The organism is Marinobacter persicus, assembly GCF_900114155.1.
Taxonomy (GTDB): domain Bacteria; phylum Pseudomonadota; class Gammaproteobacteria; order Pseudomonadales; family Oleiphilaceae; genus Marinobacter; species Marinobacter persicus.
This window is the reverse complement of record NZ_FOSC01000006.1, coordinates 105,048-160,710: the sequence shown is the minus strand read 5'-3', so window position 1 is coordinate 160,710 and position 55,663 is coordinate 105,048. Positions and strand designations below refer to the sequence as shown.

Annotated in this window: 57 protein-coding genes and 2 tRNA genes; 41 read left to right on the top strand and 18 right to left on the bottom strand. The window is 58.0% G+C overall.

From position 1 onward, the window contains the following. Positions 1-50 precede the first annotated feature (50 nt). The 9 genes from rnr to BMZ63_RS08235 all read left to right on the top strand — a co-directional run bounded on the left by rnr (position 51) and on the right by BMZ63_RS08235 (position 9,147). A complete protein-coding gene (gene rnr / locus BMZ63_RS08275; RefSeq protein WP_091704216.1) occupies positions 51-2,549 on the top strand; it encodes a ribonuclease R in 2,499 nt (832 codons plus the stop codon). A 35-nt stretch (positions 2,550-2,584) separates the two neighbouring features. Further along, positions 2,585-3,322 carry a 23S rRNA (guanosine(2251)-2'-O)-methyltransferase RlmB gene (gene rlmB / locus BMZ63_RS08270; protein ID WP_091704213.1) on the top strand — a complete coding sequence of 246 codons (738 nt, stop codon included), beginning with the start codon at positions 2,585-2,587 and terminating at the stop codon, positions 3,320-3,322. A 241-nt stretch (positions 3,323-3,563) separates the two neighbouring features. Continuing rightward, complete coding sequence (gene rpsF, locus BMZ63_RS08265; protein WP_091704211.1) at positions 3,564-3,971, top strand: 30S ribosomal protein S6; 408 nt, start codon at positions 3,564-3,566, stop codon at positions 3,969-3,971. Positions 3,972-3,996: 25 nt separating this feature from the next. Continuing rightward, positions 3,997-4,227: a 30S ribosomal protein S18 gene (rpsR, locus tag BMZ63_RS08260; protein ID WP_091704208.1), complete on the top strand. Its 231-nt coding sequence runs from the start codon at positions 3,997-3,999 to the stop codon at positions 4,225-4,227. 21 nt (positions 4,228-4,248) lie between these two features. Beyond that, complete coding sequence (locus tag BMZ63_RS08255) at positions 4,249-5,115, top strand: YybS family protein (RefSeq protein ID WP_091704206.1); 867 nt, start codon at positions 4,249-4,251, stop codon at positions 5,113-5,115. Positions 5,116-5,135: 20 nt separating this feature from the next. Beyond that, entirely contained in the window at positions 5,136-5,582 is a 447-nt protein-coding gene (rplI, locus tag BMZ63_RS08250; protein WP_091704203.1) for a 50S ribosomal protein L9, read from the top strand. Positions 5,583-5,775: 193 nt separating this feature from the next. Beyond that, positions 5,776-7,173 (top strand): replicative DNA helicase, encoded by a 1,398-nt coding sequence (gene dnaB, locus BMZ63_RS08245; protein WP_373296722.1) that lies wholly within the window; start codon positions 5,776-5,778, stop codon positions 7,171-7,173. Beyond that, positions 7,173-8,252 carry an alanine racemase gene (gene alr, locus BMZ63_RS08240; protein ID WP_091704198.1) on the top strand — a complete coding sequence of 360 codons (1,080 nt, stop codon included), beginning with the start codon at positions 7,173-7,175 and terminating at the stop codon, positions 8,250-8,252. Before dnaB ends, alr begins: the two co-directional genes overlap by 1 nt. A gap of 37 nt (positions 8,253-8,289) precedes the next feature. Further along, positions 8,290-9,147, top strand: coding sequence for a sugar nucleotide-binding protein (locus BMZ63_RS08235; RefSeq protein ID WP_091704196.1), 858 nt, complete (start codon positions 8,290-8,292; stop codon positions 9,145-9,147). Here the strand turns inward: BMZ63_RS08235 and fnr are convergent. Together fnr and ylqF are read right to left on the bottom strand one after the other, a co-directional pair. Then, positions 9,141-9,887, bottom strand: coding sequence for a fumarate/nitrate reduction transcriptional regulator Fnr (gene fnr, locus BMZ63_RS08230; protein ID WP_091704194.1), 747 nt, complete (start codon positions 9,885-9,887; stop codon positions 9,141-9,143). The two genes, BMZ63_RS08235 and fnr, sit on opposite strands and share 7 nt — an antisense overlap. A gap of 118 nt (positions 9,888-10,005) precedes the next feature. Next, positions 10,006-10,869, bottom strand: coding sequence for a ribosome biogenesis GTPase YlqF (ylqF, locus tag BMZ63_RS08225; RefSeq protein WP_091704415.1), 864 nt, complete (start codon positions 10,867-10,869; stop codon positions 10,006-10,008). 234 nt (positions 10,870-11,103) lie between these two features. Between ylqF and BMZ63_RS08220 the strand changes: the two genes are divergently transcribed. After that, the gene (locus BMZ63_RS08220) at positions 11,104-11,616 is read left to right on the top strand and encodes a Spy/CpxP family protein refolding chaperone (protein WP_091704192.1); all 513 of its coding nucleotides are present in this window, start codon (positions 11,104-11,106) and stop codon (positions 11,614-11,616) included. 79 nt (positions 11,617-11,695) lie between these two features. Here the strand turns inward: BMZ63_RS08220 and BMZ63_RS08215 are convergent, their stop codons facing one another. The 6 genes from BMZ63_RS08215 to BMZ63_RS15020 all read right to left on the bottom strand — a co-directional run bounded on the left by BMZ63_RS08215 (position 11,696) and on the right by BMZ63_RS15020 (position 20,264). Continuing rightward, a complete protein-coding gene (locus BMZ63_RS08215) occupies positions 11,696-14,176 on the bottom strand; it encodes an efflux RND transporter permease subunit (RefSeq protein ID WP_091704189.1) in 2,481 nt (826 codons plus the stop codon). A 47-nt stretch (positions 14,177-14,223) separates the two neighbouring features. Beyond that, complete coding sequence (locus BMZ63_RS08210) at positions 14,224-15,444, bottom strand: methyl-accepting chemotaxis protein (RefSeq protein ID WP_091704188.1); 1,221 nt, start codon at positions 15,442-15,444, stop codon at positions 14,224-14,226. Between the two features lie 14 nt (positions 15,445-15,458). After that, complete coding sequence (gene lipA / locus BMZ63_RS08205) at positions 15,459-16,502, bottom strand: lipoyl synthase (RefSeq protein WP_091704185.1); 1,044 nt, start codon at positions 16,500-16,502, stop codon at positions 15,459-15,461. A 126-nt stretch (positions 16,503-16,628) separates the two neighbouring features. Continuing rightward, the gene (locus BMZ63_RS08200; protein ID WP_091704181.1) at positions 16,629-17,906 is read right to left on the bottom strand and encodes an O-acetylhomoserine aminocarboxypropyltransferase/cysteine synthase family protein; all 1,278 of its coding nucleotides are present in this window, start codon (positions 17,904-17,906) and stop codon (positions 16,629-16,631) included. A 294-nt stretch (positions 17,907-18,200) separates the two neighbouring features. Next, complete coding sequence (locus tag BMZ63_RS08195) at positions 18,201-19,412, bottom strand: serine hydrolase domain-containing protein (protein WP_091704179.1); 1,212 nt, start codon at positions 19,410-19,412, stop codon at positions 18,201-18,203. 555 nt (positions 19,413-19,967) lie between these two features. Then, on the bottom strand, positions 19,968-20,264 hold the full coding sequence (locus BMZ63_RS15020) for a hypothetical protein (protein ID WP_218141227.1): 297 nt from the start codon (positions 20,262-20,264) through the stop codon (positions 19,968-19,970). Positions 20,265-20,517: 253 nt separating this feature from the next. On the opposite strand from BMZ63_RS15020, the gene BMZ63_RS08180 reads away from it, so the two are divergent. The 11 genes from BMZ63_RS08180 (at position 20,518) to BMZ63_RS08130 (ending at position 27,806) form a co-directional block, all read left to right on the top strand. Next, positions 20,518-20,733 carry a hypothetical protein gene (locus BMZ63_RS08180; protein ID WP_091704175.1) on the top strand — a complete coding sequence of 72 codons (216 nt, stop codon included), beginning with the start codon at positions 20,518-20,520 and terminating at the stop codon, positions 20,731-20,733. Further along, entirely contained in the window at positions 20,730-20,999 is a 270-nt protein-coding gene (locus BMZ63_RS08175) for a hypothetical protein (RefSeq protein WP_091704172.1), read from the top strand. The genes BMZ63_RS08180 and BMZ63_RS08175 overlap by 4 nt, the downstream gene beginning before the upstream one ends. Continuing rightward, positions 20,996-21,280 carry a hypothetical protein gene (locus tag BMZ63_RS08170; protein ID WP_091704170.1) on the top strand — a complete coding sequence of 95 codons (285 nt, stop codon included), beginning with the start codon at positions 20,996-20,998 and terminating at the stop codon, positions 21,278-21,280. Before BMZ63_RS08175 ends, BMZ63_RS08170 begins: the two co-directional genes overlap by 4 nt. A 149-nt stretch (positions 21,281-21,429) precedes the next feature. After that, entirely contained in the window at positions 21,430-21,783 is a 354-nt protein-coding gene (locus BMZ63_RS08165) for a hypothetical protein (protein WP_143072205.1), read from the top strand. Between the two features lie 2 nt (positions 21,784-21,785). Then, positions 21,786-22,106, top strand: a complete 321-nt coding sequence (locus tag BMZ63_RS08160; RefSeq protein WP_091704166.1) for a hypothetical protein — start codon at positions 21,786-21,788, stop codon at positions 22,104-22,106. 268 nt (positions 22,107-22,374) lie between these two features. Further along, the gene (locus tag BMZ63_RS08155; RefSeq protein WP_091704164.1) at positions 22,375-22,533 is read left to right on the top strand and encodes a major coat protein; all 159 of its coding nucleotides are present in this window, start codon (positions 22,375-22,377) and stop codon (positions 22,531-22,533) included. A gap of 2 nt (positions 22,534-22,535) precedes the next feature. Further along, on the top strand, positions 22,536-23,882 hold the full coding sequence (locus tag BMZ63_RS08150; protein ID WP_143072204.1) for a hypothetical protein: 1,347 nt from the start codon (positions 22,536-22,538) through the stop codon (positions 23,880-23,882). A 1-nt stretch (position 23,883) separates the two neighbouring features. Continuing rightward, a complete protein-coding gene (locus tag BMZ63_RS08145; protein WP_091704159.1) occupies positions 23,884-24,207 on the top strand; it encodes a DUF5455 family protein in 324 nt (107 codons plus the stop codon). Beyond that, positions 24,207-25,463, top strand: coding sequence for a zonular occludens toxin domain-containing protein (locus BMZ63_RS08140; RefSeq protein ID WP_091704156.1), 1,257 nt, complete (start codon positions 24,207-24,209; stop codon positions 25,461-25,463). The genes BMZ63_RS08145 and BMZ63_RS08140 overlap by 1 nt, the downstream gene beginning before the upstream one ends. Continuing rightward, positions 25,429-26,838, top strand: coding sequence for a hypothetical protein (locus tag BMZ63_RS08135; protein ID WP_227663659.1), 1,410 nt, complete (start codon positions 25,429-25,431; stop codon positions 26,836-26,838). Before BMZ63_RS08140 ends, BMZ63_RS08135 begins: the two co-directional genes overlap by 35 nt. Beyond that, the gene (locus BMZ63_RS08130; protein ID WP_091704151.1) at positions 26,835-27,806 is read left to right on the top strand and encodes a phage integrase; all 972 of its coding nucleotides are present in this window, start codon (positions 26,835-26,837) and stop codon (positions 27,804-27,806) included. Before BMZ63_RS08135 ends, BMZ63_RS08130 begins: the two co-directional genes overlap by 4 nt. 59 nt (positions 27,807-27,865) lie before the next feature. Here the strand turns inward: BMZ63_RS08130 and BMZ63_RS08125 are convergent. The 9 genes from BMZ63_RS08125 to BMZ63_RS08085 form a co-directional block, all read right to left on the bottom strand. Then, positions 27,866-27,942: transfer RNA gene (locus BMZ63_RS08125), tRNA-Met, on the bottom strand. Positions 27,943-28,034: 92 nt separating this feature from the next. Next, positions 28,035-29,126 carry a redox-regulated ATPase YchF gene (gene ychF, locus BMZ63_RS08120; RefSeq protein ID WP_091704148.1) on the bottom strand — a complete coding sequence of 364 codons (1,092 nt, stop codon included), beginning with the start codon at positions 29,124-29,126 and terminating at the stop codon, positions 28,035-28,037. Positions 29,127-29,209: 83 nt separating this feature from the next. Next, a complete protein-coding gene (gene pth, locus BMZ63_RS08115) occupies positions 29,210-29,800 on the bottom strand; it encodes an aminoacyl-tRNA hydrolase (protein WP_091704145.1) in 591 nt (196 codons plus the stop codon). A 20-nt stretch (positions 29,801-29,820) separates the two neighbouring features. Further along, complete coding sequence (locus BMZ63_RS08110) at positions 29,821-30,462, bottom strand: 50S ribosomal protein L25/general stress protein Ctc (protein WP_091704413.1); 642 nt, start codon at positions 30,460-30,462, stop codon at positions 29,821-29,823. Between the two features lie 162 nt (positions 30,463-30,624). Next, on the bottom strand, positions 30,625-31,575 hold the full coding sequence (locus tag BMZ63_RS08105) for a ribose-phosphate diphosphokinase (RefSeq protein WP_091704143.1): 951 nt from the start codon (positions 31,573-31,575) through the stop codon (positions 30,625-30,627). A 52-nt stretch (positions 31,576-31,627) separates the two neighbouring features. Next, positions 31,628-31,702: transfer RNA gene (locus tag BMZ63_RS08100), tRNA-Gln, on the bottom strand. A 19-nt stretch (positions 31,703-31,721) separates the two neighbouring features. Beyond that, complete coding sequence (gene ispE, locus BMZ63_RS08095; protein ID WP_091704140.1) at positions 31,722-32,585, bottom strand: 4-(cytidine 5'-diphospho)-2-C-methyl-D-erythritol kinase; 864 nt, start codon at positions 32,583-32,585, stop codon at positions 31,722-31,724. A gap of 3 nt (positions 32,586-32,588) precedes the next feature. Further along, a complete protein-coding gene (lolB, locus tag BMZ63_RS08090; RefSeq protein WP_091704137.1) occupies positions 32,589-33,218 on the bottom strand; it encodes a lipoprotein insertase outer membrane protein LolB in 630 nt (209 codons plus the stop codon). Next, positions 33,215-34,972, bottom strand: coding sequence for a tetratricopeptide repeat protein (locus tag BMZ63_RS08085; protein WP_091704134.1), 1,758 nt, complete (start codon positions 34,970-34,972; stop codon positions 33,215-33,217). The genes lolB and BMZ63_RS08085 overlap by 4 nt, the downstream gene beginning before the upstream one ends. A gap of 232 nt (positions 34,973-35,204) precedes the next feature. Here BMZ63_RS08085 and hemA point away from each other — a divergent pair, with 232 nt between their 5' ends. The 4 genes from hemA to BMZ63_RS08065 are packed head-to-tail and all read left to right on the top strand — an operon-like array spanning position 35,205 to position 39,191. Continuing rightward, a complete protein-coding gene (gene hemA, locus BMZ63_RS08080) occupies positions 35,205-36,494 on the top strand; it encodes a glutamyl-tRNA reductase (protein WP_091704132.1) in 1,290 nt (429 codons plus the stop codon). Continuing rightward, complete coding sequence (gene prfA, locus BMZ63_RS08075; RefSeq protein WP_091704129.1) at positions 36,491-37,579, top strand: peptide chain release factor 1; 1,089 nt, start codon at positions 36,491-36,493, stop codon at positions 37,577-37,579. Before hemA ends, prfA begins: the two co-directional genes overlap by 4 nt. Continuing rightward, on the top strand, positions 37,569-38,423 hold the full coding sequence (gene prmC / locus BMZ63_RS08070; protein ID WP_091704126.1) for a peptide chain release factor N(5)-glutamine methyltransferase: 855 nt from the start codon (positions 37,569-37,571) through the stop codon (positions 38,421-38,423). Before prfA ends, prmC begins: the two co-directional genes overlap by 11 nt. A 15-nt stretch (positions 38,424-38,438) precedes the next feature. Beyond that, complete coding sequence (locus BMZ63_RS08065; protein WP_091704124.1) at positions 38,439-39,191, top strand: HesA/MoeB/ThiF family protein; 753 nt, start codon at positions 38,439-38,441, stop codon at positions 39,189-39,191. A gap of 347 nt (positions 39,192-39,538) precedes the next feature. Here BMZ63_RS08065 and phrB read toward each other — a convergent pair whose 3' ends face one another. Next, positions 39,539-40,948 carry a deoxyribodipyrimidine photo-lyase gene (phrB, locus tag BMZ63_RS08060; protein WP_091704121.1) on the bottom strand — a complete coding sequence of 470 codons (1,410 nt, stop codon included), beginning with the start codon at positions 40,946-40,948 and terminating at the stop codon, positions 39,539-39,541. A 136-nt stretch (positions 40,949-41,084) separates the two neighbouring features. Here phrB and BMZ63_RS08055 point away from each other — a divergent pair, with 136 nt between their 5' ends. The 16 genes from BMZ63_RS08055 (at position 41,085) to cas2e (ending at position 55,462) form a co-directional block, all read left to right on the top strand. Then, positions 41,085-41,900 carry a hypothetical protein gene (locus BMZ63_RS08055; protein WP_091704117.1) on the top strand — a complete coding sequence of 272 codons (816 nt, stop codon included), beginning with the start codon at positions 41,085-41,087 and terminating at the stop codon, positions 41,898-41,900. A 33-nt stretch (positions 41,901-41,933) separates the two neighbouring features. Next, entirely contained in the window at positions 41,934-42,770 is an 837-nt protein-coding gene (locus BMZ63_RS08050; RefSeq protein WP_091704410.1) for a mechanosensitive ion channel family protein, read from the top strand. Positions 42,771-42,774: 4 nt separating this feature from the next. Next, positions 42,775-43,266 (top strand): ATP-dependent zinc protease family protein, encoded by a 492-nt coding sequence (locus BMZ63_RS08045; protein WP_091704115.1) that lies wholly within the window; start codon positions 42,775-42,777, stop codon positions 43,264-43,266. 2 nt (positions 43,267-43,268) lie between these two features. After that, complete coding sequence (rimK, locus tag BMZ63_RS08040) at positions 43,269-44,177, top strand: 30S ribosomal protein S6--L-glutamate ligase (protein ID WP_091704111.1); 909 nt, start codon at positions 43,269-43,271, stop codon at positions 44,175-44,177. Between the two features lie 5 nt (positions 44,178-44,182). Then, positions 44,183-45,244 (top strand): succinylglutamate desuccinylase/aspartoacylase family protein, encoded by a 1,062-nt coding sequence (locus BMZ63_RS08035; RefSeq protein WP_091704108.1) that lies wholly within the window; start codon positions 44,183-44,185, stop codon positions 45,242-45,244. A 33-nt stretch (positions 45,245-45,277) separates the two neighbouring features. Then, complete coding sequence (locus BMZ63_RS08030; RefSeq protein WP_091704106.1) at positions 45,278-45,697, top strand: secondary thiamine-phosphate synthase enzyme YjbQ; 420 nt, start codon at positions 45,278-45,280, stop codon at positions 45,695-45,697. 63 nt (positions 45,698-45,760) lie between these two features. Then, complete coding sequence (locus tag BMZ63_RS15145; RefSeq protein ID WP_373296721.1) at positions 45,761-45,943, top strand: YhfG family protein; 183 nt, start codon at positions 45,761-45,763, stop codon at positions 45,941-45,943. Positions 45,944-45,945: 2 nt separating this feature from the next. Beyond that, on the top strand, positions 45,946-46,545 hold the full coding sequence (locus tag BMZ63_RS08020; protein WP_091704100.1) for a Fic/DOC family protein: 600 nt from the start codon (positions 45,946-45,948) through the stop codon (positions 46,543-46,545). A gap of 148 nt (positions 46,546-46,693) precedes the next feature. After that, positions 46,694-49,438: a CRISPR-associated helicase/endonuclease Cas3 gene (locus tag BMZ63_RS08015; protein WP_091704098.1), complete on the top strand. Its 2,745-nt coding sequence runs from the start codon at positions 46,694-46,696 to the stop codon at positions 49,436-49,438. Positions 49,439-49,486: 48 nt separating this feature from the next. Beyond that, positions 49,487-51,139, top strand: a complete 1,653-nt coding sequence (gene casA, locus BMZ63_RS08010; protein WP_091704095.1) for a type I-E CRISPR-associated protein Cse1/CasA — start codon at positions 49,487-49,489, stop codon at positions 51,137-51,139. After that, positions 51,136-51,744, top strand: coding sequence for a type I-E CRISPR-associated protein Cse2/CasB (casB, locus tag BMZ63_RS08005; protein WP_091704092.1), 609 nt, complete (start codon positions 51,136-51,138; stop codon positions 51,742-51,744). Before casA ends, casB begins: the two co-directional genes overlap by 4 nt. A 27-nt stretch (positions 51,745-51,771) precedes the next feature. After that, positions 51,772-52,809: a type I-E CRISPR-associated protein Cas7/Cse4/CasC gene (gene cas7e / locus BMZ63_RS08000; RefSeq protein WP_091704091.1), complete on the top strand. Its 1,038-nt coding sequence runs from the start codon at positions 51,772-51,774 to the stop codon at positions 52,807-52,809. A 12-nt stretch (positions 52,810-52,821) separates the two neighbouring features. Continuing rightward, complete coding sequence (gene cas5e / locus BMZ63_RS07995) at positions 52,822-53,544, top strand: type I-E CRISPR-associated protein Cas5/CasD (protein WP_091704088.1); 723 nt, start codon at positions 52,822-52,824, stop codon at positions 53,542-53,544. Then, entirely contained in the window at positions 53,541-54,236 is a 696-nt protein-coding gene (gene cas6e / locus BMZ63_RS07990) for a type I-E CRISPR-associated protein Cas6/Cse3/CasE (protein ID WP_218141226.1), read from the top strand. Before cas5e ends, cas6e begins: the two co-directional genes overlap by 4 nt. Before the next feature lie 10 nt (positions 54,237-54,246). Beyond that, complete coding sequence (gene cas1e, locus BMZ63_RS07985) at positions 54,247-55,167, top strand: type I-E CRISPR-associated endonuclease Cas1e (protein ID WP_091704083.1); 921 nt, start codon at positions 54,247-54,249, stop codon at positions 55,165-55,167. Position 55,168: 1 nt separating this feature from the next. Further along, the gene (cas2e, locus tag BMZ63_RS07980; protein ID WP_091704080.1) at positions 55,169-55,462 is read left to right on the top strand and encodes a type I-E CRISPR-associated endoribonuclease Cas2e; all 294 of its coding nucleotides are present in this window, start codon (positions 55,169-55,171) and stop codon (positions 55,460-55,462) included. Positions 55,463-55,663 lie beyond the last annotated feature (201 nt).

The window sequence follows — 55,663 nt, the reverse complement described above, 5'->3', positions numbered from 1 at the left end:
AGGCAAACACGAATTCCGCCGCACTAAGCGGCCAGCAAACAAGGATCCGAATGGTTTCCCGGAAGAAAGAACACAAAGACCCGAACGCCGAGATTGAGGCGCAGAAGTACGACAACCCGGTACAGAGCCGCGAGTACATCCTCCAGCACCTTAAAGAGAGGGGCGCGCCGGCCACGCACGAAACCCTGTGCCAGGAGTTCGGGCAGACTGACCCGGACAGCATTGAAGCCATCCGCCGGCGCCTGATCGCCATGTGCCGTGATGGCCAGTTGATCTGCAACCGGCGTGGCGCTTACCTGCCGCTGGAAGAAGCCGAACTGGTGACCGGTCGCATTGTCGGCCACAAAGACGGTTTCGGGTTTCTGATTCCCGACGACAAGGGCTCCGACCTGTTTCTCACCGCCCGGCAAATGCGTCAGGTGTTTCACGGTGACCGCGTGGCCGCGCGGGTCGATCGTATTGACGATCGGGGTCGCCGGGAGGGTGTGATCGTCGAAGTGCTGGAGCACAAGACCGAGCAGATCGTTGGTCGCTTCTTTAAAGAGAGCGGCATCGGTTTCGTCGTGCCGGAAAACGCCCGCATCAACCATGAAATCCTGATCCCGGATGAACAGGCCGGCGGCGCGGTGCATGGCCAGTATGTGGTGGCCAATATCCTGCGCCAGCCCACCATCCGTACCCAGCCCACCGGGCAGATTGTCGAGATCCTGGGCGAGCACATGGCGCCGGGCATGGAAATTGACGTTGCCATTCGCTCCTACGACATCCCCCATAACTGGCCTACCGAGGTGGGTGAGCAGGCGGCTGCGATTTCTGAAGAGGTAGAGGAGAAAGACAAGGCCAACCGGGTCGACCTGCGTAACATGCGCCTGGTCACCATTGATGGCGAAACTGCCCGGGATTTTGATGACGCCATCTATTGCGAGCCGCGCCCGCGCGGCGGTTACCGGCTGGTGGTGGCCATTGCCGATGTGTCCCATTACGTGCGTCCGGGCTCGCCTCTGGATGAAGAAGCGGTTCGCCGTGGTAACTCGGTTTACTTCCCGGACCACGTGGTGCCCATGCTGCCGGAGAAGCTTTCCAACGGCCTGTGTTCACTGAACCCGGGCGTGGATCGCCTGTGCATGGTGGCGGACATGACCATCAGCGCCGCCGGCAACCTCAGTGGCTACACCTTCTACCAGGCGGTCATGCGCAGCCATGCGCGACTGACTTACAACAAGGTCAGCGCCATGCTCGAGCACCCGGATACCGAGGAGGGTTACCGGCTGTGTGAGCATTACGCCGATCTGCTGCCGCATCTGCACAATCTTTACGATCTGTACAAGCAGTTCCGCAAGGCACGCACCGAGCGTGGCGCCATCGATTTCGAAACCACCGAAACCCAAATAGTCTTCGATGCCAATCGCAAGATTGAAGAAATCGTGCCGGTGCACCGTAACGATGCCCACAAGATTGTCGAAGAATGCATGCTGTGCGCCAACGTTGCCACCGCCCGTTTCCTGAAAAAGCACGAAGTGCCGGCCCTTTACCGGGTGCATCAGGGCCCGGGTGAAGAAAAGCTCCAGAACCTGCGCCTGTTCCTGGGCGAGCTGGGCCTGCAACTGGGCGGCGGCGACAAGCCGACCTCCGCCGATTACCAGCAGTTGCTGGCGGAAGTGGCGGATCGCCCGGATGCCAACGTCATTCAGATGGTGATGTTGCGCTCGCTTAGCCAGGCGGTTTATAGCCCGGAGCAGAGTGGTCACTTTGGCCTTGGCTTTGCCAGCTACACCCACTTCACCTCGCCGATTCGCCGGTACCCGGATTTGATTATCCATCGCGCCATCAAATCCCGGATTCACAAGCCGGAAGTGAAGAAGGATGTGGTGACTCCGAAAGTGACCGATCCGGAGCTGGCGCATTACCCCTACGAATACGCCGATATGGAGCGGCTGGGCGAGCAGTGCTCGATGACCGAGCGCCGCGCCGACGACGCCACCCGCGATGTGGAAGCCTGGCTCAAGTGTGAGTTTCTGCGGGATCACGTGGGCGACGAATTCGATGGGGTGATCGCGGCCGTGGTGCCTTTCGGGATTTTTGTGTCCCTGTCCGATATCTACATTGAAGGCTTGGTGCATGTGTCGTCCCTGAGTGGCGATTATTTCCACCATGACCCCATCAAGCACCGGTTGATTGGTGAGCGGACCGCCGTCAGTTTCCGCCTTGGTGATGAGGTTCGTGTGCAGGTTGCCCGCGTCGGCATGGAAGACCGCAAGATCGATCTGGAACTGGTCAGCGAGCCGAAACACAGAGAAGGCGACCGGGAAGCGCTGGATATTGCCCGGCGTGATGTCAGTGACAAGGGCTCACGTGGCAAAAAAGGCGGTCGTGGCGGCAAGAAGAAAGCCGGCGGCTCCCCTGGCGGCCGCTCCGGGGCGAAGTCCGGTGGCCAGCCCAATGCCAAAGTGCCACCGTCCAGCGCCCGGGAAAAACTGGTTGCCGAAGCCGCCAAGCAGGCCCGGAAACCGGCCAGGGGCGGTGGCCGGAAGGGCAAATCCGGTAAATAAGCCCGGTACAGAAACGCCAGATACAGGAAAGATCAGTGTCTCAGGAATATATTTTTGGCTGGCACGCGGTAGACGCGGTGCTCAAGCGGGAGCCGGATCGGCTTCAGCGGGTGTGGATTCAGACCGGCCGCCAGGATAAGCGGGTCAAGGCGGTCACCGGCGCCCTCGATGGTCTTGGTGTGCGGTGGCAGATTGTTCATCGCAAGGAATTGGATGAGCGGGTGTCGGGTGTTCACCAGGGCATTGTCGCTGCCGTATCGGCCAGCAAGGAGTGGACGGAAGACGATTTGCTGTCGCAGTTGGCAAGCAGTGAGAAACCGCCGTTCCTGTTGGTGCTGGACGGAGTGACCGACCCCCACAACCTCGGTGCCTGCATGCGGACCGCTGATGCCGCCGGTGTGCAGGCGGTGATTGTGCCCAAGGATAAATCCGCCACGCTCACCCCTGTTGCCCGGAAGGTGGCCTGTGGTGCGGCGGAAACCGTACCGTTTGTGCGGGTGACCAATCTGGCGCGCTTCCTCCGTGAGATCAAGGAGCAGGGTGTGTGGTTGATCGGCACCGCCGGTGAAGCCGATGCCACCCTTTACCAGGCCGATTTCAACGGCCCGGTGGCGCTGGTGATGGGTGCCGAGGGCAAGGGCATGCGTCGGCTCACCCGGGAGCATTGCGATCAACTGATCAACATTCCCATGGCCGGCCACGTGGACAGCCTGAATGTGTCCGTGGCCACCGGCGTTTGCCTGTTTGAGGCGGTGCGCCAGCGTCTGGGTTAAGGCTGATTACACCTTGCACAACCCGGCCGGCCGGCCTAGAATATGCCACCCCTGTTTTCAGGGGTGGTCTTTTATTGTCTGTTATCAGGCAATTCAAGCCCCGCTTTTGATCAAGCCTTTCTTGTAAAGCCTTATCATCAAAGCAAAAAATAGAACCGACAGCCTGGCTGTCAACTCCTTGCTTCCAGGCCCGGGCATTCGTTGTCGGGGAAGGAGGCTGTTTAAACCGTAGGGAGAACACATGCGTCACTACGAAATCGTATTTATGGTACATCCGGATCAGAGCGAGCAAGTGCCCGCGATGATCGAGCGTTATACCGGCGTCATCACTGAAGATGGCGGCAAGGTACATCGCCTGGAAGATTGGGGCCGTCGTCACCTGGCTTACCCGATCAACAAGATTCACAAGGCTCACTACGTGCTGATGAACGTTGAATGTTCCAAGCCCGCCATGGATGAGCTGACTCACAACTTCCGGTTCAACGATGCCATCATCCGCGAGATGATTCTGCGTCAGGACGAGGCTGTTACCGAGCCTTCTCCGATGAAAGCTGCAGAGTCCCGTGAAGATCGCCGCGACGAGCGTCCTCGCCGTTCTGCCGAGTCTGATTCTGGTGAGAAAAGCCAGAAGCAGGACGAAGAAGAGTAATTAACCGGAGTTAAGGAGTTATCTAATGGCTCGTTTTTTCAGACGTCGTAAGTTCTGTCGTTTCACGGCAGAAGGTGTCAAGCAGATCGATTACAAGGATCTGGACACCCTGAAAGGCTACATCACTGAAACCGGCAAGATCGTGCCCAGCCGCATCACCGGCACCAAAGCACGTTATCAGCGTCAGCTGGCTACCGCTGTCAAGCGCGCCCGCTACCTGGCACTGCTGCCGTATACGGATAGCCACGACCACTAAGCAAAAACAGGACTCGGGACCATGCGTGCACTGGCACAGTATGTAATGCGCGGTCCCCTCCAGGCTGGCGGGGTAGCAGCAGTAACCACTGCATTGCCCCTGTTGTTCTGGGTAGGCGCAGCAGTTGTTGGCCTGGTCATACTCCGGCTGGGCATTCGTCAGGGCCTGCAAATTGGCCTGTGGGCGATGCTTCCGGCCCTGGGCTGGGCGTTGTATGGTCAGGATCCGACCGCTCTGGTGGTTTTGCTGCAGACGATGCTGATGGCGTCGCTGCTCAGAACCGGCGGGGCCTGGGAAAAGGCGCTGTTATCCGGCGCGTTTCTGGCCATCCTGAGCGGACTGATGCTGCCATTAATGTATCCGGCCCTGATGGACGATCTGGTCCAGGCCGGTATCGAGTTTTACCAGCAGTACAATGCCGACGTGGCGCGCGAACTGGGCAGTGAACTTGAGCTGATCATTCGCGACACCATGAACGCAAGCATGGCCGGCACCTATTTTGCCACGGCAATTGGTATGACCATGCTGGCGAGGGCGTGGCAGGCCGGGTTGTACAACCCGGGTGGATTCCGCAAGGAGTTCCACAGCCTGCGGTTGTCGCCGGTGATTGCCGTACTCTGTGCGGTGACCATGGTGGCCGGGCCGGTGCTGGGCCTGAACTCGCTGCTGCTGGCATGGGCAGCTGGAACGCCATTGTTCATGGCGGGTCTTGCGCTGGTACACGGTGTCGTAGGCCGAAAAGGGCTGAGCGGTAACTGGCTGGCGGCGTTTTATGTGGCGCTGGTGTTGCTGGGTCCGAGTCTGATGATGTTTTTGTTGGTGCTGGCTTTTGTGGATAGCTGGCTGAATATCCGGGGGCGTATCAAGCCTGTCGGGTCGGCTGAATAAAGCACGAAGAGGTTAACGAGATGGAAGTTATTCTGCTCGAGAAAGTAGCAAACCTTGGCTCTCTGGGCGACAAGGTCAAAGTAAAGGCCGGTTACGGTCGTAATTTCCTGCTTCCGTATGGCAAGGCGGTGCCTGCCACTGAAGCAAACATCAAGGCATTTGAAGAGCGCCGTGCCGAGCTGGAAAAAGCCGCTGCCGAAAAACTGGCTGCTGCCCAGGCCCGCGCCGAAGCTCTGGAAGGTACTTCTGTCACCATCACTTCCAAGGCTGGTGAAGAAGGCAAGCTGTTCGGCTCCATTGGCGTGCGTGACATCGCAGACGCGATTACCGCTGCCGGTACAGAAGTCGAGAAGAGCGAAGTTCGTCTGCCGGAAGGTCCGATCCGCGTGACCGGCGAGTACGAAATCGAACTGCAGCTGCACACCGACGTAGAAGTGACTATCAACCTGGCCGTTGTTGCTGGCTGATCAGCCTCCAGGATGTTAGCACTGGCATGGCCGGCCGGGCATTTGTTCCGGCCAGCCTGAAACGGGCCCGAACCGGAGACGGTTTCGGGCCCGTTGCTTTCTGGTATTCTTGTATTTCCGATTTTATTCCCGCTTGCCGGCAGTCTGTTTGTGTCTGGCTGGCTGACCCTGAAGAAGTGTGTGCATGGCCAATCTGAACACCAAATCCGCCCCTGTTGACGCCGAAACCAGTCGAATCAAGGTTCCACCCCATTCCGTCGAAGCCGAACAGGCAGTGTTGGGTGGTTTGATGCTCGATAACCGTCGTTACGACGAAGTGGCGGAAACCATCTCGGCTGTTGACTTCTACCGCCAGGATCACCGGCTGATTTTCGGGGCAATCGAGCGCCTGGCCAGTGAGAGTGAACCCCTGGACGTGGTCACACTGGCGGAGTATCTGGAGCGGGCCGGCGACATCGAGGACGCCGGCGGTCTGTCCTACCTGGCCGAACTGGCGGAAAAGACCCCGGGTGCGGCCAACATTCGTGCCTACGCCGACATCGTCAAGGAACGTTCAATTCTGCGCCAGCTGGTGGAAGTCTCCGGCAAGATTTCCGATTCGGCTTTCAACCCCCAGGGGCGGAAGAGTTCCGAACTGCTCGATGAAGCCGAGCGCAACGTGTTTCAGATTGCCGAATCCCGGTCCAAGGAGGGCTCCGGCCCCAAGGGGATCAACCCGATTCTGGCCGATGCGCTGACCCGCATCGAAGAGCTGTTTGAATCCGGCGAGCGCACTACCGGCCTGACCACCGGCTTCAAGGACCTGGATGAGCAGACCTCCGGCATGCAGCCGGCAGACCTGATCATCGTGGCCGGGCGACCGTCCATGGGTAAGACCACCTTTGCCATGAACATTGTCGAGAACGCCCTGATCACCGCCGGGGTGCCGATCATGGTATTCAGTATGGAAATGCCCGCCGATGCCCTGGCCATGCGTATGCTGTCGTCGTTGGGGCGTATTGATCAGACCAAAGTGCGTAGCGGTAACCTGGAAGAAGACGACTGGCCCCGGTTGACCTCGGCCGTCAGCCTGCTCAAAGACAAACCGCTCTATATTGATGACACCCCTGGGCTGAGCCCCACGGAAATGCGATCCCGTGCCCGGCGTGTCGCACGTGAGAATGGCGGCAAACTGGGCCTGATCATGGTCGACTATCTGCAGTTGATGCGGGTGCCGGGTAACACCGAGGGCCGGACCGCTGAGATTTCCGAGATATCCCGCTCGCTCAAAGGCCTGGCAAAAGAGCTGAACTGCCCGGTGGTGGCACTTTCCCAGTTGAACCGGAGCCTGGAGCAGCGGCCCAATAAACGGCCGGTCAACTCGGACCTGCGGGAATCCGGCGCCATTGAGCAGGACGCCGACGTCATCATGTTCGTCTACCGGGACGAGGTGTACAACGAAGACACCCCGGATAAAGGAATTGCCGAAATCATCATCGGCAAGCAGCGGAACGGCCCCATTGGTACCACCCGCCTGGCCTTCATCGGTAAATACACCAAGTTTGAAGACCTCGCGCACGGCGATTATGGCGACTACGGTGGAGACTATTAATGCCCAGGCCCACCGTTGCCCGCATTCACCTTGATGCGATCCGCCACAACTACCGTCTGGCTTGCGGTCTTGCCGGGCAGGCTCAGGCCATGGCGGTGATCAAGGCGGATGGTTATGGTCATGGTATTGGCCCGGTCGCCAGTGCGCTTGCCGGTGAGGCCCGCCGTTACGCGGTTGCCTGCATTGAAGAGGCCACGCGCATTCGTGCCGAGGGCCTGTCCCAGCCGGTGGTGTTGCTGCAGGGTGTGCATGAAGCGGCTGATCTTCCCACCTGTAACGAACAGGGTTTCGAGCCGGTCATACACAGCCCCCGGCAGCTCGCTTGGCTGAAAGAAAAGAGTGAGGCGGCGCCGAGGTTCTGGTTAAAAGTGAACACCGGCATGAATCGCCTGGGATTTCGCCCGCACGAGCTGACATCCGTTGTCGACCAGCTGGCGAACACGGGGTGCCAGGCGCGGTTGCTGGGATTTGTTACCCACTTCGCCTGTGCCGATCACACGGAACACCCGATGACCGCGGAACAAACGCGGTTGTTTGAACAAGCCACCGCGCCCTGGCCTGCGCTCATGCGCAGTGTGGGCAACTCGGCGGCGCATTTCCGTGAAGGGCAAACCCTGTTTGACTGGAGCCGGCCGGGCATCATGCTGTATGGCGGCTCGCCACTGGAAAGCCGGACCGGGCTGGATCTGGGCCTGATGCCAGCCATGACCCTGGAGGCTCCGTTGATCGCCACCCGCATCCTGCAGCCCGGTGAGTCCGTGGGGTACGGTGCGACCTGGACAGCCGAGCACCAAACCCGCATGGGCATGGTGGCCATCGGCTATGGTGATGGTTACCCGCGCCATGCCGGCACTGGTACGCCGGCGGCGATCAATGGCCAGCGGGTACGCTTGCTGGGGAGGGTTTCCATGGATATGCTGGCGGTGGATCTGACACAGGCTCCGGCGGCCGGGGAGGGCGATACCGTCGAGCTCTGGGGCCCGACCGTCAGTGTTGACGAAGTGGCCATGCATGCCGGTACCATCGGCTATGAGCTACTGACCGGGGTCACCGCCCGGGTGCCCAGAATCTATCAGTAAACCCCTTTTACGCTTGTTCCGGAGGCATGGTTTCAACGTGCATGTTCTAGTTGTTCACGATTACGGCCCGCTTGGGAAGGTGCTTCTGGAGCGCTTGGGTAAAACCCACCTGAACGTCAGCCCGTTGCTGGTCAGTGACCCGTCCAAAGCCACCGCCACCGCGCTGGCAAACTGGGTGCCGGAAGATACCGACCTGATTGTTAACGCGCTCTGGCTGGACGACCCGGAAAAAGCCGAACAGGACCGTGAAGCGACCCACGCCGCCGCCTTCGCCCTGCCGATTGCCATGGCCGAGCATGCCCGCGAACGGGGTATGGCGCTGCTGCAACTGTCGTCCTGCTATGTGTTTGATGGTCGCAAGCAAGGTGCCTACATTTCTTCCAACCCTGGTCAACCGATCAATGAGTTGGGTCGTTGGCAGTGGGAATGCGAGCAGGCCCTGCGCACCTCGCTTCCCCGGCATATTATTTTGCGCACTGGCTGGAGTCTGGCCCGGATTATCCGAAAGCTGAACAAACAGGCCGCACACGGAGGCTCCGTGGCGTTGCCGGGGCGCTGCCGGGGGCAGCCGGTGGCAGTAGCCGACCTGGCGCGGGTGATGGCTGCTATCGTGATGCAGCTGGACTGCGGGGCAGAAGTATGGGGTTCCTACCAGTACGCCGGTGCCGAGGCAGTGAACTTCTATGAGCTGGGGCTGGATATACTTGGTCTTCCCGGCATTCCTGAACACCTTCGGGTGGTGGATGACATGCCGGAATGGGGGCATCTGGAACCGGTAAACACCACCATGGTCTGCAGCAAGATCAAGAATACGTTCGGCATCAAACAGTTGCCGTGGCGTAACTGGTTATCCGAGGAGCTGAAAATGGTCAGGGCGGGTCAGCCCGATTACTGACCCTGCCGGGCGAAGTCCCGGGTGACCAGCTGCAGAGCGTCAACATCCAGCAGCTCCACTTCCCGGCCCCGGGCACGGATGATGCCCTGGTTCTGGAAGCGGGTGAACACACGACTGACCGTTTCCACCGCCAGACCCAGGAAATTGGCAATGTCGTTCCGGGCCATGGGCAGACTGAAGTTGGTCGCTGACATCCGGCGCCGACGAAAACGGCTGGACAGCGACAGCAACAGCGCGGCAATGCGCTCTTCGGCGGTGTTCTTGCTCAACAGCATGGCCAGCTGGTGGCTGTTCTGGATTTCCTGGCTCATCATCCGGTACATGTGGTGCTGCAGCTCTGGCAGCCTGCCGGTCAGTTCCTCGAGTTTTTCCACCGGAAATTCGCACACGCTGGTTCGTTCCAGGGCGCGGGCGGTACAGGCATAGGTCTCACCGCTCATGCTGTCCAGCCCCACCAGCTCACCGGGCATGAAAAAGCCGGTGACCTGCTCTTCGCCGCCCTCGGTAATGATCGAGGTTTTCACCGACCCACTCTTGACCGCAAAGCACGAGCGTACCGGGGTGCTCTGATCAAAAATGTGTTCGCCGCGGTTGTAAATGCGCCCCTGCTGGACAATGTCTTCGAGGCTGTCGAGATCGTTTTCCTCGATTGCCAGTGGCAGGCACAAGTTACTCAGACTGCACTGGTTACAGGAAGCTTTGAGAGGAGAGACTTGCTGGAGTCGAATTGCCTGGGCCATATCTTATGAACCGTCCGGGTTGAGCCATATAACGACAGACCGCCGGGGCGGTTGACGCGTCCACATTCCATGAGAGCAGCAGCTCTGGTTCCCATCATCCCTGTTACATTGATTGAGATCAAGTATCTTGAAGTTGTTCAAGCTCCCGCTCAACCATGGCGGGCGTTTCCAGGGAAATGCGCCCCAGGGTGCCGTTGCGGAATTCGTTGAGCAATACCTCGGAAACCTTGTGCAGATCGGGCACGCCACCCCGGCCCAGGAAGCGTCTTTTCACCGCGATGGCATCCATCAGCGCCAGCCCGTTTTTTGGTGTTTCCGTGAGCCCGTAGCGGGCCATGGCCAGTTCCGGGTAGGCCGCCATCAGGTAATCGGCCTCAAACAGAGCCACATCCTCGAAATCCAGCACCGCGCTGCGGATGGCGCCGGTGATGGCCAGGCGGTAGCCACAGGCCTCCGGTGACAGCTTGGGCCAGAGGAAGCCCGGAGTGTCATACAGCAGGATATTGTTCGGCAGTTTAATGGCTTGCTGGGCGCGAGTCACAGCCGGCTCGTTGCCGGTCTTGGCCACGGGCCGGCCAGCCAGGGTGTTGATCAGGGTTGATTTGCCAACGTTTGGAATGCCCAGAATCATGACCCGCAGGGCGCCTTTTTCCCGGTCATGGTTTGGCGTCATTTCCTCGGCCAGCTTCAGTATGCCCAACGCTTCGGCGCGCTGATTACGGGTCAGGGTCAGTGCCCGTACCCCCCGCTCCTGTTCGATCCACGCCAGCCACTGCTCGGTGATGGCCGGGTCTGCCAGGTCACGTTTGTTCAGTACCTTGATCAGGGGCGTATCGCCGCGCAGTGAAGGCACCAGCGGATTTTCGCTGCTGAACGGAATGCGGGCGTCCACCACCTCGATGATCAGGTCCATCTGGGGCATGACTTTCTTGATCTCCTTTCGGGCCTTGTGCATATGCCCGGGAAACCAGTTAATGGCCATGATAATGCTCCGCTGTTGGCTGAAAGCCGCCATTATGCCGGGGAATGACCAAATTTTCACATTTAATGCAGGCCCCGTGTGCTGCGGGCGGGCGGCCGGGAAGCGGCCTCCTGTGTCGCCGGGAGCGAGTCACCGGGATGAAATCGGGGGCGTTAATGTTTTAGGGTGTGAGCACTGAGTCAAGAAACCAAACTACGGTGGCGCACGACGAGCCACGTGTTAACGGAGCACTTTATGAAGCTAGTAAAAATGATTGGTACGGCCCTGATTGCCGCGAGTCTTTCCACCACCGCTTTCGCCCAGCAGCAGGCCGGTGGTCAGCGTGATCAGGTTTCCCAGTTGGCCCAGATGGTCGGGCTTTCTGACGACCAGCAGACCGAGATCCGTGGCATTATGGAAGAGATGCAGGGTGAAATCACTGAGCTTCGCCAGACTGCCCAGCAGCTTCAGAGCGAGCTTCAGGGCGAAATTAAAAAGGACTATGACGAAGGCGCCATTCGCGAGAAAGCGGAAGAGCTGGGTGATGTGACCGGTGATATCGCAGGCCTGTCAGCACTGATGCAGGCGCGGGTTGATGCCGTGTTTACTGATGAACAGCGTGATGAGCTGAACCGCCGCATGAAGCAGATGCAGCAGCAAATGCAGCAGCAGCGCGAAATGCAGCAGCAGATGCAGCGTGGCCGCGGCCAGGGTCAAGGTATGGGCCAGGGCCAGGGCATGGGGCAAGGTCAAGGCATGGGGCAGTAAGCCAACGATGTTGTTCCGGTAAAGCCTGACCAGGCTTGCTGTGAGAAGCCCGCCAGAGCGCTGCCCTGACGGGCTTTTTTTATGCCCTGCTGCCGAAGGGCCTGGTAAGTATGATCAGGCGCGGCAGCAGCGTGAGAGCGCCCAGTAACGCCATGAACATGGCAAAGCCGGTGAACAGGCCGAAGTAGATGGTGGGGATGAAGTTCGAGAGCGCGAGGATCGAGAAGCCGATGATAATGGTCAGGGACGTGAAGAACATGGCCTGGCCGATGCTTTGGTGGCAGCGGTGCATGGTGGCCAGGTAGTCACCGTCTCTGGCGAATTCGGTTTTGAAGCGGTGGATGTAGTGAATGGTGTCATCCACGGCAATACCCACGGTAATCGCCGCCACGGTAATGGTCATCATGTCCAGCGGAATGCCCAGCCAGCCCATAAGGCCGAGTACCGAGCCGGCGGCAATCAGGTTGGGGGCCAGCCCGACCAGTGCCAGTTTTACCGAGCGGAACAGCAGCAGGAACATCAGCAGAATGGCACCGAACACCACGCCGATGGTCTTGATCTGTGAATCAAACAGGCTCTGCAGCATGTTGTTGTACATCACCGTCATTCCGGCCAGCAGCACCCGGTCGTCCTCGTAGCCGAGTTCTTCGGTCAGGTGGGTGCGGATTTCATCCAGCAGTTCCTGCCGGCGCAGTGATGGCAGGGTTTCCAGAATGCGAATGCTGAAACGGGCCTTGTCGGCGTCTTCGGCGATGTAGGGCGTCAGCAGGATGTCTTTCAGGTTATCCGGCACCGCCGCCGGCACGAAGGCCAGTTCCAGGGCATCCAGCGGCTCGCCGCCGTTCACCTGGGCGAGCAAGGCCAGAGTGGTATCGATGGACAGAACCTTGCCGGTTTCCGGCAGGCTGTCCAGGTACTCGTGTACCTGCTCGAGTTGTTGCATCTTCTGGTAGGTGTACCAAGTGTCGCGGTATTCCTCGTCGCCGCAGTCTTCCACGAAGGGGTCGCAATCGCTGGCGAAGGGGTCACCCCCCGCGTCTTCCGGGGCCGGTTCATCGGTGATCACCACGTCCAGGGGCGTGGTGCCGCCCAGCCGGTCATCGATGGTGATCATGCCCTGGTGGATTTCGGTGTCCGCCTTGAAGTAATCAATGAAGCTGTTCTCCACCGTCAGCCGGTTCAGGCCGATCACGCACAGCACCGCCAGAACGCCGGAGCCCACCAGCACGGTGCCGCCGAAGCGTTCGGTGAAACGGGCAAAGTAATCGGTAAACGGAATGCGGTTGGAGGTGATCCGCTGGTCCACCGGCGGCGGCAGCAGGCGCAGCAGTGCCGGGAAGATCAGGAAGGTGATCAGGAAAGCAACCGACAGGCCGGCGGTCATCATCCAGCCGAAATCGATCACCGGGCGAATGCCACTGAAGGTCAGCGAGCCGAAGGCGACAATGGTGGTGATGGCCATGTAGAAACAGGGTTTGATCATGGCCAGCAGGGTGCGGCGCAGGATGTCCCGGGGCTCGGCCTGTGGCTCGTCGTGCTGGAACTCCCGGTAGCGCACAATCAGGTGGATGGTCAGCGACAGGGTCATGATCAGCAGCAGGGAGATGAAGTTTGAAGAAATCACCGTCACTGGCCACTGGGCCCAGCCGAGAAAGCCCACCATCAGCCAGACGGTAAAGCTGCAGCACAACAGGGGCACCAGCACCCAGCGCCACTGGCGGAAGATCACCGCCAGGGTCAGCAGCAGGAACGCCAGCACGCCCAGCCCGAAGGTGGACAGGTCGTTTTCGATAAAGCGGATCATGTCGGCCACGATCATCGGCACGCCGCCCAGATGGATGGTGGCCTGGTCCCGGTAGTTATCCAGGATATCGCGCACCTGGCCAATGGTCTGGTCCCGCTCTTCGCCCAGCTGTTCGGTGTACCGGATGAAGGCCTGGCTGACCTGCTCCAGTTCCCTGCGGTCTTCGGCGCTGGCGTCACCGTTGTTTACCTTTTCCCGCAGCTGGTCGCGCTGGTTCAGCAGTTCGAAGTATTTATCGGGTGTGGGCAGGTTCACCTGAATGGCGGTGGTGCCGGCGTCCTTGCTGATCAGCAGGTTCGGGTACATGGGGTTGGCCAGCAGGGCGTCGCGGGCGGTTTCCGGGGGAACCTGGTCCCCGTCGATGGTTTTGATTTCGCTGTTGACGGTGTCCAGCGTTAAATCCGGGCTGTGCAGCAGTGGTACGTTCAGGATGCTGTTGGTGGAGCCAACCGCTTCCAGTGCCGCCAGTTCATCACGCAGGGCGGCCAGGCGGGCCAGGCCCTGCTCGGTAAACAGTTCCTGCTCGGGCGTGTAGGTGACCACGAGAAAATCGTCGGAGGTGGTGAAGGTGCGGTTAACCTGGCGGTACTGCTCCAGTGAACGGTCGTTTTCCAGGACCAGGGATTCGGCCGAGGCATCCAGCCGGAACTGGCTGAATCCCAGCGCGGTGGCGGCCAGAAGCAGGCCGAAAGCAATCAATACAAGAGCCGGGTGGGCAAGTATGAATCGGTCGTAAAAGGCACCAAGGCGGTCCATGAGTCACTCTCTGCTGGTGGATCAAGGCGGAGAGTTTGCCACAAACTTCAGTGAACTGTGACCTTTGACGACGCGTTCTCCAGAGATTCGATGAGCTGTTTCAGTCGCTTGGCCATTTCCGCGCTTTGAGCCAGTTCGTTCACCATGTTTTCGGTGGTATCACGAATGCCCTGCACATTGGCCAGAACCTCGTCGGTGGTGGAAGACTGCTGCTCGGACAGGCCCGCGATCTCCTGATTGGTGCGGTTGATGCGGCCCACCACTTCGTTGATGGCCTCCAGTGCCTGCCGGCCTTCCTCGGATTCTTCCACGCAGCGGTTGGCATCTTCCGAGCTGCCGGTCATCTGTTCCACGGCGTGGTTCATGGAGGCCAGCAGCCGGTCCAGGGTGGACTGGATCTGGTCGGTGGAATCCTGCACCCGGCGGGCCAGGTTGCGGACCTCGTCGGCCACCACGGCAAAGCCGCGCCCCTGCTCGCCGGCACGGGCGGCCTCGATGGCGGCATTCAGAGCCAGCAGGTTGGTCTGCTCGGCAATACCCTGGATTTCGGTGATGGCGTGGCCGATCTCCTGGCTGTTTTCGGCCAGTGATTCCACGCTGCTGGCGGAATTGCTCACCACATCCGCCAGTTTGCGGATGCTGTCGGCGCTGCGGGCGACCTGCTGGCCGCCGGTAACGGCGGTATCACGGGCTTCGTTGGACAGGGTACGGGCAATGCCGGCCTGTTCGGCAATGCCGGTAAAGCTCTGTAGCATGGTTTCCACAACCTCGGCGGACCGGTCGGCGTCCGCCTGTTGCCGGGCCAGATCGTCCCGGCGGCTCTCGGCGGCGTCGGTCAGCGCCTGCACTTCCTGGTGCAGGCGGTCGGTGGCCTGCTTCATGCTTTTCACCACATCCACGGTGCGGTCCTGCATGGCATTGAAGGCGGCAGCCATTTCGCCGATTTCATCCCTCGAATCCACATCGGCCCGGTGGCTCAGGTTGCCGCTGGCCTGCACCGATACCATGGTGTCCTTCAGCCGGTTGATGTGCCGTTCAATAAACGATATCAACAGCTGCGAACCTGCCATCTCCAGTACCATCAGCACTGCCACCACCAGGGCAAAGCCCGGTGCGGTGTCGGCGAACACATGGGTGAATGACTCACCGGTGCGGCTGGCAATGATCTGCATGGCGTACACGCAAAGCAGACACAGAACCGCGAGTACAACAATATTCAGCAGCCAGAATTTATGTCTGAGCCGGATATTTCTCAGCAGGGACAGCATGGGTTCGGTTCGCCTTATTCTATGGCCTTGACCGGAATCTGGATGGCATTGGAAGATTCGGGGACCTCCGGCACGGCCAGGCCCAGGTTGTTTTTATCAAAGACTTTATCAGCCCGGTAGCTGGAGCGCACCATGGGGCCTGAGGGCACTTCCATGAAGCCTTTTTCCAGGCCAATGTCACGGAAGCGGTTGAATTCCTCCGGGGTGACGTAGCGTTCGACCGGCAGGTGATTCGGGGTGGGGCGCAGGTACTGGCCCAGGGTCAGGATGTCCACGCCGATGGCGCGCAGATCGTCCATGGTTTCCAGGATTTCTTCGTCGGTTTCACCCAGGCCCAGCATCAGACTGGTCTTGGTGAGCACGTCCGGCCGGTGTTTTTTGGCGTGGGCCAGTACGTCCAGGGTTTTCTGGTAGCCGGCGCGGGGGTCGCGCACGCGGCGGGTCAGCCGTTCGACGGTTTCCACGTTCTGGGCGAATACGTCCAGACCGGAATCCACCACCTGTTCCACCAACGGCATAACAGCGTCGAAATCCGGGGTCAGGGCTTCCACGGCCACTTCCGGGGTGCGGCGCTTGATGGCGGAAACGCAGGCGGCGTAATGGCCGGCGCCGAAATCTTCCAGGTCATCCCGGTCCACCGAGGTCAGCACGATGTAGCGCAGGCCCATGAGCTCCACGGATTTGGCGGTATTTTCCGGCTCTTCGTGGTCCAGCCAGCCTTTGGGGTTGCCGGTGTCCACCGCGCAGAACTTGCAGGCGCGGGTACACACCGAGCCCATCACCATGATGGTGGCGGTGCCGGCTGTCCAGCACTCACCAATGTTCGGGCAATGGGATTCCTGGCAGACAGTGCTCAGGCGGTGTTCGCTGACGTTTTTCTTGACGGCATCGTAACGCTCACCACCGGGCATGCGTGCCCGAAGCCATTTCGGCTTGCGCTCCAGGGGTTGGCCTTCCGTGTTGCCTTTTTGCTTGACGCCGTCCTTGATGGCGGAGAAGCCGTGCTCGTTACGGAATTTGGAACCACTGGTAATGCGGGGCTTTGCGCTGTCGCTCATTGGCCAGAAACTCTCGAATTAAGGCATGAAGAACCTCAAAGGTTAATCTTCGCGCAGTCGGGATACAAGTCTGGTAAGGGCAATCACGGGGATAGCCGGGGCGCATATGGCCCCGGCTGGCGGGCATCAGGCCTGGGATTTGTCCAGGGCCTGGGTGATGTCGGCAATGATGTCGTCCACATGCTCAATGCCGATGGACAGGCGCACCAGGTCTTCACTTACGCCGGCACTCTTGAGCTCGTCGGCATCCAGCTGGCGGTGGGTGGTGGTGGCCGGATGGCAGGCCAGGGATTTGGCATCACCGATGTTCACCAGGCGCAGGATCATGTCCAGGGCGTCGATGAACTTCGCGCCGGCCTCACGGCCGCCTTTGATGCCAAAGCTCAGAATACCGGAGGCCTTGCCGCCGCAGATCTTCTCACAGGTGGCCTTGTAGGGGCTGTCGGCCAGGGCGGCGTAGTTCACCCATTCCACGGCCGGGTGATCCTGCAGGAACTGGGCAACCTTCTCACTGTTCTCGCAGTGGCGCTCCATGCGTAGGGCAAGGGTTTCCAGACCCTGCATGATCAGGAAGGAGTTGAACGGCGACAGGGCAGAACCGGTGTTGCGCAGCGGCACCACGCGGCAGCGGCCGATGAAGGCGGCTTCGCCGAGGGCCTCGGTGTAGACCACGCCGTGGTAGGACGGGTCCGGTTCGTTGAGCATGGGGAACTTCTCGGCGCTGGCTTTCCAGTCGAATTTGCCGGAATCCACCACCACGCCGGCCACTGTGGTGCCATGGCCACCGATGTACTTGGTCAGCGAGTGGATCACGATGTCGGCGCCATGCTCGAACGGGCGGCACAGGAACGGGGTGGCCACGGTGTTGTCGACAATCAGCGGAATGCCGTGCTTGTGCGCGATGTCGGCCCACTTCTGGATGTCCACCACGTTGCCGGCCGGGTTGCCTATAGATTCGCAGAACAGCGCGCGGGTCTGGTCGTCGATGGCTTTTTCCACGGCGTCGTAGTCGTCGTGGGTGACCATGCGGCATTCGATGCCCTGGTTCGGCAGGGAATGAGCGAACAGGTTGTAGGTGCCGCCGTACAGTTGGCTGGTGCTGACGATGTTGTTGCCCACTTTGCAGATGGTCTGCAGGGCGTAGGTGATGGCGGCCATGCCAGACGCCACGGCCAGGGCGCCCACACCACCTTCCAGTGCGGCCATGCGTTCTTCGAGCACGCTGTTGGTTGGGTTCATGATGCGGGTGTAGATGTTGCCCTGCACCTTCAGGTCAAACAGGTCGGCACCGTGCTGGGTGTCGTCAAAGGTGTAGGAGGTGGTCTGGTAAATCGGCGTGGTGGCGGCCTTGGTGGTCGGGTCGCTCTTGAAGCCGGCGTGCAGCGCGATGGTTTCCGCTTTCATTTCAACAATCCTTGCTGGTTGTCATTTGGGGCGTTGTAAGTAGAACTACTCAGTATGCCACAGAGAGCGGAAAGCACGCATAGTTTCAGGGGTTATCAGGTTATAAGCAGAGGATGCCTTTGAGCTTGGGTGCGAGTCAGTGGAGAGGCCTTTCCGGGAACCGCTACAAGCACATCCCTGTGCGCTTATCTCAGGCCATCCATGGCCTTCGAAATTCCCGGAAAGGCCTCTCCCCTGACTCACTGGCTGCAGACAGTTTTGGAAAGGCCTGCCCGCCTGCTCGCTGATTTGCAGCTAGACCAGTGCTCCGTAGGTCAGGGCGCGAAGTTCCTGTCGCACCGGATAAGCCCGCGAGGGAATCAATTGGGTCATGAAGATCATCACCAGGTCTTCTGACGGGTCCACCATAAAGTGGGTGCCGGCCAGGCCGCCCCAGCCGTACTCGCCTTCCGAGCCGATGGTGTGGGAGTCCGGCACGTTGGTTTTCACGGAGAAGCCCAGGCCGAAACCGCTGCCGGCGTAGGGGATTTCGCTGAAGCCGCCGGTGGACATGGCGGGCAGGTCCTGTCCACCGGGCAGGTGGTTGCGGCGCATGAATTCCAGGGTTTTGCGGCCGATGATACGCTCGCCCTGGTACTCGCCCCCCTGGCAAAGGGCCTGGGCGAAACGGAAGTAGTCGTCAATGGTGGAGACCAGGCCGCCGCCGCCGGAAAGGAAGCGCGGCGGCTTCAGGAACTGGGAACGGGTGGGGTCGTCCTGCAGTTTTTTTGTGTCGCCCGGCTGATACAGGTAGCAGGCGGCAAAGCGTTCTTGCTGGTCCGGCCGCACGTGGAAGCCGGTTTCGCTCATGCCCAGGGGTTTGAAGATGTGTTCTTCGAAGTACTCATCCAGCGGCTGGCCGGAAAGCTGTTGTACCAGGTAGCCCAGCACGTCGGTGGACACGGAATAGTTCCAGGCGGTGCCGGGGGAGAACTCCAGGGGCAGTTCGGCCAGGCGGTCAACGAGTTTGTCCAGAGTGAGTATCGGGCTGCCGTCCAGTTTCAACTTACGGTAAGCGGCGTCCACCGGGGTGCGTTCGGTGAAGCCGTAGGTCAGCCCGGAAGTGTGGGTGAACAGGTCCCGGATGGTCATGGTGGTGGTCGCCGGCTCGGTTTTGAAGTCCGGGTAGTGGCCACTTTTGAACACCCGCAGGTCTTTCCAGCTCGGGATGTACTTGTGCACCGGATCGTTCAGCAGGAACTTGCCCTGCTCGTACAGTTGCATCATGGCGATGGCGGTGACCGGCTTGGTCATGGAGTACACGCGAAAGACGGTATCGCGCTCCATGGGCTGCTGGCGCTCGACATCCCGCAGGCCCTGGGCCTGGCACCAGACCACCTGGCCATGGCGGGCCACCAGGGTGAGGGCGCCGGGCAGTTTTCCTGGCTGAATGTATTTTTCGTCCAGGTGGCGGGTGATGCGTTCCAGGCGGTTTTTCGACAAACCGGCAACAACAGATTCGGACATGGCAGCAAATTCCTGTCGATCAGGCATAAAAAAAAGCCCGTCTCTTTCGAGGCGGGCTTTAACAATACTGGTAGCAAGGGGCGGAGTCGAACCGCCGACCCCAGCATTATGAGTGACATGTCGACCAGTTCTTAAACGTTCTAACCCTTTCAATACAGTATCTTGAAAGTTAGCGACTATTCACTAAATATCAGTAATTATCGTTGGTTTGCGTGTGTAGACACGATAGTTAAAGGGTAGTGATTCGGCGTTTTGCATCGCAATAGCGGTCCCGTTTTTTCAGAATCTCCCGCCGGACGTCACCGCTTTTGTGTCGTAGTTCGTTTCGATACTCCCAACACTTTTCAGAGAAATACCAATTCGCGTATCTGCGGCAGTTCTTCCAGTCCAGGCCGCTGTACCTATCGCAAACCGTGCTTTCGATGATTCGATTGTTTTTGTATTCCCAGTCGAATTCGTAGTAATCCGGCCTGCCGTCTCTTACTGAGTTTGCCTGGATTGGCCCGGTCAGGGCTGTGCTCAACGTAATGGCTGCTATCTTCGCAAACGTCCTTTTCATCTTTTTCCTTGTCTCACATTGCATCTATGACAAACGATTAGAAACCTGTTCTCTCTTGCGCCTAGTGGCTTTTCCATTGTTAGTGCTGATTCTTCAGCTGTGATTGTTTTGCCGCACATCTCGCAATTTAGAGGATCTGTTTTCTTTTCTAGTTGCTTTTTTATCTTTATTCCTTCGTGTCTTTCCCATTCCGGGCTTGAATGACCGCACTCCGGTTGAATCTCTCCGCTGATTAGCCAGTAAGCGTAAGCTGGGCAAATATCTTTCAGCACTTCGAGTTCTTTCGTGCTCATTCTCACGCTTTTGTAAAGAACGTTCTTCCAGCGAGAGTGCCCGATATCGCTGCATCTAACGAGCGTATCTATGCCCACGCTTTTAATCAAAAGTTTTGCCCGCTCGTCTATTGATTCCATAATAGTCTAAAAAATAATTCCTAAATGTAGGTGTAACTATTGCACTATCCGGCAGCGCGTTCTATTATGTGCTTAGTGTAATAGTTAAACCTAAATAGTGATAATCAAAGAAACGCACTGCAAGGTACAGAACATGGTAGACGATGCGATAACGGAAATCAGCAAAAAGGAAGATTGGCCCCCGGTTATGGAATGGCGGGCCTTTGCTGATTGGATTAGGGTCGATCACTCCATCGTTCATATGTGGCTTCATCGCGCCTATATCCCTTCTATCCGCATCGGCAAGCGCCGCATGGTCAACCTTGTTCAGTTGATTGAGGACCTGAAGGGGCAGGAGAGCGACGAATGATGACCGAAGAAATCCGCGCCAAAAAAGAAGTTCTTATTGAAGAGTCTTACAAGCGGGGCCTTGAAGCCTTACAGCAACATTCTGTTTCAACTGGAATGGATAAAGAGCGGGCTTACTCCCGGTTCATTGAGGCTCGCAACGAGCTGATCGCCATGCAAAAGGCTTTTTGTGAATTGGATGGTGAACTTTCTGATTATTGCTGCACGCTCGGTCTCGATCTTGGTAACCAAATGATCGAGTTTTGCCAAAAGGAGTTGGCGGCATGAAATTGAAGCCAACCGTCATTCCCCCGCGCCAGGACCACGTAGAAGACCCTGAAAAGCGTTTTTACGTCATGGCTCCCCGGTCCACCAAAGTGGCCCTGGAGAACGAGGCGTTCAACCGTGGTACCGACCTCTGGACCCTATCCGGTGCCGTCCTTCAAGCCTGGTTAGCGGCCGGCTGCCCAGATTACGGTTTTGCGCCTGATCAACCCCCCGTGTCTGATAATCCGCCCTCGTCGCCGTCGCCGTCGCAGCTCGCGCACGACCAGGGAGACAAGGCATGACCGGCGCAAGGCTGCGCAGCACGGCAAGCGCCGCTTGGCCTTGCGCCGGTCATGGCTTGGCTCACAGTGCGCGTAATAGAGCTGCGCCGGTGACGGTGACGAGGGTGGATGACCGCCCTTTGAGCCCGAGCCCGAGCGGTGAGCAATCGATGCAAGCGGAGCGCGCCAGGCAACAGGGATTGTCACCCGTAAGGGCCGTGACCTCAGTCACGGGGAGCGAAGCGAGTAAAGCCCGCCCCGAAGGGGTTGCCCTGTACCTGACCAACAAGGAAGCCCGGCAACTACAACGCAGCCTGGAACGCCAGCTAAAAGCCATTCGCTCTAGCCTGGCCTTCTGGAAACACGAAACCGCCAACTATGGCACCCAACCGCCTTTCCACCTGGCGGCAAAGCTCAAAGAAGCCGAATTGATACAGCGCGTTTACCTCGGGCTGTTCGATGTCAACAAAGCAAACTCAGAAACCGAAACGGCCTATAAAACGGCCAAATACCAGGAGCAATAACCATGCAATTTGAAATGACAGCTACAGTATTCAGCGTTAACAAAATCACCGTCGAAGGCCGCACTTTCTGCAGCATGTTCACCGGCCAAAACCCAGTAGGTGACAACGCCGAAAACACCCTTGGCCTGGAAGTGACAAAGATCAGCGCCGAACCTGCCGTATTCGACCAACTGAAGACTGAAGGCTTCCGCCCAGGTCAGGAAATCAAACTGGTGGCCATGCTCAAGAAAGCCGCCAACGGCAAATCACAGCCTCATATCGTTGGTGTTGTCCCCAGTCAGAAAACCGCTCCGACTCCCGAACCACAAAAGAAGCCGGCATAACGCCTGCAACGATTGGGAGCACTGAAAAATGGGTGACCCAACAACAGACGCAGAAATGATTGTTCAGGCCGTCCACGGCCTGAACTCAATGCAATTCGCCCTGGGGTCGTTGATCGCCTTCGGCCTTGGGTGGATAGGAGGGCATCAACGGTGAACGAACTGACGATGCTCGAATACTCCGGGATCTTCGCGGCGTGCTGGGCCTTCGGTTTTGCACTGTCCTACAAGATCCTGGCCTTTAAAAAACTTGCAGATGAGGTAATTTGAAATGGAAACAACACTCCCTCCCGAAGTGACGGCTGCCTTTACTGGCATTTCCGATAACTTCGACGCTATGGCCGCTGAGGCCTGGCCGGTTGTAGCCACTATTGTGGGTGGTTTCATCCTGCTGAAGCTGTTCAAGAAGTTCGCGAACAAGGCCAGCTAACCATGAGCCGCAACGCTCAAAGCCTGAGCCGCCTTCGGGCGGCTTTTGTTGTTTTGTTTATGTTTTCTCCGTTGGCTGCTGCGGCAACAACTGAGGCTGAAGCCTGGGCAGCTTGTGAGGCATTTAAGTCTGGCAGCGATTCCTCGGCGATTTGCTGGTCTCGTGGGACTGGTGCAGTTTGGTACGGTAACCCTGACACTTCCTATATCCACAAGTCATTCCCTTATGATTCGGAATGTGCTCCACCTAATGTTAAGACCGAAGATGAAAACGGGCAGCTTGTGTGTGGTCCTCCTATTAATAACTGCTCTACCGATACTATTCCAGGCGCCGGTATCATGTCTTCCTCTGGCGGTGGTGACATAAACATTGGTGGCGGGTCTGGTCTTTATACCGTTGATGGTTGCGCCTATAGCTGCGGCTCAAACCCCGCTAAATGGGACGGAAACCATACTTACGGCCAGACGCTGGAGTGCAAAGGCCTTGGCGTAACGCCTGAAGAAGCTGAAGCGGGCGAAGCCGGACCGGCAGACCTCAACTGCGCCACAGATTCATCCGGCAAAGAAATTTGTTCCGACCCTGACAACCCTTCCTGCGTCACCATTGACGGCATCAGCACTTGCCCCTCTGAAGGCGCCATTTGCGACGAACTGAACGGCGATCTCGGCTGCATCGACCCAGCTGAAGAAGGCTGCGCCTATCGCAACGGGAAAAAAGAGTGCTATGACATCTTTGGCCAATACATCGAACACGATTCGCCAGACCACCCCAACAACGGCGGCAACATGGACGGCGATACCAGTAATGACATGACCGACCCACGCCCTGAAGGTGAGGGCGGTGACCCAAACAATCAGCCAGGTGACAGTACCGGCGAAGGCGGCGAAGCAACCGAAGGCACAGCGAAAGAAAGCCTGGAACAACAGAAGATCGGCAATGAAAAGCTGGACGGCATCGAAGAGTCCACCGGCAACATTGACGAAGCGATAGAAGCAGCTCTTGACGCCAGCCGCGGCGACGGCACCGCATTAAAAAATGGCATCGACGACGCGATTTCTAACGCCGGAGATTCTGCCGTTGGCGACCTGGACGAACACATAGACGGAATCGACAGCCCCGCGCCCATGAATGAGGGCGATCTCGGTGCGATCGAAAACAACGTCACCAATCTTTTTGCCGGCAGCATGCAATGTCGCGATCTGGTTTTTGGAACGGATGAAATCTCCTACACCATTACCTGTAACGACATGTCTATGATTCGCGACATGCTCGGCTTCTTGCTTTATGGCTTCACCGTGATTCGTCTTTTTAACGTCGCACTACGCCCAGCAGCAAAAGGAACCCCGTGATATGGCTTTACTTGGTATCCCCTGGCTTGCCGGTATTCTTGGCACTGCATTAACCGGCCTTATTGCGTTTTTCGGTAAATTTCTCACAAAAAAACTAGCGATCGTTGCCGCCGTCATTACTGCTGCTGTCAGTCTAACGGGCGCTTTCCTGGTGACCATTGAAGGCATCATGGCCGGCATCTATTACGCCATGCCAACGACTGGTAACTGGTTTGCCTTTCTGCCTGGTAATTTTTCTGCCTGTGTCAGCGCAATCGTAACGGCAGAGATCGTCCGCTGGGTTTACGACTGGAACATAAAAATAATTCAGTGGAAGTTGTTCTGATGGCCGTTTACTTCGTCACCGGCAAACTCGGCAGCGGCAAAACCCTTGCCGCTGTCGGCAAGATCAAGGATAAACTCATTGAAGGGCGTCCAGTCGCCACGAACCTTGATCTCAGGCTAAACAAGCTCGTCGGCCCGAAAGCCAAAAAAACCGTTGTATATCGTCTTCCCGATAAGCCCACGGTCCACGATATGAAAGCGATCGGATCGGGCAACGAAACCTACGAAGAAGAAAAAAACGGCCTGATCGTCCTTGATGAATGCGGGACCTGGTTCAACTCCCGGGACTGGCAGGATAAAGACCGCCGCCCCCTGATCGACTGGTTACTGCACGCCCGAAAGCTCGGCTGGGACATCATCTTTATCATCCAGGATGTTTCGATGATCGACAAACAGGCCCGTAAGTCTGTTGGTGAACACGTGGTTTACTGCCGCCGCCTGGATCGGCTCAAAGTCCCCTTTATTGATTCCCTGTACCGGTTTGTTTTTTCAAAGGACATGCCCAAAGCAAAAGCACACCTGGGCATCGTCAAATATGGCGACCTTCCCAACTCCCTAACCGTTGACCGGTGGTGGTACATGGCCAGGGATTTATACCCGGCTTACGACACCAAGCAAGCCTTCACCGACGACTACCCCCACGGCATCTATCAAGTTCTTCCACCCTGGTACACCCACGGGCGCTACGCCGTTAAAAAAGATCTGAGGTTCTACATGAGAATGACCCGAATCTACCTGAAACGCTTTTCCAAGGTCGTTGTTCTGGCCGGTGGCATCGTCGCCGGTGCCGCCATTGCCTCCGTTATGCAGCCTGAACCCGTTCCCCAGCCGGAACCGACCGATACCGGGCAAACGTCAGGCGCAACCGAACAACAGCCGGACCAGGACAAACCGGAAACCTCCATAGCCGAGGCCTTTGATCAGGACGACAAACCGCAAACCCTCGAACAAAAGTTCGACGGCTTCGTGATCTCCGGCGTTGCCCAGGAAGCCGACGGCACACCTATATACGTGCTACTCAGCAACGGAGAGAAAAAGTACAACCTGGACAACTTACGCGCCGCCGGCCACGTGGTTCGAATGGTGAGCCGCTGTGAACTGCTCATCATGGACCAGGCGCGAGAGCAGAGTGTCAGGCTTCACACATCCTATTGTCCACCGTCTGATCCTCCTGAGACACCGCCCCGAATGTCCGAAGAACAGCTAAAAAAGTATTGGCTCAGTGAACGAATGGCAGAGCGGGACGCGGCCCCGTGATGCACACCACGCAGTGGGGGGCGTCACGGGGCCGCGGAACCGCTCCCCAGACGTCCCTGTAACACGTCTTATAGAAAAAACCGTCCTATTCAGTGTATTTCAAAAGGTATCAGTCATGGCGATTAAGGATTTTGACAGAATTGATATTTCCACCGGTGAAGTTGGGAAAGGTGACTTGTTCATAGGGCCGGAAGGCCAACAAGTGAACCTTCAGAACGTTAACGTTCTGTGGTCCGGTGTTGATACCGTTCGCCAGCTATATCAGGGCCGTCTACGTCCTGAAATCCTCGCCGATATCGTCCAAAGCTACGAAACCGGCCACGGTGCGGTGATTACCATCAACGGCATTGAATGGGCCGTTATGTCTGGCCGCCGTGGTGGCTTCCGGTACCTCCTGCAAAACCGTGAGTACGGCCTGACCATCCTGGTGCAGAACTTTTACGCCGAAGCTGATACCCAGGGCACACACGTCAAGATTGAGGCATCACCCCGCTGGCTCTATGAACGCGGCTCCCAACAGGTACAGGACGAACTCATCTATTGGGCCAGGCACTTTCTGGCCGCCGCTGAACCGTCCGGTGTGGCCATACACCTTGCCGTCGATTTCCAAGGGTGGGAACCGCCTCAGGATTTTGCGCAACGGTTTGTTACACGCGCAAAAACCGTCAACGTATACACCGGCGTTAGCAATGTTGACTGGGAGACTGGGGCAACCGTGAATGGTCGTGGTGAAACCTACACCTTCGGTAAAGCCAACAGCCTGCAAACCTGCCTGTATGACAAATCAAAGGAAGTGGATGTTTCCGATAAACGCGCCTTCATGGAAAGCATTTGGGAAACCGCCGTTAACGAACACTCTTTCCCCGATACCTGCTATGACCCTGAAAAACCGGTATGGCGTCTCGAAATCCGCCTACACCACCGGATCGTTAACGAGATCGCCGATGGGACCGAAGGCATGCCCGTTATCAAAAGCTTCATCGATGCCGTCCCGCACCTTACCGGCTTCTGGCGCTACGCCCTCCAGGGCAACCGGTACGAGGCAAAGAAACACTGGATTCACCCCATATGGACAAAGCTCCGTGACGACGTGGTGTTTGGTCACCCTGCGCCCCAGCTGCTCTACAAACGCGCAAAAAAGGAACCAGGTTGTGGCAATGAGAAAAACGTGTCCCTGGCCTTCGGCAACCTCCTGTCGATATACGCACGCAACCGGTTTAACTCCCGCCAGGCTTGGGACTGCCTGAAGAAATCCGGCCTATGGGATGACCTGACCAACTACTACCGGAACCGTGATATCACCGAAAACGAGCTATTCCAGCTCGTTGAAGATGGTCTTATAAAGCGCCGTTTGTTGAACAAGGTGTGTGCATGATTAAAAAAACCGCTACTGGCTGGATGGTGGATTTTTACCCCGATGGCCGTGGTGGTCGTCGCGTTCGAAAAAAGGGATTTAAAACTCGTCTTGATGCTAATGCCTGGTTGCGCCGTTTTCATCAGAAAGGAAAGGGTAGCGGTCTGCGTCTCTCTGACCTTGTTGATTACTGGTATCAGCACCACGGTCATGCACTGAAAGACGCAAAATACCGTTACAGTCGAGTTACGGCGATAGTTACCCGGCTAGGTAATCCTTTTGTGGCTGACTTTACCGCTACTGATTGGCTTGAGTATCGAATGGCGCGGATGAATGAGGTTTCATCCTCAACCGTTAATCATGAGCAGCGTTATTTGAAGGCCGTGTTCTCCGAGTCGATCCGTCTCGGTCGCATTCAAGACAACCCGATCGGAAACGTTCGCCAGCTTACGGAGCCCCATCACGAAATGATGTTTCTGAGTCTTGAGCAGTGTCGGAAACTTCTTAAAGAGTGTTTGTCCAGTTCTAACCCATTTACATGGGCTGTTGCGGTTATTTGTTTGGCGACCGGTGCCAGGTGGTCCGAAGCTGAGGGGTTAACGTGGGTAAATTGGTTGCCAGGTAAAGTTATTTTCCGAAATACCAAAAATGGAAAGGATAGGGCGGTTCCCATTGATCGGGACCTTCAGAGTGAAGTTGAAGCGTTTGCTTTGCCGGGCCCTGGGCGTATGTTTGACACTTGCCGTTATGCCTTCAGGTCCGCATACGGCCGGTGTGGTTATGATACGCCTCATCAACTAACTCACATTCTTCGGCACACCTTCGCCAGTCATTACATGATGAACGGTGGTGATCTGCTCACCCTTCAACGTATTCTCGGCCATGGTTCGATTAATATGACTATGAAGTATGCTCACCTGTCACCGGATTACCTGGAGTCGGCTGTCAGGCTTTGTCCTATGGCGAGTCTACGTGTAGACGCGATGTAGGCACTATGTAGACACCCATAAAAAAAGGGCTACAGCGACGGCTGTAACCCTTTGAATTCTGGTAGCAAGGGGCGGAGTCGAACCGCCGACCCCAGCATTATGAGTGCTGTGCTCTAACCAACTGAGCTACCTTGCCATTTCGCTTTGGGCATCGCCCCAAACGAGGCGCGTATTTTCGGCATTTGGCCCCGGGCTGTCAAGGCTTTGGGGCCAAAATTTTCTCTGAGATTAAACGTTAAAGCGGAAGTGGATGATGTCGCCGTCCTGGACGATGTAATCCTTGCCTTCCAGGCGCCATTTGCCGGCGTCTTTGGCGCCCTGTTCGCCGTTGTGGGCGACGAAATCCTCGTAGCTGACCACTTCCGCCCGAATGAAGCCACGCTCGAAGTCGGTATGGATCACGGCGGCGGCCTGCGGGGCGGTGGCGCCGATGCGCACGGTCCAGGCGCGCACTTCCTTCACGCCGGCGGTGAAGTAGGTCTGCAGGCCCAGCAGGTTGTAGCCGGCGCGGATTACCCGGTCCAGACCCGGCTCTTCCATGCCCATTTCATCCAGGAACATGGATTTCTCATCGTCTTCCAGCTCGGAGATTTCAGCCTCGAGCTTGTTGCAGATGGGCACGACGACCGCGTTTTCTTCAGCGGCGATGGCCTGCACCTGATCCAGGTACGGGTTGTTCTCGAAGCCGTCTTCATTAACGTTGGCAATGTACATGGTCGGCTTGACGGTCAGCAGGCACAGCTCGCGGATCAGTGCCATCTGGTCCTTGTCCAGGCCCATGCTGCGCACCGGCTTGCCTTCGTTCAGCACCGGCAGCAGTTGCTCGAACATCTCCAGCTGCGCCTTGGCCTCTTTGTCGCCGCTCTTGGCCACGCGCTGAACCCGCTTGATGGCTTTCTCGACGGTGTCCAGGTCGGCCAGGGCCAGTTCGGTGTTGATCACTTCAATGTCTGAGGCGGGGTCCACCTTGTTGGAAACGTGGATCACGTTGCCGTCGTCAAAGCAGCGCACCACGTGGGCAATGGCGTCGGTCTGGCGGATGTTGGCGAGAAACTGGTTGCCCAGGCCTTCGCCCTTGGAAGCGCCTTCCACCAGGCCGGCAATATCGACAAATTCCATGGCGGTGGGCACCACTTTCTGCGGCTTGACGATCTCCGCCAGTTTGTCGAGCCGTGGGTCCGGCATGGGTACCACGCCGGCGTTGGGTTCTATGGTGCAGAACGGGAAGTTCTCCGCGCCGATGCCGGATTTGGTCAATGCGTTGAACAGGGTAGATTTGCCGACGTTGGGAAGGCCGACAATGCCGCAGTTAAATCCCATGGAATGCCTCTGCTGGAACTGAAAAATTTGCGCGGATTATACCGGTGTAAGGGTACCGGTGCGAGTAGGGGTGACCGCTATGCTCAGGCGGTGGACTTGAAGCTGTGCAGCCGGTTCATGGCGGCTGGCAGTTTGCCGGTGGCGGCGTCTGGCAGTACCCGGGTAATTTCGTCAAACACGGCGTGCAGCTCTTCGGTTTCTTTCTTGCCGAGCCGGCCGAGAACATAGCCGGTGACTTTTCGGCTGTCGCCGGGATGGTCAATGCCGATGCGCAGGCGCTGGAAGTTATTGGTGCCCAGGTGGGCGATGGTGTCCCGCAGGCCATTGTGACCACCGTGACCGCCGCCTTTCTTGAGCTTTGCGGTGCCGGCGGGCAGGTCAAGCTCGTCGTGAGCCACCAGGATCTGTTCGGGAGAGATCTTGAAGAAGTCCGCCAGGGCCTTGATGGCAATGCCGCTGCGGTTCATGAAGGTGCTCGGGTTGAGCAGGTGCAGGTCCAGACCCTGCCAGTGGATGCGGGCATAGAGCCCGTGGTACTTCTTGTCCGGCCGGAGCGTCTGGCCCGCTTCACGGGCCAGCGCTTCGACGAACAGGGCGCCGGCGTTATGGCGGGTATTCTCGTAGTCGGGGCCCGGGTTGCCCAGGCCAACGATCATGACAATATCCTGTGCCATCGCTCAGTGCCCCCGGAGGATTACTCCTCGCCGCCTTCTTCGCCTTCGCCTTCGGCTTCTTCGTCGTCAGCCTTGGCGCCTTTCGGCTTGTGCACGGACACAACCGGCTGGTCGTGGTCTTCGCCCTGCATCAGGGCGGCGGAGCGAACGCCTTCCGGCAGTTTCAGATCGCTCAGGTGAACCACCTGATCCATCTCAACGTCGTTCAGGTCCACTTCGATGAATTCCGGCAGGTTCTGCGGCAGACACACCACTTCCACTTCGGTCATGTTGTGGGAAACAACACCACCCTGCAGCTTAACAACCGGTGCGGACTCTTCGTTCAGGAAGTGCAGCGGTACGTTTACGTGGATCTCGTGGTCCTTGTCGACGCGCTGGAAGTCAGCGTGGGTCAGGATCGGCTTGTACGGGTGACGCTGCAGGTCCTTCAGGATAACGCTTTCTTTCTTACCGTTCAGGTCGATGGTCAGAACGTGAGAGAAGAAGGCTTCGTTTTCCAGAGACTTTTTCAGCTCGTTGTGCCAGATGGCAACCGGAGTTGCGTCTTTGCCGCCACCGTAGATGATGGCCGGGATTTTACGCTCCTCGCGACGCAGGCGGCGGCTCGCACCCTTCCCCTGGTCGTCACGAGGAAATGCTTCGATTACGAATTCCTGAGACATGGTATTTACCTCGTTGTTCATCTGAGTAGCCCGCGACCAGGCATCAACACAGATGAGTTTCTGAAATGGCCGGATTTTCCGGCCGACTAAAACAATCGGGAGCCCGTGTGGGCTCCCGATCGGAAAACAGTTATAAATCCGACAGTTATGTGGTCGGCCGGATTATACGTTCTCGAACATGGCGCTGATGGACTCTTCGTTGCTGACGCGACGAATGGACTCGGCGAGCAGTCCGGCCATGCTGACGGGGCGGATTTTATCACACTTTCTGGCCTTGTCACCCAGCGGAATGGTGTCGCACACCACCAGTTCGTCGAGATCGGAGTTGGCGATGTTCTCGATGGCCGGGCCGGACAATACCGGGTGTGTGATGTAGGCAACCACGCGGGAGGCGCCGTGCTCTTTCAGGGCGTTGGCCGCCTTGCACAGGGTGCCGGCGGTATCGACGATGTCGTCCACCAGGATGCAGGTTTTGTCCTGAACATCACCAATGATGTGCATAACCTGGGAGACGTTGGCCTTCGGGCGGCGCTTGTCGATGATGGCCAGGTCGGCGTCGTCCAGGCGCTTGGCAACCGCGCGGGCACGCACCACGCCACCCACGTCCGGGGAGACCACAACAAAGTTCTCGAAGCGCTGGCGTTCGATATCCTCGAGCAGAACCGGGGTGGCGTAGATGTTGTCTACCGGGATGTCGAAGAAGCCCTGGATCTGGTCAGCGTGCAGGTCAACGGTCAGTACACGATCCACGCCGATGCTGGAGATCATGTCCGCGACGACCTTGGCGCTGATGGCGACCCGGGTGGAGCGCACGCGGCGGTCCTGGCGGGCATAGCCATAATAGGGGATAACGGCGGTGATGCGTGTGGCGGAGGCGCGGCGCAGGGCGTCGGCCATCACGATCAGTTCCATCAGGTTATCGTTGGTCGGGTAGCAGGTCGGCTGAATAATGAAAACATCGTGACCACGAACATTCTCGTCGATTTCGACGGTGGTTTCGCCATCACTGAAGCGGCCGACAGTGGCCTGACCCATGGGAATATGGAGTTTCTTGGCAATATCCTGAGCAAGTTCCGGATTGGCATTGCCCGCGAAGATCATCAATTTGGACACGTCTGTATCCTTCTCGGTATCGGCGTTGGATTCAGAAGAACTAGAAGAAAGGTGGCTGGGGTGGCAGGATTCGAACCTGCGCATGACGGGATCAAAACCCGTTGCCTTACCACTTGGCGACACCCCAGTATCGTGCTCATTTGGCATCATGTCAGCTCTGTCAGCTTTTGGTGAAGCGGTGAGTGATTCACCCCTTTAGCTACGAACCCCGTGATGCCGGAGGGTTTGCTTTCCCAGATGCTCCGCGCTGCGGATTCTGTCGGGAAACGTCCAAAAATGCAAGCCCCGGTTCCGGTTAATCTTGCAGGTCCGAATTGTGAAAGCCATTCAAGACTTTGGTGAACCTCCGGATACAGTTTTCGAACCACATCCTCACAGTCGTTTCGGTACCTCGAGGCGTCTCCCTCAAAAGCGGGGCGTATTGTGATTTTCGGGGTGTCTCTTGTCAACCCTTCCTGTGAAAAAATCTTTCCGGTGTTGATTTCGCAGTCGGGTTTGAGCACCACGAACCAGTCTTCCGGAGGGTTGGCGGGGGTCAGGATTTCGCCCACGCCTTCGGCAAACGCAGCCCGGCCGCGCACGAAAACCGGTACATCGGCGCCCAGGGCAAGGCCGATCTGCGCCAGTTCATCTTCACTGAGGTTCAGTTGCCAGAGCCAGTTCAGGCCAGCCAGGGTGGTGGCTGCGTTGGAGCTGCCGCCACCCAGCCCGCCGCCCATTGGCAGGCGTTTGTCGATGGCGATGGTTACGCCCGGCAGTGGCCCTGTTGCCCGGTCGGCCAGCATCCGGGCGGCCCGGATGATCAGGTTGTCGTCATCGGCCACGCCGTTCATGGATTCGGCCAGTCTGATCCCGGGTTGGTCCGGGGTCAGGGTGAAGGTTAGCTCGTCTCCGTAATCCAGAAACTGAAACAGGGTTTGCAGTTCGTGGTAGCCATCCGGGCGTTGGCCGACAATGTGCAGAAACAGGTTGAGCTTGGCCGGGGAGGGCAGGGTCAGGCTGGTTGTCACCGCTCAATCCTCCCGGCGCCAGCTGGCAATGACCACGCGCACCCGCTTGTCGTCCTTTATCGCGGTGATGCGCGCCGGCAGCTCGGGCAGGTCGTCGACAAAGGTGCGCCATCTGTCGTAGCGGATTTCCCAGCCGTCCTGCTCCAGGATGGCCAGGCGGTTTTTCTGGTCAAACAGCAGGCGGTGGCGACCTTCCGGTGCGGGCAGGCCCCGCATCCACCAGACCAGGCTTTGTACCGGCAGTTGCCAGCCGGTGGCCTGGCTGATCAGTTGCTCAGGGTTGCCGGATTGGTAGACATCACCGTTACTCAGGGTCAGTTCGATAAACCCGGGCGAACCTTCAATGCGTGTGGTGCCCATGCCCAGGAACGAGGATGACAGGCTGAGTTCGTACTCGTTGCCGTATTGCTGCCAGCGGTTGATGACCGCCGTGCCGCTGTCTGACGGCTGGCGTACCGCCATCTTCCCGGACAGGACCCAGCGGTCGAAATCGGTAACCTGGCGGGTGCGCTCGGCCCAGTTTTCCGGGGGCTGGTCGGTCATGCCCTCGGGTAACGGGTCAAGCTGAATGCGGGTGCAGCCCGCCACTGCGGTGAAGGCCAGCAGCATGGCGAGCGCCAGGTGGCGGATCATTCGTCACTCCCGGTGTTGGTGAGCCGGTTGATGGTTTCCATCAGCAGCTCGTCGCCCGGATGCTCGTCCAGGGTTTTCTGCCAGACAATTCTCGCCTGGTCGCGGTTGCCCGTTACCCAGAGTACTTCGCCGTAATGGGCGGCCACTTCCGGATCCGGGTAGGCGGCCCAGGCGTCTTCCAGGTAATCCAGGGCGCTTTCGTGGTGGCCCTGCAGATAAAGTACCCAGCCCATGCTGTCGAGAATCGCCGGATTTTCCGGGTCCAGTTCCAGCGCCTTTTCAATATATTGCCGGGCTTCTTCCAGGCGGTCTGTGCGCACGGCGAGAATGTAGCCCAGCGCGTTCAGGGCCACGGCGTTGTCTGGTTGTCGCTCCAGAATGTGGCTCAGGTCCCGCTCGGCTGGTACCAGTTCCCCCTGCTGGTCGTGCAGCATGGCGCGGGAGTAGCGGATTTCGATGTTGTCGGGGTATTGCTCAAGGGCGGTATTGGCGGCTTCCAGGGCCTGGTCTTCACTGCCGTATTCGAGCAGCAGGTTCACTTCGATCAGCCACAGGCGTTCGGCGATCTGCTCGTGAGCTTGCCTGAGATCGTCCAGGCGGGTCAGGGCAGATTCCAGGTGACCGGCTTCGGCCTGCAGGGCGCTGGTGCGGGCCAGGGCGGGAAAGAAGAAGTTACCCTGCTGTACGTTCTGGTAATAATGGATGGCCTGCTCTGTATCGCCAGCTTCTTCCTCAATGCGCCCGAGGTAGTAACTGGCCTGGTCCACAAACTGGTCCTGTTCGATCAGGTATGTAAGCTCCCGTTCCGCCAGCTCCGGCTGTTCGTTTTCCAGCGCCACCAGTGCGTGAGAGAGGCGCAGCCCGGGATTGTCCGGGTCCTGTTCGACCAGGCGCTGGAATTCATCCTGTGCCGCCTGCAGTTCATCCTCGTTCAACAGCATGCGGCCGTACAGGTCGCCCAGTTTGCGATTGCCCGGGAAACGACGGGTCTGGGTGGTCATATAGTTGAGCGCATCACGCTTGCGGCCGGTCTGGTAAAGCAGGTCGCCTTTGAGTATTACCGCTGGCTGGAAATTGGGGGCATCGGCCAGCAGTGTTTCCAGGCGCGCCAGTGCCTCGTCCGGCTCACCGGTCATCTTGAGTAGCAGGGCAATGCTGTATTCCAGTTCCGGGTTGCCGGGATGACGTTCGGCCAGTTGCCGGTAGAGGGCCAGCATTTCCTGCTGCTGGTCCGCGGGCAGGGATTCGGCCATGGCGGCCAGGTTATCGAAGTTGGCGTCTTCGCCCTGGTCCATCAGCGTTTCCATGTGCCGCAGTGCCGCTTCCAGATTCTGCTGCTTGAGTGCCTGAACGGCCAGCACGCGCCGGGCGTCGGTGCTGTCGGGTTTTTTCTGCAGCCAGAGCTCGGCCATTTGCTGTTGCACCTGGTCGCTGCCAAGAGACTGGGCTATGCGCAGGGTGCGGACAATCACGCCCTCATCACCGGAGGTTCTGGCCGCCTGTGCGTAGTTCGCCAGTGCGACATCGTAGCGGCCGCGCTGTGCGGCAATTTCGGCGGCCAGTAGCTGGTACAGCACTTCCGGCTCAAAACTGGCGTAGCGTTCGTCTTCCTGTTCATCAGGGGTGGGATCGACGATGACCGGCTGAATATCCGGATTGGTCTGTGGCTCGCCGGAAAAACCGGCGCAGCCAGACACCGTTGCCAGGGTGACCCCCAACAGGCAAGTGGCCAGAAGACTGGAAGATGTTTGCATGCAACGTCCCGTGATTGGTCGGCAATGATTCCGGCTGGCCCGCAGTCTGTCCCGGATTTGAGCCAGATCGGGTTGCGGTTGTTGTCAGGCTTCTATAATGGCATAAGGATAAGAGCTTGCCCAACCTGTCCGCACTTGCCGAAGTGCCTGTGTTTTCGGGTGGCAGGCTGCAGCTCCCGCCGGTAGAATGCGGGGGATGTCCATGAATGGCACAGGAATCTCCGACCGCAAGATGGCTTTGCTGACACTGGGAATCAATCACAAAACCGCACCCGTGGAAATCCGCGAGCGTGTGGCTTTCACTCCGGAACGGATGGGCGAAGCCTTCTCCGAACTCCGGGCGGCGTCTGGTGCCACCGAGGCAGCCATTCTCTCCACCTGCAACCGCACCGAACTGTATCTGGCCGGAGACGACGACTGCGCGCCCATGGTGTTGCGCTGGCTGGCCGGTTTTCACGATCTGGATGCCGGCGATCTTGAACAGGTGGTGTACATCCATCGAGATTCCGACGCCGTGCGCCACATGATGCGTGTTGCCGCTGGCCTCGATTCCATGGTGCTGGGCGAGCCACAGATTTTCGGGCAACTGAAAGATGCCTACTCGCTGGCCCGGGAGCACAATGCCGTTGGCAAATTCCTGTGCCGGATGTTTGAGCATACCTTCTCAGTCGCCAAGCGCATTCGCACCCACACCGCCATTGGTGAGAACCCGGTGTCTGTCGCCTATGCCTCGGTGAACATGGCGCACCACATCTTCTCTGACCTGTCCCGTAACAAGGCCTTGCTGGTGGGTGCCGGCCAGACCATCGAGCTGGTGGCGCGACACCTGTCCGAAGCCGGCGTAAAGGATTTTGTCGTCGCCAACCGTACCCTGGAGCGTGCCCAGAACCTGGCCCAGGCCCATGGCGGCAAAGGCATTCTGTTGTCCGAGATTCCGGACCACCTGGCCGACGTGGATATCGTGATTTCCTCCACCGCCAGCCCGCTGCCGATTTTGGGCAAGGGGGCCGTTGAGCGCGCCCTGAAAAAGCGCAAGCATCGCCCGTACTTCATGGTGGATATCGCGGTACCCCGGGACATCGAGCCGGAGGTTGGCGCGCTGGCGGATGTGTACCTCTATACCGTTGATGATCTGCGCCAGGTGATCGAAGAAAACCTGCGTTCCCGCCAGGGTGCCGCCCGTGAGGCGGAAAACCTGGTAACCAGCGGCGTGCAGGACTTCCTCGACCAGTTGCGCGCCCTGGATGCGGTTTCCACCCTGAAAGTGTTCCGCCAGCGCGCCGAAGTGCTGCGTGACGCGGAAACCGAAAAAGCCCTGAAAGCCCTGCGCAACGGCAGCGACCCGGAAACGGTGTTGCGGGCCATGGCCCGGGGCCTGACCAACAAACTTCTGCACCAGCCGTCTGTCCAGGTTCGCAAGGCCATGGCGGAAGGGCGCTCGGAAGTGACCGAATGCCTGCGCGAGCTGTATCAGCTGGACACCCTTGACGCGGACCAGCCGACCACCACGGAAAAATTATGAAGTCTTCCATACAACACCGCCTCGAACAGTTGGTTGACCGGTTCGAGGAGGTCAGCGCGCTATTGGCTGACGCCGCGACCATTGCCGACCAGAACCAATTTCGTGACCTTTCCCGGGAATTTGCTGAAATCGAGCCGGTGGTGAAATGCTTCCAGGCCTGGCGCCAGTCGCTGGAAGACATGGCCGAAGCCGAAGAGCTGGCCCGGGACGGCGATGCCGAGATGCGCGAGATGGCAGAAGAAGAACTTGCGGCCGCCCGCGCCCGGAGTGAAGAGCTGGACGAAGAATTGCAGCGCCTGATGCTGCCGAAAGACCCGAACGACGGCAAAAACGTGTTTCTGGAGGTTCGTGCAGGTACCGGCGGTGACGAAGCCGCGATTTTTGCCGGCGACCTGTTCCGCATGTATTGCCGGTATGCCGAGAAGCGCCGCTGGCAGGTGGAAGTGCTGAGCGAAAACGTAGGTGAGCACGGCGGCTATAAAGAGGTGATTGCCCGGGTGGCGGGCGAGGGCGTATATGGCGCACTGAAATTTGAATCCGGCGCACACCGGGTACAGCGGGTGCCGGAAACCGAGTCGCAGGGGCGCATTCACACCTCCGCTTGCACCGTGGCGGTGATGCCTGAGGCCGATGAAGCCGAAGCCGTGGACATCAACAAAGCCGATTTGCGGGTGGATACCTTCCGGGCCTCCGGCGCTGGCGGCCAGCACGTCAACAAAACCGATTCGGCCATCCGGATTACCCACCTGCCCACCGGCATTGTGGTGGAGTGCCAGGAAGAGCGTTCCCAGCACAAGAACCGAGCCAAGGCCATGAGCCTGCTGGCTTCCCGTATCCAGAACATCGAGCAGGAAAAGCAGCAGAAAAGCATGGCGGAAACCCGCAAGAGCCTGGTGGGCAGTGGCGACCGTTCCGAGCGCATTCGCACCTATAACTTCCCCCAGGGCCGGATTACCGACCACCGCATCAACCTGACACTGTACAAGCTCGACGAAGTGATTGGCGGTGACCTCGACGCGGTGGTTGTGCCCCTGCAACACGAGCACCAGGCCGAACTGCTGGCTGAACTGGCCAATGAGCAGTGACACCGGCCTGACCTGCCAGGGATTGCTGCAAGAAGCCACCGCCCGCATAGGGGGCGAATCCCCGAAGCTGGACGCCGAACTGCTGCTGGCTCATGTGACAGGCCTGAGCCGGACCAGTTTCTTTGCCTGGCCGGAGCGGCAAATTCCCGAGGCCCAGGCGACACGGTTTCAGGCCCTGGTGGCCGAGCGGGTGGCGGGTCAGCCCATTGCCTACCTGCTGGGAGAGCAGGAGTTCTGGTCGCTGCCCCTGAAAGTCAGCCGCAACACCCTGATTCCCCGCCCGGACACCGAATGCCTGGTGGAAGCCGCACTGGACTTGCCGTTGCCGGAACACGCCAACGTGCTGGACCTGGGCACTGGCACCGGCGCCATCGCTCTGGCCCTGGCCAGTGAGAGACCACGGTGGGCCATCATGGCCAGCGACCGGATTGCCGAGGCTGTCGCGCTAGCCAAAACCAACAGCGAGGCCCTGAAACTCCCGGTCACCGTGGTACAAAGCCACTGGTTCGCCCAATTGCCGGCTGGCCACCGGTTTGACCTTCTGATCTCCAACCCGCCGTATATCCCGGCCAGCGATCATCATTTAAAAGAAGGGGATGTGCGTTTCGAGCCGGAATCGGCTCTGGTTTCCGGTGCAGATGGCCTGGATGACATCCGCTATTTAATCAGTGAAGCCCCTCACTGGTTGTCTGATGAGGGTTTTCTTATGCTGGAACACGGTTACGATCAGGGCGACGCCGTGCGAGCCTTGTTTAACGCGGCCCGCTGGCGGGACATCGAAACCCGCCGGGATTACGGCGGCAATCAACGCCTGACCCTGGCCCGGAAGCCGGCCGCAACCTGAACGGGAGGCATCACCATGCTCAATGATGAAGAACTGTTGCGCTACAGCCGCCAGATTCTGATGCCGGAATTCGATATCGCCGGTCAGGAAAAGCTGAAATCAGCCCGCGTGCTGGTGGTCGGCGCCGGTGGCCTTGGCTGCCCGGTGGCGCTGTACCTGGGTGCGGCTGGCATTGGCCACCTGACGCTGGTGGATGACGACACGGTGGAACTGGCCAACCTGCAGCGGCAGATAGCGTTTGATCAAACCGCATTGGGTGAAGCCAAGGCCGAGCGCCTTGCTGACCGGGTACGGGCCATCAATCCCGGCACCTCGGTAACCGCTGTGAATCAGAGAGTGCAGGGCGATGAACTACAGCGCCTGGTTCAGGATGCCTCGCTGGTACTGGACTGTACCGATAACTTCGCCACCCGCTTCGCCCTGAACCGTGCCTGCGTGGCCGCAAAGGTACCGCTGGTCTCCGGCGCCGCCATTCGTGGCGAGGGACAGTTATCGGTTTACGATCCCCGTCAGCCGGACAGCCCCTGCTATCACTGTTTGTATGAGGAAGAGGGCAGCGAGGATTTGAGCTGCTCCGAAGCCGGCGTTATCGGTCCGCTGGTGGGCATGATAGGCGCCGCCCAGGCCATGGAGGCCATCAAGGTGATCAGTGGTGTGGGCGAGCCGCTGGTGGGGCGCCTGCTGATTCTGGATGCCTGGAAGATGCGGTGGCGGGAGATGAAGCTGGCGAAAGATCCTGGCTGTCCTGTTTGTTCAAGTTCGGAGTAAGTTTCCCAAAGCAGTACCTCAGCTAATGGTGTAAACAGGGTTGGGGAGGCCTTTCCAAAAAGCGCTCCTGCGGCACATCCCTGTGGCGCTTATGTTCCGCCATCCATGGCTCCACAAATTTTTGGAAAGGCCTCCCCAACCCTGTCGTTCTGACTTATGCCGAGAGCCGTCTATAGTGGTCGTCTGTGGGGATGTTTAGGCCACTGCAAAACAGGGGCGTGTCAGGAAGGACTGTCCAAAAATTTTGAGGGCCAGGGATGGCCCGAAATAAGCGCACATGGATGTGCTCGTAGCGGTTTTTGGACAGTCCTTCCTGACATGGCCCGGTAATCTACGGCAACTCACTATCAATCCTTCAGAGCCTGAAACCGAGCAATCGCCTCCTTTCGGCTCTCCTTCAAATCCACAATGGGCCTTGGATAGTCTTTGGGAATCACCCCGCCTTTGCGGCCCGGTTCATGAATCCGCTTGCTATCCAGCTTCGCCAATTCTGGCACCCACTGACGAATAAATTCCCCTTCCGGATCAAACCGCTCGCTTTGCGTGACCGGATTGAACACCCGAAAGTAGGGCGCCGCGTCGGTGCCGGTTGAAGCGCTCCATTGCCAGCCGCCATTGTTCGAAGCCAGAAAACCGTCCACCAGATTCTGCATGAACCAGGCCTCGCCCAACCGCCAGTCGATGAAGAGGTTCTTGGTCAGGAACATGGCTGTGACCATGCGCAGGCGGTTGTGCATCCAGCCGGTGGCTTTCAACTGGCGCATGGCGGCGTCGACGATGGGGATGCCGGTGCGGCCTTCCTTCCAGGCTTCGAAGTGCTCCCCCGGCATATTCCATTCCAGTGCCTCGGTATCCTGCTTGAATGCCCGGTTCATGCTCACGCGCGGGTAGTGGTAAAGAATGTTGATGTAAAAGTCCCGCCAGGCGATTTCGTTGATCCAGGTCTCGATGCCCCCGCTGGAAGCGGTGGTGCCGGAACCAGCCGCCTGGCGGGCGGCAATCAGGCACTGGCGGCCGGATAGCACGCCGTTGGCCAGGTAAGGGGAGAGCAGGCTGGTGCCGTCGATCGCTGGGAAATCCCGGTCGTCCTTGTAGCGGCTGGCCCTGCGGGCAATGAAATTGTCCAGGCGGTCATGGGCGGCCTGCTCGCCAATGCCGACCAGTAATGCCGGTGCTTCGGTGAAGGGCTCAATGTGGGTATCGGTCTGTTCGGGCTCAACCGCCGGGCCAATGGGCTTGGGGACCGGATACACCTGCGGCTGGCTGGCGTCGATCCACTTGCGCCAGCTGCGGGAAAACGGTGTGAACACGGAGTAGGGCTCGTTCTGCCCGGTCAGTATCTCGCCAACCGGGGCAACCGTCTGGTCCCGGTATTTGTGGACCGCCACTCCCAGCTCGCTCAGCCGTTGGTGGGCCTGTTTGTCACGCCGGCGTTCGTTGATGCCGTATTCTTCGTTGAAGTGCAGCTGGCTGATGTCATGCCGCCGGCAGAAGGATTCCAGTACATCCAGGCTGTCAGAGAAGACGTCGGCGGTCAGGAAATGCAGGGCAATGCCCAGGTCGGCAAGCCTGCGGGCCAGGGCGTTGGCGTGTTCCAGCACAAACTGGACCCGCGCTGCGGACCAGTCATGTTGCCGCCATTGCCCCGGGGTTATCAGAAAGCACGCGTGAACAGCCTCGCCGGTGGCGCATGCGGCAGTGAGTGCCGGATTGTCGGCCACTCGCAGATCGTTTCGGAACCAAACCAGCTGTGTCATCGGCCATCCCTGTGAGTTGAGTGGTGATAAGGGTAATTACAGCTCAAAAATCATTGGCTTGTATATTCGCTGACAGCACCGGTTTGGATTATAGTTCAACGGTAAACCGGTCCATAAAAGGAGCCTTTCCCCGGGCATGACTGAATTCACCGAAAGCCAGCGCGATGGTGTCTGGGCGCACCCGTATCAACTGGCTTCCGGCCAGACCCAACGCCACCAGCTGGGCCATGTCCGCCTGTGGGTTACCCTTCTGGATATGGAGTGGCAGGTGCGCCACGAAACACTCACGCCAGATGCGGACCCCCTGAACTGGTACGAAACCGTCGATCATTTTCTGCCGACGTCCGACACTCCCCTGGAGCGCTTCATTCGCACCCCGGATGACCCTGGCAAAGTGTGTTACCTGCCAGCCATGGCCTCGCTGCCCACGGTGATTCGCCCCTACCAGCCTCTCACCATTCCAGCCGGTGGCCAGTGCCTTCTGTACGTGGGTACCACGCTGTGGTTGCAGGTGAGTGTTGGCCAGCGCCCCGGCGTGTTAACCGAGTTGCCGCTGGCTTCCATGTCGAAAACCTGGCTGGGGGCCAACACCATGACGGGTGAGCTGTGTTACGCCTCGGCCACCTATGGCCGGCTGGCGCTGGAGGCGGTTCCCAAGCGCCCCTGGCGGGCCGTTACGCCGGTGACCATTATCAACCGGTGCGAGAAGCCGCTGCTGCTGGAGCGTTTCAGCCTGCCCACACCCCTGCTGGCGCTGTACCGTAACGAACGGGACCAGCTATGGACCCCCGGGGCTACCATTGAATGCGAAACCGACATGAGTTCCGCCAGCCTGCGTATTGAACACTCGGTGCCGCCAGAGGCCGGCGATTGCCGGGCGATTGCGCCAGCGCGGGAGAAACTGGCCCGCGGCCGGCGCCTGGTGCGCGCCTTCGACCATATTTTCGGGTGATTTCAGGTGTTTGATGAACTGAACAACACAATCATGCAGATGGCCGGTGGCATTGCCTGGGGGCAATGGCTGGCGGCCGCGTTCCTGTTACTGCTGGGCCTGGTGCTGGGCTCTCTATCGGCCCGGAGCGTCGGCCACCTGGTGGGCAAACGCACTTCCCGTCACCACGAGGTGATGATCCGGCGCCTGGTGTTTTACCTGGTGTTCGTGGTGTTTGCCATGGCCGCGCTGCGCGAGGCCGGGTTCTCCCTGCAGGTGGTCCTGGGCGCGGCGGGTATTCTGACCGTCGCCATTGGCTTTGCTTCCCAGACTTCGGCTTCCAACATCATCAGCGGGCTGTTCCTGGTGATGGAAAAACCCTTTGAGATTGGCGATGTGATCGAGGCTGACGCCACCACCGGGGAAGTGGTGGCGATTGACCTGCTCAGCGTAAAGTTGCGAACACCGGATAACCTCTACGTGCGCATTCCGAACGAAACCCTGATTAAGACCCGGGTGATCAACCGCTCGCGTTTCCCCATTCGCCGCATAGACCTGGTGATTGGCATCGCCTATGCCGAAGACCTGGAGCGGGTGAAAAGCCTGCTGCTTAACCTGGCTGAACAGAGCCCGGTATGCCTGGAGGAGCCCAAGCCCTTTGTACTGGTGACCGGCTTTGGCGCGTCGTCGGTGGATTTACAGTTCTCCTTCTGGGTGGTGAAAGAGGAATACCTTGAAGGCCGTGGCAGCATGATGATTGATGTGAAAAAAGCGCTCGATCAAGAGGGCATAGAAATACCGTTTCCCCATACCAGCGTATACGCCGGTAGCCATTCGGCGCCGTTCCGTATACAGCTGGTAGACCCGGAACACACCAAAGACAAGGATTGACCGGATGCCAACAAAAAAGACCGAAGCGATCAAAACCGTTCAACCGGACTGGAGCAAAACCAAAGCTCAACTGGGCTGGCGTGAATGGGTGGGCCTGCCGGATCTGGGCATCGAGCGGATCAAGGCGAAGGTGGACACCGGTGCCCGCACCTCCTGCCTGCACGCCTACCGGGTGGAACCCTACACCGAGAACGGCGAGCGCCGGGTGCGGTTCTGGGTGCACCCGGTACAGAACGATTTGCATCACTCCATTGAGTGCGATGCCCGGGTGCTGGACGAGCGCACCGTGTCGGATTCCGGTGGCCACAAGGAAGAGCGGCTGGTGATTGAAACCACCCTGGTGGTGGGCGACTTGAGCTGGCCGGTTGAAATGACCCTGACCAATCGTGACAGTATGCGCTTTCGCATGTTGTTGGGGCGCACGGCCATGGCCGGCCGCGCCGAAATTTACCCTGAAGCTTCGTATCTTGCCGGCGAACCGGCACTGAGGACCTGACTATGAAAATTGCGGTACTGTCCCGTAACAAGCACCTGTATTCCACCCGCCGCCTGGTGGAGGAAAGCCTGAACCGGGGCCACGAGGTGCGGGTGATCGACTGCCTGCACTGTTCCATGAACATTACCTCGGCCGATCCGCGTATCTCTTACCACGAAGAGTATCTGGAAGACTACGACGTGGTGATTCCCCGTATCGGCGCCTCGGTTACCTTCTATGGCACCGCCGTACTGCGCCAGTTCGAGATGATGGGCGTGTTCCCGGTGAATGAATCCGTGGCCATTACCCGCTCCCGCGACAAGCTGCGCTCACTGCAGTTGCTGGCCCGCAAGGGCGTTGGCATGCCGGTAACCGGTTTCGCCAACAAGCCGGACAACGTGCCCGAGCTGCTGCAGATGGTGGGCGGTGCACCGGTGGTGATCAAACTGCTGCAGGGCACCCAGGGCATCGGGGTGGTGCTGGCGGAAACCCGCAAGGCCGCCGAGAGCGTGATTGAGGCCTTCATGGGCCTGAAAGCCGACATCCTGGTGCAGGAGTTCATCAAGGAAGCCGGCGGTGCCGACATCCGCTGTTTCGTGATCGGTGGCAAGGTGATTGCCGCCATGAAACGTCAGGGTGCCGAAGGCGAGTTCCGCTCCAACCTGCACCGGGGCGGTTCCGCCTCGCTGATTCGCATTACCCCTGAAGAACGGCGCACCGCTATTACCGCCGCCAAGGCCATGGGCCTGAATGTGGCCGGTGTGGACCTGCTGCGCTCCAGCCGTGGGCCACTGGTGATGGAAGTAAACTCCTCGCCGGGCCTGGAAGGTATTGAAAGTGCCACCGGCAAGAACGTGGCGGGCATGGTTATCGACTGGACCGAGAAAAACTACAAACCCTGGAAAACCCGCACCAAAGGCGGTAGAGGTTAACAAGTATGGCCAGAGCGCCTTTTGAAATCGCCGGCGTACAGGTAAATGCCGGTACCCGGCAAACGGTGGAAGTGCCCGTTGCCAAACTGTACACCCACACCCCGCTGCATATACCGGTGGAAGTGATCCACGGCCACCGGGATGGCCCGGTGATGATGGTCTGCGGTGCCATTCACGGCGACGAAATCAACGGCGTGGAGATCATCCGCCGGGTACTGAAAAACTCCGCCCTGCGTCACCTGCGCGGTACCCTGCTGGCGGTGCCCATTGTTAACGTGTTCGGTTTTGTGCAGCGCACCCGCTACCTGCCCGACCGGCGTGACCTGAACCGTTGCTTCCCGGGCTCCGAGAGCGGCTCGCTGGGCGGTCGTATCGCCTACCTGATCCGCACCCAGCTGATGGAAAACGTCAGCCATATTATCGACTTGCACACCGGCGCCATTCACCGTTTCAACCTGCCGCAGATCCGCGCCGAGCTGCAGAACCCTGAAACGGCCCGCATGGCCGAAGCTTTTGGTGCACCGATCATCATCAACGCGGGCCTGCGCGAAGGCAGCCTGCGTGCCTACGCCGATTCCCAGGATGTGCCGGTCATCACCTTTGAAGGCGGTGAAGCGTTGCGCTTTGATGAAGTGGTGATCTCAAGCGGCGTGAAAGGGGTGATCCGCGTGATGCGCTCGCTGGAAATGATACCCGCCAAAAAAGGCCCCAAAGCCCCGCGCAAACGCTCGGAAACCGCCGCCACCTCCCAGTGGGTGCGGGCTGATATAGACGGCATCATGCGCCCGGTGGCCAGGCTGGGGCAGAAAGTTCGCAAAGGCCAGAAGCTGGCCATGGTCGCCGACCCCTTCGGCGAAACCGAAGTGGCGGTTACCTCGCCCTGGTCCGGCATTGTGATCTGCGTGAACAACCTGCCGCTGGTGAATGAAGGCGAGGCGATCTATCACATTGCCCGCTTCGACGAGCTGGACGAGGCCGAAAAAGCCATGGACTATTTCCGCAGTTCCTATGAAAACCAGGTGGATGGTGATGCGGTGGTGCCGGTGCATCCGTGGGATGAGGGCTGAAGCCTTTTGGAATGACGCGCTCGTGGAGTTTCTATGATCTGGCAACAAACCACCATTAATCTGGCCCCGCGCTCCCGGGGCTTTCACCTGATTACCCGTGACATCCTGCAGCAGGTGGACCTGAGCGGTTGCGAAGTTGGCCTGCTGCACCTGTTCATCCAGCACACCTCCGCTTCGCTGGCGATCAACGAAAACGCAGACCCGGATGTGCGGGGCGATCTCGAACGCCACTTCAACGTGATGGTGCCTGAAGGCGCCGACTACTACCAGCACACCCTCGAAGGCCCGGACGACACCACCTCCCACATCAAGAGCGTCATCATCGGCCCCTCGCTCACCATTCCGGTAAGCCGTGGCGAGCTGGCGCTGGGCACCTGGCAGGGTGTTTACCTGGCGGAACACCGCAACCAGGCGGGTGGTCGTCGGGTGGTGGCGACGTTGCAGGGGCGGTAGGGAGGGTTGACTCGGGTTTGGGTGGCGCTAAACTGGTTAATGTTAGTTGTTCTCAGCTGAGGGGTGGGTACTTTGTCCAATATTAGTTACGAAGCCAAAAAGGCGTACTTTGCTCGAATTCGCCGAAAAAATTACATTGCCAGCTTGAGGCTGGAGGGTTTCGATGTGAGAGAACATGCTGCGGATGAAAAGCTCCCGTCCAAGGCAGAGGCTTTGGCAATCCACAAGTGTAAAGCAACGGCGTAACCTTGGATAAGTACGGTGTTGGACAGGACCCCTACTGTTATCCCGGCACCGATATTCTGATTAATAAGCTAAATATAAAAAATGATACTTCTCTTGAGCTTGCCGAGAGAGACTTGACTGAAATTGCGGCAGAGTCCATTGATTTCAGCGCCCCTCCTTATGATTTTTCTCTCCTGAAATCTCTCCACCAGAGACTGTTTGAAGACATTTATACCTGGGCCGGCGAGCCACGTACGATTGATATCTCAAAAGGAGACACCCGCTTCTGTGTAGCTAACCGGATAGTGCCTGAAGCTCAAAAACTATTTCGCCAGCTTGAGGTGAAGCATTGGCTAATGGATCTGCCAAAGGAAGATCTTATTATTGAAATTGCAGAGTTTTGTGGCGATCTGAACGTGGTACATCCTTTTAGGGAAGGGAATGGCCGTACTTTACGCTTGCTCTGCGACTTTATAGTCATTAATGCTGGTTTCGAAGTCGACTGGAGCCCGGTGGACTCAAATTTATGGATGCAGGCCAGCATCGATGCGGTTATTTGTGATTACCGCAAGATGAATCAGGTTTTTGAGCTTTGTATCGGCGACTCCTTGCCCAACGAGTAAAAGTTATTCCTTCGTTACTCGCCGGGAGTCCTTTAAGGGCTGCCGTGAACATAATGACCATTTTCTTGCGTTTCTATGGATGGTTTTGATGTGCTGCAATATTTTGGGCAGTGTGTGATGTAATCTTTGATGGAGTACTGAACAGGGAGTGTTTGTGAATAATTACCTGCGTTATTGGGGCAAGGCCAAACCTGCTGATCATAATACTGGCAGCCCCTGTCATTTGTTGCCCTACCACTGTTTGGATGTTGCCGCTGTTGGCGCTTGTTTGCTGGATGGTTCCTCTTCATTCGGTCGCTCTGTAGCGGGCGCATTAGGCCTGTCGGATCATCAACTGCAGTCGATCTTTAGCTATCTGCTAGCCATCCACGATCTGGGGAAATTTTCGCAATCTTTTCAAGCGCTGGCGTCCCCTGAGGCAGAGGTGGTTAAAAAGCCGGATGTGGGATTCAGCTACGATGTTCCCGGCGGGCACGCAGCCTTGGGATGGGTGCTCTGGAGGCGGAGTGATGTGTTCAAGGATAACCGAGTAGCCATTTGCGGATGGCCGGAGCAGGCACCTCCTAGGCGCGCCGCTCGCCGGGCCATGGAGGCCTTGCTTGAAACCTCGTTTGGTCACCATGGTCAGCCGGTGGAAGCGGGAAGCAGGCGGGCAGGGGCGGATTTCCTGAAAGAGGATGAGCTAGCCGCCAGCTCCTTTGCGATGGATGTGGCCAGGTTGATCCAGCCGGACTGGCCCGCTGGACTAATGGCGGACGAATCGTGGTCAGAGAAACTCAGGGGAGTGACCTGGCAGCTGGCGGGGCTCGCGGTACTGGCAGATTGGCTGGGGTCGGATCAGAGTGTCTTTTCCTATGTGACCGAGCCCATGTCTCTTGAAGCCTATTGGCAAGAATACGCTTTGCCTCGTGCCAGATTACAGGTACAGCGCTTGGGCTTTGATCATCCCAGGTCCGCAACGGTATTTCCCGGGGTAGAGAGTTTTTTCGGTTTTAAGCCTACCCCGCTTCAGCAGTGGGCTGAAGCGGTAGAGCTTTCTTCCACGCCGCAGTTGTTTATTCTCGAAGACGTAACCGGAGCGGGAAAAACCGAAGCCTCCGTTACGCTTGCCCATCGTCTGCTCAGTAAGGGCCTGGCCCACGGCGTCTACTTCGGCTTGCCGACCATGGCCACCTCCAATGCGATGTATTCCCGCATCTCGACCTTCTATCAGCGATGGTATGACTCAGAAGAGACTCCAAGCATTGTTCTGGCTCATGGGGCTCAAAAGCTACACGAAGGCTTTCAGGTGTCGGTTATTCCCGGGCAGCCCCAGGATTCAAATTATCTCCCCGAGGAGAGAAGCGCTTCCGCTGTGTGCAATCAGTGGTTTGCCGATTCCCGGAAACGGGCGCTGCTGGCGGATGTGGGGGTTGGTACGGTTGATCAGGTGTTGATGGCGGTTCTGCCTTTTCGCCACCAATCCTTACGAATGGTGGGACTGGCTGGCAAGGTGCTGATTGTTGACGAGATTCACGCCTGCGACGATTACATGCTCACGCTCTTGTGCGCTGTTCTGGAGTTGCATGCCCGGCAAGGTGGTTACGCAGTGCTTTTAACAGCAACCTTGCCGCTGGAAATGCGGGAGAAACTGCTAAATGCCTGGCACAAAGGGCTTGGCGTTGTGACCGAGCAGACTCTTTTGAGCGCCAGTTTCCCTCTTGCAACGTCACTGAGTCGCGAATCAATGGCCGAAACACCTTTGCCCACCCGCTCCAGCGTTGCTCGAGCGTTGGCGGTTGAGCATCTGGACCAGTCGTCGCAGGCACTCGATCTGGTTGTAGGCTCTGCACAGCAAGGTCAGTGTGCGTGCTGGATACGCAATACCGTCGATGATGCCATTGAAGCATATGAAGCGATTCGGGCGCGTGTTGATGAGCCCGATAAAGTTCTGCTGTTTCACAGCCGCTTCACCATGGCGGATCGCCAATGGATTGAAAGCCAGGCACTGGATTGGTTCGGCAAGCGTTCCGGTTATCAAGACAGGGCCGGTCGTATTCTGATTGGTACCCAGGTGCTTGAACAGTCGCTGGACATCTGCATGGATGTCATGGTGTCGGACCTGGCGCCGATTGATTTGCTGATTCAGCGAGCCGGTCGGCTTCATCGTCACAGTCGTGACTCGTCCGGCAACCTCCTGCCGATAGCCGATGGGGGTGACCAGCGCCAGCCTCCCGTTTTGCGTGTGCTTGCACCCGCGTTCACCCACACGCCTGCCAAAGATTGGGTGAGTCGATTCCTGCCGGGCACCGCCGCTGTTTACCGAAACCATGGGCAGCTCTGGTTAACACTGCGGGCGCTGATTAGTGAAGGGGTTATTCGGGTACCGGAGAGGGCGCGTTGGCTCATCGAAACTGTGTATGGGCCAGAGGCGGATGAGGCCATTCCCGAGCAGTTGCAGGACAGCTATTTCGAGCACGAAGGCGAGAGGCAGAGTCAGTCGGCCATGGCGCAGTTCAATCGACTGGACCTGGATAAAGGCTATGAGGTCAGCAGTGCCCGGAGTGGCTGGCAGGCCGAGGTGGATATCGGAACCCGATTGACAGACGAGCCCAGCATCAAGGTCACCCTGGTTCAACTTGATGACACAAAGCAGCGGCTGTTGCCGGTAGCTGATGGGCCGCACCCATGGGAAATGAGCCAAATCTCTATCAGGCAATCCTTGGCGGATAAGCTGCCAGAACTTCCGGAAGAGTGGCGCGACCTGCAGGATGCCCTGTTTGACAAACACCCGGGCCTTCGGTTTTCCCGGTTATGGCTGGGGCCTTTTGATGTGGGCGATTTCAGGTACAGCCCTTCCATGGGCCTGTACAGCCCCCGCAAGGCGGGGAATGACAATAGATCGGAGGCGTGAGTCGTTCACATTTCCCGAGACATTTAGGGATCGACAGAGGATGAATGTATGAATTTGCTTAGGGACCCATGGTTGCCATTCCAAAAACGGGATGGCCACACAGAATACCTGGCGATCACGAGCATGGCGTTGCCAGAGGTGGTTGATCTGGCCCTGCCACGGGCGGACTTTCAGGGAGCGGCTTATCAATTTCTCATCGGGCTGCTGCAAACCGCGTTCGCGCCGGAAAATGCAGATGTCTGGATGGATCGCTACGAGGCTCCACCCTCTGAGGGTGAACTTGCCGAACCATTGGATGCTTTTGCGGAAGGCTTCGAGCTGGAAGACGGTGGCCCATGTTTTATGCAGGACTATGAATCACTGGAAGAAGAACCGGCCAATTCCATCGCCGGGTTATTGATTGATTCTCCCGGCGCCTCAACCATCCAGAACAACACGGATCATTTCGTTAAAGAGGGTAGGGCAGAAGCCATTTGCCCCGAGTGTGCTGCGATTGCCTTGTTCACCATGCAGATTAACGCTCCGTCCGGTGGTAAGGGGTACAGGACAGGTCTTAGGGGCGGTGGCCCACTCACCACTCTGCTTATGCCCGCAAGCTCGACTAGCACATTGTGGGAAAAGTTGTGGATTAACGTACTGAAGCGTGACCAGCTAGACGGTGAGCAAGTCTCTCAGGCTGATCCGCAAGTTTTCCCTTGGATGGAACCCACACGCACCAGCGAAAAGGGGCAGCAGGTATTGCCCACTCAAGTCCATCCGCTGCATGTCTATTGGGCCATGCCGAGGCGGTACCGGCTGGCATTTGATAATCGGGAAGCGTCTTGTGATCTCTGTGGTCGCCAGGGATCCCGGATGGTGACAGGGCTACGGGCTCGGAATTACGGAAACAATTACGGTGGGCCCTGGGTTCATCCATTAACACCCTACCGAAAAGACCCCAAAAAGCCTCAGGAACCGCCTCTGTCCATCAAGGGCCAGCCAGGCGGAATTGGTTATCGACATTGGGACAGTCTGGTTTTCATCGATGAAAAAGGAGAGGGCAATTTACCTGCCGAGAATGTGAAGGACTATCCGCGAAAAGCAGACGAGTGTGAAGCTGAGGATATTGCATTGCCACGGGTCGCCCGCCTCTGGGCATTCGGATACGACATGGACAACATGAAACCGCGTGGATGGGTTGGCACACAGCTACCTTTTCTCGCTATGCCTGAATCCCAACAGGAACGAATGCAAAGTTGGCTCAGGATGATGATTGGCTACGCCTCCGACGTATGCAGGCAACTTAAACGCAGCACCAAGGAAGCCTGGTTTAAGCGGCCCTCGGACGCAAAAGGTGACCTTGACTACATTGATTCACGCTTTTGGGAGACAACAGAGCAGCGGTTCTTTGATGCTTTGTCAGAGCTTGGTTCTCACCTGTTGGATGACGATATTGAACGAATGCCGCAGGCCGTCGCGCAAAATTGGTACCTCTACGTTCGCAAACAGGCGCTCATCATTTTTGATGATCTTACATTGGGTGGCCCCCCGGAAACGCTGAATCTCAAACGGATTACCCAAGCGCGAAACGGCTTCACGAGCTGGTTTGGCAAGAACAAATCAGCCAAAAACTTTCGCAAGCTGGCAGGAATGGATTCATTGCCCGAAGAGGGCCAGTCTTCAGGCAGTAGGCAAACAGTGACTGACAAGGAGCAGCCATGACCTCGCATAAAGTGCATTACCAGGTGTTGCTGGCGGAAGCTTTGCAGCACCAATTGATGATTTGGTGGGCCAGATTGCACAACCAGCAATCGCTGCTGCAGAAACTGTGCGGAGACAGCACGCCGCCTGCTTATCCCCCTGCGCACCGGGCCGAATTAAGACGCTGCAGGACGGTTGATGATGCGTTACTGACGGAGGGGTTTCGCAATCTCTGGTTCACGATCTCTGAGAGCGTTTCAGACAATGAAACCACAATGCTGGCCTGGGGCGTTGTCGCTGGTGCATTGGCGGATGTTCGCCAGCACGATGGCAGCCGTTCGTTTGCCGCCGGGATGGGTAGCCAGCAAGAAAAAACCGGTAAGCCTTACGTCAGCGAATTACGGTTTGCCCAGCTGCAGAAGAGTGATGACCTGGATGCTTTTATGCGCCGGTGTCGGCGGTCCATCGCTCTTTTGGGTCAGAGCGTTAATGTTACCTCGTTGGCAGACGGCATTCTCCAATGGGCACGGGAACATCAGAACGAGCAGGATAGCGATACCCGGCACCGCTTGGCGGTGTATTGGGCCAGAGACTATTTCACGGCATTGGCCGGCTATCAGAAATAAACAGGGAATATCCAGGGAGAAATTACGATGACAACGTTTGTTCAGCTTCACCTTTTGACGTCTTATCCGCCCGCCAATCTTAACCGGGATGATCTGGGCCGCCCCAAAACTGCCCGGATGGGCGGTCTGGAACGCTTGCGTGTTTCCTCGCAGAGCCTGAAACGGCACTGGCGTATTTCGGATCTTTTTCAAGAGGCCGCTGCCGGCCATGTAGGTGTTCGCACCAAGCGGTTGGGGGTTGAGGTTCGGAAAAAGCTGGAAGAAGCCGGCATAAAAGAAAAAGACGCCCAGAAATGGGCCCGTGATATTGCTGACGTTTTTGGGGCGCTTAAAAAAGACAGCGAGGAGATCGAGCAGCTCGCACACATCGGACCGGAAGAGAATCAGGCGGTGGACGAGCTGGTAAGCACTCTTGTTGACGAGAACCGCGCTCCAAAAAAGGAAGAATTGTCGCTGCTAAGAAAGAATCCAACTGCGGTTGATGTCGCTTTATTTGGCAGAATGCTGGCGGCAGACCCGGCCTTCAACGTGGAAGCTGCGTGTCAGGTAGCCCATGCGCTGACCGTTCACCCCGTTGTGATTGAAGATGACTATTTTACCGCCGTTGATGATCTCAATAGTGGCGAAGAAGATCGGGGTGCCGCCCATATTGGCGAAACGGGGTTTGCGGCCGGCTTGTTCTATAGCTACGTCTGTATCAACCGGGACCAGTTGGTAAACAATCTCTCCGGTAACGAAGAGTTGGCGGATCGTGCTATCGCAGCATTGGCAGAAGCCGCCGTTAAAGTTGCTCCCACGGGCAAACAAAACAGTTTCGGTTCCCGCGCCTATGCCAGCTTCGTTCTGGCAGAGAAGGGCCCGCAACAGCCTAGGTCCTTGTCTGTGTCCTTTCTGAAACCGATCCAGGGCAGTGACCAGGAACACGATTCAATCGCAGCGCTCAAGGATCAAGCGAAGCGTTTTGACCAAGCCTACGGCGCCTGTGCCGATAGCCGCTACAGCCTGGACGTGTCTTCTGGTGAAGGTTCCTTTGACGAGCTTCTGGATTTTCTTAAAGCGGACTAAAAGAGGCTGGAGATGGACGTTCTGGTATTTCAACTTTATGGGCCCCTGGCAAGTTGGGGCGCACCGGCCGTTGGTGAATCCCGGCCCAGCTCTGACCATCCCGGGCGCTCTGCGTTACTGGGGCTCCTGGCGGCAGCGCTGGGCATCGAGCGTGACGATGCGCCCAATCAACAGGCGCTGGCTAATTCGGTTCGGTTCTCGGTCAAGCAACTGGCGCCAGGCAATGTGATTCGGGATTTTCATACCGTTCAGGTGCCCAAAAGAAACAAAAAGGCGCAGTACGCGACACGAAAAGAGGAAATAGGGTTCACCAGCGACCGTCTGAACACAATCATATCCCGACGGGAGTATCGGTGTGATGGGTTTTGGCGAGTGGGGGTAGCCCTTAGCGACGCCAGTGACTGGTCGCTTGCCGAGTTGCAGACTGCTCTCCAAAAACCCAAGTTCACCTTGTACCTCGGTCGAAAATCCTGCCCGTTGGCCGTGCCTTTGCTTCCGAAAGTGGTGCAGGCAGACGGTATACGACAAGCACTGGACACTGACTTCCCGGCTCTTCATGAGAGGCAAAGGCAGTTGTTGGATTTGGGGGATGTCGTCGACTTCTATTGGGAGGGTGAAGGAGGTGACATTGAGCCTCAGGATACCCGCTATCCGGAAGACGAGGTTGTCAGCCGCAGCCGCTGGCAATTCCGTGGTCGCAGAGAGCATCACGCCAGGATCAAGGAGGTTCGATGATGTATATGTCCCGTGTGCGCGTTGCAACGGATAGATTGGATAGGGCGAAGCTCCTGTCTGTACTGAGTGGCGAGGCTTACGGAAACCATCAGCTTCTTTGGCGCCTGTTTTCCGATGAAAGTGACCGGTCCTTCTTGTTCCGGCAGGAAATGGAACAGGATCAGCTGTCCGCAGGCGAAAACCCCAGAGGTTTGCCATTGTTTTACGTGCTCTCTGAGCCAGAGCCCGTGCCGGTGCCGGGGTTGCTGGAGGTGCACAGCAAACCGTTTTCTCCGGTTCTGGCCACGGGTGATGTGCTTGTGTTCAGGCTGAGAGCAAATCCAACGGTCTCAAGGAAAACCGCGACCGGTCGCTCCGTTCGACACGATGTTTTGATGGATGCAAAGACCGAATGCAAAAGAGAGGGTCTTGATGATCCGGAAGCCATTCGTAAACGGATGGATGAGGCGGCCATTCAATGGCTTGAAAAGCGTTCTGAACGTTCGGGCTTTGCACTGGAAAGCGTGCCCCAGCTTGGTGGTTACCGGCAGCACATCAACAAGCGCAACAACAAAAATATTCAGTTTTCTTCCATCGACTATGAGGGAGTGTTGCGCGTGACTGACGAACAGCGTTTTCAAGAGACGCTTTTCCGTGGTCTGGGCAGGAGCAAGGCCTTTGGTTGCGGCATGCTGATGGTGCGCCGCCGCTAGGGAGGGCTATATGACCTTTGTGCCCTTAAAGCCGATTCCCATGAAGGATCGGGTGTCCATGATTTTTGTTGGACGCGGCCAAATTGATGTGCGGGACGGTGCCTTCGTTGTTGTGGACGAGGTTAATGGTGAACGGATGCACATTCCTGTCGGCTCTGTTGCCTGTCTTTTACTGGAGCCAGGCACCCGGGTGTCCCACGCGGCGGTTAAGCTGGCATCGACAGTCGGAACCTTGCTGATCTGGGTCGGGGAGGCCGGTGTGCGACTGTATTCAGCTGGTCAACCCGGCGGGGCTCGCTCAGACAAGCTGCTGTACCAGGCCCAGCTGGCGCTGGATGATTCTCTGCGGCTGAAAGTGGTTCGCCGCATGTTTGAAATTCGATTTGGAGAAGAGGCTCCCGCCAGACGTTCGGTGGATCAGCTACGGGGAATTGAAGGCGCCAGGGTTCGGAAGTTGTATCAGGCACTGGCAAAACAGTACGGCGTCAAGTGGGATGGCCGTCGATACGATCCGAATAACTGGAGTGCCTCGGATTCCGTCAATAAATGCCTGTCCGCGGCGACGGCCTGTTTATATGGTGTCACCGAAGCGGCCATCCTTGCTGCGGGTTATGCGCCGGCGATTGGCTTTCTGCACTCCGGTAAGCCGAAAAGCTTCGTGTACGACATCGCAGATTTGGTTAAGTTCGAGACCGTGGTGCCCGCTGCCTTCAAAGTGGCGGCAAAACATCCAGCGAAACCGGATCAGCAAGTAAGAATTGCATGTCGTGATGCGTTTCGTGAAACCCGACTCCTAAAGCGATTAATCCCTCTTATAGAAGATGTTCTGAAAGCTGGTGGCATAGAGCCCCCTGCAGCTCCGGTGGACAGTCAGCCGCCCGCGATTCCAGAGCCTACCTCCATCGGTGAGACCGGGCACAGGAGCCAATAGCATGTCGATGCTGGTTGTTGTGACCGAAAACGTACCCCCCAGACTCCGGGGAAGGCTAGCTGTATGGCTTCTGGAAATCCGGGCGGGTGTTTATCTGGGCGATGTGAGCAAACGAATTCGAGAAATGATTTGGGAGCAAATCGAGCAACTGGCCGAAGATGGCAACGTTGCGATGGCCTGGGCCAGTAACCACGAATCCGGGTTTGAATTTCAAACCTATGGCAAAAATCGTAGAGAGCCCGTTGACCACGATGGTTTGCGGTTGGTGCGGTTTTTACCTGATGTTGGTAACTGATTGAAATCTATATGATCTTTAAAAATGTGAGATCTCGGTAAGTCCAAAATAATGCTGGTAGATATTGCCAGCATTATTTTTTTCTTATAAAACAATTGTGTACGATTAGACTGTTCCCCGCGTTCGCGGGGATGAACCGGTCCGCATCCTCATTAAGTTCTGCCCAGTCTCCTGTTCCCCGCGTTCGCGGGGATGAACCGG

Excerpts from the sequence above, each read along its gene's own strand:
- cas2e (WP_091704080.1), top strand. The coding sequence starts at position 55,169 with ATGTCGATGCTGGTTGTTGTGACCGAAAACGTACCCCCCAGACTCCGG.
- lipA (WP_091704185.1), bottom strand. The coding sequence starts at position 16,502 with ATGAGCGACAGCGCAAAGCCCCGCATTACCAGTGGTTCCAAATTCCGT.
- alr (WP_091704198.1), top strand. The coding sequence starts at position 7,173 with ATGCCCAGGCCCACCGTTGCCCGCATTCACCTTGATGCGATCCGCCAC.
- BMZ63_RS08210 (WP_091704188.1), bottom strand. The coding sequence starts at position 15,444 with ATGCTGTCCCTGCTGAGAAATATCCGGCTCAGACATAAATTCTGGCTG.
- BMZ63_RS08180 (WP_091704175.1), top strand. The coding sequence starts at position 20,518 with ATGGTAGACGATGCGATAACGGAAATCAGCAAAAAGGAAGATTGGCCC.
- BMZ63_RS08050 (WP_091704410.1), top strand. The coding sequence starts at position 41,934 with ATGCAGATGGCCGGTGGCATTGCCTGGGGGCAATGGCTGGCGGCCGCG.
- casA (WP_091704095.1), top strand. The coding sequence starts at position 49,487 with ATGAATTTGCTTAGGGACCCATGGTTGCCATTCCAAAAACGGGATGGC.
- BMZ63_RS08035 (WP_091704108.1), top strand. The coding sequence starts at position 44,183 with ATGGCCAGAGCGCCTTTTGAAATCGCCGGCGTACAGGTAAATGCCGGT.
- BMZ63_RS15020 (WP_218141227.1), bottom strand. The coding sequence starts at position 20,264 with ATGAGCACGAAAGAACTCGAAGTGCTGAAAGATATTTGCCCAGCTTAC.
- BMZ63_RS08150 (WP_143072204.1), top strand. The coding sequence starts at position 22,536 with ATGAGCCGCAACGCTCAAAGCCTGAGCCGCCTTCGGGCGGCTTTTGTT.
- prmC (WP_091704126.1), top strand. The coding sequence starts at position 37,569 with ATGAGCAGTGACACCGGCCTGACCTGCCAGGGATTGCTGCAAGAAGCC.
- fnr (WP_091704194.1), bottom strand. The coding sequence starts at position 9,887 with ATGGCCCAGGCAATTCGACTCCAGCAAGTCTCTCCTCTCAAAGCTTCC.
- BMZ63_RS08160 (WP_091704166.1), top strand. The coding sequence starts at position 21,786 with ATGCAATTTGAAATGACAGCTACAGTATTCAGCGTTAACAAAATCACC.
- cas1e (WP_091704083.1), top strand. The coding sequence starts at position 54,247 with ATGACCTTTGTGCCCTTAAAGCCGATTCCCATGAAGGATCGGGTGTCC.
- rpsF (WP_091704211.1), top strand. The coding sequence starts at position 3,564 with ATGCGTCACTACGAAATCGTATTTATGGTACATCCGGATCAGAGCGAG.
- BMZ63_RS08055 (WP_091704117.1), top strand. The coding sequence starts at position 41,085 with ATGACTGAATTCACCGAAAGCCAGCGCGATGGTGTCTGGGCGCACCCG.
- prfA (WP_091704129.1), top strand. The coding sequence starts at position 36,491 with ATGAAGTCTTCCATACAACACCGCCTCGAACAGTTGGTTGACCGGTTC.
- BMZ63_RS08045 (WP_091704115.1), top strand. The coding sequence starts at position 42,775 with ATGCCAACAAAAAAGACCGAAGCGATCAAAACCGTTCAACCGGACTGG.
- BMZ63_RS08085 (WP_091704134.1), bottom strand. The coding sequence starts at position 34,972 with ATGCAAACATCTTCCAGTCTTCTGGCCACTTGCCTGTTGGGGGTCACC.
- rnr (WP_091704216.1), top strand. The coding sequence starts at position 51 with ATGGTTTCCCGGAAGAAAGAACACAAAGACCCGAACGCCGAGATTGAG.
- BMZ63_RS08165 (WP_143072205.1), top strand. The coding sequence starts at position 21,430 with ATGCAAGCGGAGCGCGCCAGGCAACAGGGATTGTCACCCGTAAGGGCC.
- BMZ63_RS08065 (WP_091704124.1), top strand. The coding sequence starts at position 38,439 with ATGCTCAATGATGAAGAACTGTTGCGCTACAGCCGCCAGATTCTGATG.
- casB (WP_091704092.1), top strand. The coding sequence starts at position 51,136 with ATGACCTCGCATAAAGTGCATTACCAGGTGTTGCTGGCGGAAGCTTTG.
- BMZ63_RS08155 (WP_091704164.1), top strand. The coding sequence starts at position 22,375 with ATGGAAACAACACTCCCTCCCGAAGTGACGGCTGCCTTTACTGGCATT.
- lolB (WP_091704137.1), bottom strand. The coding sequence starts at position 33,218 with ATGATCCGCCACCTGGCGCTCGCCATGCTGCTGGCCTTCACCGCAGTG.
- BMZ63_RS08170 (WP_091704170.1), top strand. The coding sequence starts at position 20,996 with ATGAAATTGAAGCCAACCGTCATTCCCCCGCGCCAGGACCACGTAGAA.
- BMZ63_RS08220 (WP_091704192.1), top strand. The coding sequence starts at position 11,104 with ATGAAGCTAGTAAAAATGATTGGTACGGCCCTGATTGCCGCGAGTCTT.
- BMZ63_RS08145 (WP_091704159.1), top strand. The coding sequence starts at position 23,884 with ATGGCTTTACTTGGTATCCCCTGGCTTGCCGGTATTCTTGGCACTGCA.
- BMZ63_RS08130 (WP_091704151.1), top strand. The coding sequence starts at position 26,835 with ATGATTAAAAAAACCGCTACTGGCTGGATGGTGGATTTTTACCCCGAT.
- cas5e (WP_091704088.1), top strand. The coding sequence starts at position 52,822 with ATGGACGTTCTGGTATTTCAACTTTATGGGCCCCTGGCAAGTTGGGGC.
- rimK (WP_091704111.1), top strand. The coding sequence starts at position 43,269 with ATGAAAATTGCGGTACTGTCCCGTAACAAGCACCTGTATTCCACCCGC.
- ylqF (WP_091704415.1), bottom strand. The coding sequence starts at position 10,869 with ATGGCCATTAACTGGTTTCCCGGGCATATGCACAAGGCCCGAAAGGAG.
- BMZ63_RS08140 (WP_091704156.1), top strand. The coding sequence starts at position 24,207 with ATGGCCGTTTACTTCGTCACCGGCAAACTCGGCAGCGGCAAAACCCTT.
- BMZ63_RS08195 (WP_091704179.1), bottom strand. The coding sequence starts at position 19,412 with ATGTCCGAATCTGTTGTTGCCGGTTTGTCGAAAAACCGCCTGGAACGC.
- BMZ63_RS08200 (WP_091704181.1), bottom strand. The coding sequence starts at position 17,906 with ATGAAAGCGGAAACCATCGCGCTGCACGCCGGCTTCAAGAGCGACCCG.
- BMZ63_RS08255 (WP_091704206.1), top strand. The coding sequence starts at position 4,249 with ATGCGTGCACTGGCACAGTATGTAATGCGCGGTCCCCTCCAGGCTGGC.
- rpsR (WP_091704208.1), top strand. The coding sequence starts at position 3,997 with ATGGCTCGTTTTTTCAGACGTCGTAAGTTCTGTCGTTTCACGGCAGAA.
- cas7e (WP_091704091.1), top strand. The coding sequence starts at position 51,772 with ATGACAACGTTTGTTCAGCTTCACCTTTTGACGTCTTATCCGCCCGCC.
- BMZ63_RS08110 (WP_091704413.1), bottom strand. The coding sequence starts at position 30,462 with ATGTCTCAGGAATTCGTAATCGAAGCATTTCCTCGTGACGACCAGGGG.
- hemA (WP_091704132.1), top strand. The coding sequence starts at position 35,205 with ATGGCTTTGCTGACACTGGGAATCAATCACAAAACCGCACCCGTGGAA.
- BMZ63_RS08030 (WP_091704106.1), top strand. The coding sequence starts at position 45,278 with ATGATCTGGCAACAAACCACCATTAATCTGGCCCCGCGCTCCCGGGGC.
- rplI (WP_091704203.1), top strand. The coding sequence starts at position 5,136 with ATGGAAGTTATTCTGCTCGAGAAAGTAGCAAACCTTGGCTCTCTGGGC.
- phrB (WP_091704121.1), bottom strand. The coding sequence starts at position 40,948 with ATGACACAGCTGGTTTGGTTCCGAAACGATCTGCGAGTGGCCGACAAT.
- cas6e (WP_218141226.1), top strand. The coding sequence starts at position 53,541 with ATGATGTATATGTCCCGTGTGCGCGTTGCAACGGATAGATTGGATAGG.
- pth (WP_091704145.1), bottom strand. The coding sequence starts at position 29,800 with ATGGCACAGGATATTGTCATGATCGTTGGCCTGGGCAACCCGGGCCCC.
- BMZ63_RS08175 (WP_091704172.1), top strand. The coding sequence starts at position 20,730 with ATGATGACCGAAGAAATCCGCGCCAAAAAAGAAGTTCTTATTGAAGAG.
- ychF (WP_091704148.1), bottom strand. The coding sequence starts at position 29,126 with ATGGGATTTAACTGCGGCATTGTCGGCCTTCCCAACGTCGGCAAATCT.
- BMZ63_RS08215 (WP_091704189.1), bottom strand. The coding sequence starts at position 14,176 with ATGGACCGCCTTGGTGCCTTTTACGACCGATTCATACTTGCCCACCCG.